This is a genomic window from Actinoplanes sp. NPDC026670, from assembly GCF_040638175.1.
Classification (GTDB): domain Bacteria; phylum Actinomycetota; class Actinomycetes; order Mycobacteriales; family Micromonosporaceae; genus Actinoplanes.
The window spans coordinates 115,344-173,014 of record NZ_JBEZXU010000003.1 but is presented as its reverse complement, the minus strand read 5'-3'; the positions used below and the strand labels follow the sequence as shown (position 1 = coordinate 173,014).

The following is a 57,671-nucleotide window of genomic DNA, read 5'->3' as shown; positions in this document are numbered from 1 at the left end:
CCTCGAGCAGGCCGATCACCGCGAACGCCAGGAACGACGGGATCATCGCCTGGCCACGCTTCTCCACGTAGCCGCGGTCCTGAATGGTCTGCATGATCGACGAGTACGTGGAGGGGCGGCCGATGCCGAGCTCCTCCAGCGCCTTCACCAGCGACGCCTCGGTGTACCGCGCCGGGGGCGTGGTGTTGTGGCCTGTCGCGTTCAGCTGGTCGGCGGTCAGCGGCTGGTCCTTCACCAGGTTCGGCAGGCGGCGCTCGGCGTCGTCGGACTCGGCGTTCTCGTCGTCCGAGGACTCCACATAGGCCCGCAGGAAGCCCGGGTCGGTGATCGTCTTGCCGGAGGCGGCGAAGTCGGCCTCCTCACCGCCCGCGGTGGTCGCCCGGATCCGGACGCTGATCGAGTTACCGACCGCGTCGGTCATCTGCGAGGCGATCGTGCGGCGCCAGATCAGCTCGTAGAGCCGGAACTCGTCGCTGCTCAGCTCGTTCGCCACCTCGCCCGGGGTACGGAAGTTGTCCCCGGCCGGGCGGATCGCCTCGTGTGCCTCCTGGGCGCCCTTGGCCTTGGTGGTGTACTTGCGCGGCTGCGGCGGCACGTTGCTCGGGCCGTACAGCTCGGCGATCTGCCGGCGGGCGGCGGCCACCGCGGTCTCGGAGAGGTTCACCGAGTCCGTACGCATGTAGGTGATGTAGCCCTTCTCGTACAGGCTCTGCGCGGTGCGCATCGTCTGCTGCGAGGAGTACCGCATCTTGCGGGCCGCCTCCTGCTGGAGCGTGGAGGTGATGAACGGCGCGTACGGCCGACGGCGGTACGGCTTCTCCTCGACCCGGGTGACCTGGAACGGGCGGCCCTCCAGACGGGCGGCCAGCCCACGGGCGCCGTCACCGTCCAGCTGCACCGCGGTGGAACCAGGCTTGAGCTGCCCGGTGGTGGGCTCGAAGTCCTTGCCGGTGGCGATCCGGTCACCGTTCAGCGCGATCAGCGTGGCGTTGAACGCGCGCGGGCCCTCCACCTGCCCCTGGACGGCCAGGTGAGCCAGGATGTCCCAGTACTCGGCGGAGCGGAACGCCATCCGCTGGCGCTCACGCTCGACGACGATGCGGGTGGCGACGGACTGCACGCGGCCCGCGGACAGGCCACGCATGACCTTCTTCCACAGGACCGGGCTGACCTCGTAGCCGTACAGCCGGTCCAGGATGCGGCGCGCCTCCTGGGCGTCCACCAGGGACCTGTCGATGTCACGGGGGTTGGCCACCGCGGCCTGGATGGCCGGCTTGGTGATCTCGTGGAAGACCATCCGCTTGAACGGGACCTTGGGCTTGATCGTCTCGATCAGGTGCCAGGCGATGGCCTCGCCCTCGCGGTCCTCATCGGTGGCGAGGAAGATCTCGTCGACCTCCTTGGCCAGCCGCTTCAGCTTCGCCACCTGCTGTTTGCGGCTCTCGGAGATCACATAGAGGGCGTGGAAGCCGTTGTCGACGTCGACGCCGAGCCGTGCCCACGGCTGGCCCTTGAACTCCTCAGGGACCTCGTCGGCGTTGCGCGGCAGATCGCGGATATGGCCGACGGAGGCCTCGACCAGATAGTCGGGGCCCAGGTAACCGGCGATCGTCTTGGCCTTCGACGGGGACTCGACGATGACCAGACGGGTCGTCCTGGTGTCACTCGGCACGGCACTCCTTATTTCAGCCCTCAGCACTCCCCTGCCCCGCCCGGCGGAGCACAGACGTTCAACGTAACGCGCCGGACAAGACTGCATTCCCGGGGAACCCCGCAGTCGGATGGTAACGGTCCGGCCACCGCATGCGTCTGACCGCGACACCGTACACCGGGAAGACACTGTTATGTCGGACACAATCCCGGAAGATCACGCGACCTGGCCGCCCGGCCAGAATTCCTCCGGGGCTGCTGAGGGGCGTTCACCCACCAGTTCGGCGAGCCGGCGCAGACGCCGGGCACCTGATATGAGGTATCGCCGTCCGTCTTCCGACACCCGACCGGCCAGACCGGCCCGGACCAGCGCGGCCTCCACCGCGTGACGGTCCTTGGCCGGGTCCAGGCCGAGCACCCATCCGCCGGGGCGCGGGCCGCCGGCGGCGGCCACCCACAGCCGCAACCGCGGACCGGAGAGGAAGAGCTGCGCGGATGCGTCCGGCCAGGCGCGGGCAAGAGCGTTCAACCTCCGGGAGTACGCGGTACGCACCTCGAAGACCGGGCCGGGCAGCTCCTCGTCCCCCTCAGTGGGGTCGTCCACGATCTGGTCGCCGTCTGTCTCCTCGTCGACCGGGTCGTCCCCGGCCGGCGCTGTGAGGTCCGGCTCATCCTCCGTCGACTGGTGTTCCGGCGTGACGATCGCCTCTTTGTGATCTGCGAGGTCGATGACTCGTACTTCCTCGATCGGCTCCCACGTGGCCGCAAGGCCTCGGGCGACCAGCTCGCCGACCAGGACATGCACCCGCCAGGCGGCATCCACCCGGACCGAGACGCGGGCCGTGCCCCCCATCCGGCCGAGCTGGCCGGGCCCGGCCAGCAGGCCGGCCAGATCGGCGGGTGAGGGCTCGGTCGTCTCGGCGCCGAACATCGACAGCTGGCGACCACCGGGCGGACCGGGCACGCCGCGCTGGACGGCCCTCTTCACCACCGGCACCGGTGGGGGAAGGACCTCGCGCGGGATCAGCGGCCAGCCGGTCTCGGTCATCGTGTCACTGGCATTCGGGCAGGGAGTCGAAGGCCTGTCTGAGCTCGACCGACTCCAGCTTCGTGGTGTCCAGGCTGCTGGCCTCGTAGTCGGTGGTGAGCTTGGCGACCACCTTGCCCACCTCGTCGTAGAACGCCTGCGGCGGGGCGGTGGCGAGACCCTCGATGCCGGTGCGCGCGTGGCCGTAGGCATCCCGGATACCGGCCAGCGAGGACAGGAAACCGTCGGCGATGGCCTGCCCGTTCGTCACATCGGGGACACCCGCCTCCTGCACGCCCTCCCGCGCCTTCTCGCTCGCCGTCGCGGCGCCGTCGAAGAGGCGGGCCAGATTCTCCTTCGCCTCGGGCGGCGTGGTCTTGGTCGTCATCGTCTGCTGGGTGCGGCTGGTCAGGGTGTCGATCTCGCTGCGCCACGGGCTCAGCGTGGTGCACACCAGCGCGGCCCAGGCGTGCGCGCCGGGCTGGCCGGAACAGGCGGCCAGCGGTGCGGCGAGCACCAGGACGAGAGCAAGGGAGATCGGTCGGACCGCGCGCATGGAAGCAGGGTACGACTCCGGTAGGACACTCCACACACCTCGATCGTCGTGAAAAGGAAAGGCACCCGGTCGACCCGGGTGCCTTTCCCTCGTTTGTCTACCTCAGACGTTGTCCTTGACCCGGGACGCCTCGGTGGTGCGGGCGTCCTGGACCGCACGGGCGGTGTCGGCGGCGCCGGCGGCCGAAGCCGTTGCGCTGTCGTCACCGATCGCGATCGGCTTGCGCTTGCTCCAGACCACGGCCGCGGTGACCACCGCGACCGCCACGAGCGCCACACCGACCCGCAGCGGGGTGTTGGCGTCGGCGCCGTAGCTCCAGGCCACCACGGCCGGGGCGATCAGCAGCGAGACCAGGTTCATCACCTTGAGCAGCGGGTTGATGGCCGGGCCGGCGGTGTCCTTGAACGGGTCGCCGACGGTGTCGCCGATGACCGTGGCGGAGTGCGCCTCGGAACCCTTGCCGCCGTGCGCCCCGTCCTCGACCAGCTTCTTCGCGTTGTCCCACGCGCCACCCGAGTTGGACAGGAAGACCGCCATCAGCGTGCCGGTGCCGATCGCGCCGGCCAGGTACGCCGCGAGCGCGCCCGGGCCCAGGCCGAAGCCCACCGCGATCGGGGCCATGACCGCCAGCAGACCGGGGGTGAGCAGCTCACGCTGCGCGTCCCGGGTGCAGATGTCGACGACCCGGCCGTACTCCGGACGCTGGGTGCCGTCCATGATCCCGGGGAACTCCCGGAACTGCCGGCGGACCTCCATCACGACCGCCCCGGCCGACCGGGAGACCGCGTTGATCGCCAGGCCGGAGAAGAGGAACACCACCGCCGCGCCGATCAGCAGGCCGACCAGGCTGCGCGGGTTGGAGATGTTCAGCTGGGCCAGGATCTCGTTGCCGACGTTCGTCACGCCGGCCTCGGTCAGCGCGCTGGCCAGGCTGTTGGTGTACGACCCGAACAGCGCCGTGGCGGCCAGCACGGCGGTCGCGATCGCGATGCCCTTGGTGATCGCCTTGGTGGTGTTGCCGACCGCGTCCAGCTCGGTGAGGATCTGCGCGCCACGCTCGTCGATGTCACCGGACATCTCGGCGATGCCCTGCGCGTTGTCCGAGATCGGGCCGAACGTGTCCATCGCCACGATGACACCGACCGTGGTGAGCAGGCCGGTGCCGGCCAGCGCGACCGCGAACAGCGACAGGGTGAGCGACGACCCGCCGAGCAGGAAGGCGCCGAAGACGCCGGCGCCGAGCAGCAGCGCCGAGTAGACCGCCGACTCCAGGCCGACACTGATGCCGGCCAGGATGACGGTGGCCGCGCCGGTCTGCGACGACTGGCCGATGTCCCGCACCGGACGACGGTTCGTCTCGGTGAAGTAGCCGGTCAGCGCCTGGATGGCGGCGGCCAGCACGATACCGATCACGACCGCGCCGACCGCGACGAGCTGCGGGTTCTGCCCACTGTTGAGGATGTCGGCGGCGATACCCGCGTCACCGAATCCGGCGAAGCTGTCCGGCAGGTAGAGGAAGCTGACCACGGCCACCGCGATCGCGGAGAGCGCGGCCGAGATGTAGAACGCCCGGTTGATCGCGGTGAGACCGTTGCGGTCGCTGGCCCGGAGCCTGGTGATGAAGACACCGATGATGGCGATCAGCACACCGATCGTGGAGACGATCAGCGGGAAGATCAGACCGTCCTGGCCGAACGCGGCCGAACCCAGGATCAGCGCCGCGACCAGGGTGACGGCGTAGGACTCGAACAGGTCGGCGGCCATGCCGGCACAGTCACCGACGTTGTCGCCCACGTTGTCGGCGATGGTCGCCGCGTTGCGCGGGTCGTCCTCCGGGATGCCCTGCTCGACCTTGCCGACCAGGTCCGCGCCGACGTCCGCGGCCTTGGTGAAGATGCCGCCGCCGACCCGCATGAACATGGCCAGCAGCGCCGCGCCGAAACCGAATCCCTCCAGGACGGTCGGCGCGTCCCCACGGAAGATCAGCACGACCAGCGCGCCGCCGAACAGGCCGAGGCCGACGGTGAGGAAGCCGACCACACCACCGGTGCGGAAGGCGATGCCCATCGCCGTCTCCCGGCCGCCCTTCTCCCCGGCCGCGGCTGCGACCCGCAGGTTGGCCCGGGTGGCCAGCGCCATGCCGGCGCCGCCGATGAACGAGCTGAACACCGCGCCGACGATGAAGAACAGCGAGCGGCCGATCTTGACCCAGGTCTCGTTGTCGGTTTCGTGCACCGGTAGGAGGAACAGCAGGACGACCGCGATGACGACGAAGATGCCGAGCGTCTTGAACTGCCGGAACAGGTACGCCGAGGCGCCTTCCTGTACGGCGCCCGCGATCTCCTGCATCTTCGGTGTGCCGCGGGCGGTACGCAGCACGGATTGGACGAACGCGGCGGCGAAACCGAGCGCCACTAGGGCGAACACCAGCGCGACGACGACGAATGTGACGTTTGACCCGCTCAGGGACACCCCGCCACCCTCGGCGGCGAGTATCGAGCTCCCGGACATCAATGTCCTCCTGTACACCGATGGCGTCCGGGGGCGGACGAGACCTCCCGGGCGCATTCCCCGAGGGACTGGGGAACGACCGACCAGACCTGCGGACGCGAGGCCGGTAAGTAGCTGACAACTCGCGTACTGTATAGGGCTTACGTGGTGGTCGTCACATGTCGCACCAGCCGTGTCGCGGCGATGAACGCCACTGTGTTAGTCCGGAGTCGATCTCGGGTACACGGGTAGCCGCCAGTGTCGGGATTCTCGCCTGACTTAGCTGGTCATTTCAGGAAATATCGCCCATGGTGGGCGCGGCGCTATGCCGTACACCCTGCGTCGTTGATCTTTTTTGGCTCGGCCGCGTCAGCGGCGGGCGACCGGCCAGACCATCCGGACCTCGGTGCCCGGGCCGTCATCCACCGGCCGCACCTGGAGGTCGTCGACGAAGCCGGCGAGCAGCGCGAAGCCGACGCCGGTGGTGAGCGCGTCATCGGTCAGCGACTCGTCGGCCAGCTCGTCCGGAGGCAGTTTCGCCAGGCCCACGCTCGCCTCGATCGGCGCGTGGTCGATCACGCGGACGGTGTACGAGTCCGAGTCGGACATCTCGACGGTGACGAGATCGGTCAGCCCATACTGCCGGTGCAGGGTGACCGCCCGGGTGCAGGCCTCACCGATGGCGAGCCGGACCTCGTCGAGCAGCTCCTCCGCAACCCCGGCGCGGCGCGCGACGGCGACGCCGACGAGCCTGGCGGTGCGCACGTGCACCGGGGCCGGTGAGAAGGAGAGCCGAACGGTAGCCATCACGAAGCGGGACCGCTGCCGTCGCGCTCCGTCGCCGCATCGACCGTCGGGAAGATCGGGAAGACCTGATCCAGCGCGGTGATCCGGAAGATCTTGAGAAGTGGCTCCTTGGCGCAGACCAGGCCGAAGGTGCCGTGTGCGGTACGCAGCCGCTTGAGGGCGCCGACCAGCACGCCGAGCCCGGTGGAGTCGAGGAAGTCGACCCGCTCCAGATCGACGACGACATCACGCGCACCCGCGTCCACCAGCTCGATGAGGCGCTCACGCAGCCGGGGGGCGGTGTAAACGTCGACCTCACCGCCGACCTCGAGCACGGTGTGCCCGGCGACGGTCCGTGTCGTGAGTGACAGCTCCATCGGTCCTCCTCCCTGATCTCTCCCCCCGCGAAATCTAACCACCGACGGGAAGGGGGCGACGCGTGGCACCCACCGTCCTACCCGTTTGAGGTTCGGGGCATACCGGTGTCACAGTGCAATGCGTGACCTCAACCGCTTTCGGTCCTGCTGAGCTGCTGCACCGGCTGCGGGCTCGCGGCAGCGGGACGGCAGTGTCCCCGGTCACACACATCGAGCGAGTGCCCGCCCGCGAGGGCCGTACGGCGCCGTGGCCGGCCTGGACCGGACCCGCCGTGCGGGACGCCTTCGTCGCGCAGGGGATCAGCGTCCCGTGGGAGCATCAGGCGGCCGCGGCCACCCTCGCCTGGGAGGGCACGCACGTCGTGCTGGCCACCGGCACCGCGTCGGGCAAGTCCCTCGCGTACCAGCTGCCGGCGCTGAACGCGCTCGCCACGGACCCTAGAGCGACAGTGCTCTATCTGTCACCCACCAAGGCACTCGCCGCCGACCAGCTCCGCGGCGTGACCCGGCTCGGTCTGGACGGGGTGCGGCCGGCCACGTACGACGGTGACACCCCACGCGAGGAGCGGGAGTGGATCCGGCAGCACGCCCGGTTCGTGCTGACCAATCCGGACATGCTGCACCACAGCATCCTGCCCGGCCACGGGCGCTGGGGAGTGTTCCTGCGCAGGCTGCGGTATGTGGTGATCGACGAGTGCCACACCTATCGCGGCGTGTTCGGCTCGCATGTGGCGCACGTGTTGCGACGGCTGCGGCGGGCCACCGCGCGGTACGGAGCGTCGCCGACGTTCATCCTCGCGTCGGCGACATCCGGCGATCCGGGCGGCTCGGCGGCCCGGCTGACCGGCCTTCCGGTGACAGAGATCACTTCTGATGCGTCCCCCCGAGGGGCCGTCACCTTCGCCCTCTGGGAGCCCCCGCTTCTCGAGCCCTTCGCCGAGGACGCCGCTCCGATCCGCCGGTCAGCCCTGCGCGAAACCGCCGATCTGCTCACCGACTCCGTGATCGCAGGGACCCGGACGATCGCGTTCGTACGATCCCGGCGCGGCGCCGAGGTGATCGCGTCGACGGCCCGGCAGTCACTGAACGAGGCGGTGCCCGGCCTCGGCGACCGGGTGGCCGCCTACCGGGGCGGATACCTGCGGGAGGACCGGCGGGCCATCGAACGGGCCCTGCTCTCCGGCGAGCTGCTCGGCCTGGCCTCCACCAACGCGCTCGAACTCGGCGTCGACCTGACCGGGCTGGACGCCGTGCTGATCTGCGGCTACCCGGGCACCCGGGCGTCGCTTTGGCAGCAGGCGGGCCGGGCCGGGCGGGCCGGTGACGAGGCGCTCGCGGTGCTCATCGCCCGGGACGATCCGCTCGACACCTACCTGGTGCACCATCCGGAGGCGGTGTTCGGGCGGCCGGTCGAGGCGACCGTGCTGGACCCGGGCAACCCGTACGTGCTCGGGCCGCAGCTCTGCTGTGCCGCCTCCGAGGCGCCGCTCACCGACGCCGACCTGGAACTCTTCGGTGGTCACGGCATCGTCGAGCAGCTCACCGCCGAGGGTCTGCTGCGGCGCCGGCCGTCGGGTTGGTACTGGACCCACCGCGGCCGGCCCGAGGTCGACCTGCGCGGGACCGGTGGGGCGCCGGTGTCGGTGGTCGAGGCGGCCACCGGACGGCTGCTCGGCACCGTCGACCACGGGTCGTCGCACGCCATGCTCCACCCGGGGGCGGTCTACCTGCATCAGGGCGTCACGTTCCTGGTCGACGACCTCGATCTGGAGGACGCCATCGCCCTCGTGCACCAGGAGGAGCCGGACTGGACCACACACGCCCGGGACGTGACGAACCTGTCGGTGGTGAACGTCCGGTCGTACGTGGACGCCGGCCCGGTCGGGCTGTTCCTCGGCGACGTCGACGTCACCAACCAGGTCGTCTCCTACCAGCGGCGGCGGATCGGCAGTGGCGAGGTGATCGACACCCGGCCGCTCGATCTGCCGGTGCGCGAGCTGCGTACGGTCGCGGTCTGGTTCACCGTGTCGCCGCAGGCGCTGACCGCGGCCGGGATCGAGCCCGGCGAGGTCCCCGGGGCGCTGCACGCGGCCGAGCACGCCGGGATCGGCCTGCTGCCGCTGATCGCCACCTGCGACCGGTGGGACATCGGCGGGCTGTCCACGGCCGGCCATGCCGACACCGAGGCGCCGACGGTCTTCGTCTACGACGGTCACCCCGGTGGCGCCGGGTTCGCCGAGCGCGCCTACGGGACGGCGTCCGAGTGGCTGCGGGCCACCCGGGAGGCGATCTCCTCGTGCGGGTGCGAGGCCGGATGTCCCTCGTGCGTGCAGTCACCCAAATGCGGGAACGGAAACAACCCTCTGAACAAGAACGACGCGGTGAAGGTGCTGGATGTCGTGATCGCCGCGATCCCTCGTCGATGATCATCTCGCCAGGATCCTGCGGCCTGTTGTAGCCTGCCTCCCTGATGACGCGCGACGATACAAACCCTCCGAGCAACGGCCAGAAGAAATCGGGGCCCCGCCTCGCAGCTTTGGATGGCCTGCGCCTGCTCGCCGCTCTAGCAGTCGCCGTCTACCACCTCGGTGCCTCGTGGCGCATCGACGGCTCACACCCACCGCAGTACTTCCTGCCCACCATCGCGCCCGCGGCCGTCTACGGCCTGCTCGGAGTGCAGCTGTTCTTCATGATCAGTGGCTTCGTGATCTGTATGAGCAGCTGGCGGCGCAGCGTCGGGGACTTCTTCGTGTCCCGGGTGAGTCGGCTGTACCCGGCGTACTGGGCGTGCGTGCTGATCACGGCCGCAGTCGTCACGATGTATCCGGTGGCCGGTGGTGTCCCGGTGAAGAACATCCCCGGCCTGCGCGAGATCGCCGTCAACCTGACGATGCTCCACGAACCACTGGGTGTGAAGGCGGTCGACACCGTCTACTGGACACTCTTCGTCGAACTACGTTTCTACCTGCTGTTCGCCGCGCTCGTGGCGTTCGGACTGACATTCCGCCGTACGGTGATCTTCTGTGCCGTCTGGATGACCCTCGCGGTGATCGCCCCGATCATGGACAGCCGGCTCGTCACCGTCCTCGTTGTCCCGCAGCACGCGCCCTACTTCATCGCCGGGATCGCGATGTTCCTGATCCACAAATTCGGCCGGTCGCCCCTACTGCTGGCGATCGTCGGGTTCTCCTGGCTGGTCAGCATCAAACAGGTTGGGGACAAGGTGCTCGACCTCGAACCAGGTTTCGACGTGCCGATGCGGCCCGGCATCGTGATCATCACGGTGATGTACCTGCTCGTCCTGGTGATCGCCCTCGGCTGGACCGACCGGATCCGCTGGGGCTGGCTCACCACCGCGGGCGCCCTGACCTACCCGTTCTACCTGCTTCACCAGCGCATCGGCTACAGCTTCATCCGACACGCCCACGAGCGCACCGGCCTGGACGCCTCAGTGCTACTTCTGGGCGCGATCGTGCTGGTGCTCGTGTTGGCGTGGCTGGTGCACCGGCTGGTGGAGCGCCCACTGTCCCGCTGGCTGCGCAACGTCCTGCGCCGATCCATCGCTGAGGTCGGCCGGATCTCCGCTGCGGAGGCGTCCGCCGGAACGGGCGAGGTTCGGTATGGGCTACGGCGCGAGGCCGTGGACCGCCCCGGCCCGCGCTCATCATTCTCATCGCAAAATGGCCAGCAAGAAATCGCCCGCTGAGGCGGACGCCGGAACGGCCGAAACGCGTTATCCGCCTTCGCCGGGACGATGCCCGCCGGCTCTCGACCCGACCTCCATATAAGCAGCGGCAAACCCCGGCATATGAATGCTGCTCGCCTCAATTTTATACCGGGCCGGCAAGATACGCAGCGCCCGCAACACCCCGCCCGCCGCGAGCCACACCACGCGAAATACTCCACGCGCAGGCCTATTGGCTGAGAAAGTTGGCTGAGAAAGCCGTACTGGATTAACAAGCGACTCGGCCAACCCTGACGGCGTGTCCGCGTACTTCTTCGCCCCCACCGGAACGCAGAAAATCTGGAAAGGCCTGGTCTGGAGTATTCAACTCTCCAGAATCATTCGCACCGCCTCATGCACTCTAGACTCGTCCGGCAACTCGCCGAACCGTCTAGCCAGACCCTCCCGAAGCAGCTGTTCAACATCGTCACCAGAAAGTTTTTTAATGTCTCCGCCAACTGGTGCCAGAAGTACGATTATTTCGAAAACAACGTCACTGTACTCACCAGGGTTACCTGGATAGACAATATCGAGAGGGTCCGCCCTCTCAAGGCTATCTGAAAGAACCGCGTAAGCGCCTGGAAACCTCCTCTCAAGGATTGCACCAACCACTCGGCTTTCCGCCACGTCTTGGAAGATCCAAAACGGCTGGCTTAGGGGCGCCTCATCACCGTGAAGGTCTGTCATATGACGAATCACTATCTCTGCGTAAGAATAGTTTTGAAGACTGCATTCCCGTTTGTTGCAATTTGGTAGACCGCAAATCCATTATCTCCGATTGGAACGAGCAATCGGTCAGCGCGAGCAGAATCCGGTATCGTGCCCTCCGGGAAGCCATCACGTTTAATCGAATCACCCAGATTTCTGACCGCAGCCTGGGCCGACTGTACGCTGTCAAAGCCAGCGCGAGCAGCGCGTTCAGCATCGATGTGGCCCATGTTGCTATTCACCACCTTCCGCGGAATATCGCCAACCCCGGGAAGACAAGGCTTACCCGTATTGTGCACAAGCACCGGCGTGTCGCCCGCGAGCACATAGTACGTATGGAGACTGCCTACCGTGAGGTTGTATGCGGGGGCAAACCAGTGCGTCGCCTTTTCGAAGTCTTCGAAGCGTGCTGTGCCGTCAGGGGTGCGCACTAGGTCGCCAGGGTCGATCTCCTCGGCTCCCTGCCACTCCTCATCAGTTTCATTCCAGAACGGGTGGTCTTCGGTCGTGATCAGACGCTGACCGTCGATGATCATGAGGTAAAGGTCGTCGTCGTGGACCCAAACGGCTTCGATAGTGTGGGCCCCGGTTTCGCCAGTCTCGGGATCGGTGGCCATGACCTGCTCTCCGGCCCGCAACTCTCTCATTTCTTTAGCGGAGCCGTCCGCCATCAAAACACGAGTGTCACCACTGAAGCTGTTCAGACACTTCTGAACAATCCTTTCCGCCCTCCACGACTTCCACGTCTTGGTACCCCACTTTGCCACCTTTCCGAAGGGAAGGAACTGTCCGAAGAAGAACCCGCATCCGACCGGGTTTCCGTCCTTGAAGCAGGCCTCACCGTCGCTGTAGCTGATGGCGAGGTCAACCACCGACGTCACTTCTTCCTTGGTGGCGGGGCGGAACCCACGGCAGCCATTGGGGCCGTGCTGGCTGCAGTATGTCTGGTATTCCTCCAACACCAGCTGATCCATGTCGATGTCCTTATCAGCCTCCGCGCGACTGATCTCCCCATCGTGATCTTTGTCGGCATTGGAGTCGTTCTGCGAAAGGCCGCCCAACCCGATCTTGAACTTCTCTTTGCCGGCGGGATTGCATTCCTGGCTGTTCTTGTACTGGCCGTCGCACGGCTTCGTCGTGTTGTAGTTCGGATCGTGCCAAGGCCGAGGCTCCAGCCCGTCAGGGTCGCTGAGGGTGGCGGGGCTGTTGTTGGCGTAGGAGTAGCCGTTCCACTGTTGAGGAGTGGCTAGGTTCTGCAGCGGGTCGACGGAGATGAAGCGGCCGATGCGAGGATCGTATTGGCGTGCGCCGACCTGAATGAGGCCGGTCGTGCTGTTGAGGGTCTTGTTTAGGAACGTGCGGTTGTCGGGGATGGTCATGCTGATGCCGCGGGCTTCGCCGTAGGGGGTGTACTGACGCCAATTCGGGCTCTGGGCGGTGCCGTCGAGATAGAAGTCCGGGGTGCCGTGCAGATCCGTGAAGGCGAAGGTGTAGTTGCTGCCGGCTCCGGTGCGGATGACGCTGCCGCCGCCCGGAAGGACGTAGTAGCGGGTGCCGGTCACGGTATTGCTGGCGGTGTTCAGGTTGAACTGCTGCGTGCCGAGGTAGAGGGTGTTGCTGCCGGGGTTTTTCTCGAGGAGCAGGTCACCCGTGGGGCCGTAGATGTTGGTGGTGGTTCCGGCGCTGGTGGTGACGGTCGCGAGTTTGCCGGCATCGTTCCAGGACAGCTTCTGCGTACCCGTGGCGATGGTTCGGGTCTCGGTATTGCCGGCGCCGTCGTATGTGTAACCGGTCGTTCCGGTGCGGCCGCCGGTCGTCTCAGTGCTGGTCAGCGTGTGAGGCTGGTTGGTGCCATTGCCGTCGTACTTGTAGGTGGTGGTAGTGGCGTCGGTGCCGGCGGCCAGCGAGTGCTCGATCTGGCTCGTGCGGTTGCCGATGTCGTCAACGATCCAACTGGTCCAGTAGGCGGTGCCGGAACCGATGGTGTTGCCGACCGCGGCGTGGTTGGTATCGCTCGGTGTCGTGGCGCAGTCGTCGGTAGCGGTCCAGGCCTCGGTGAGTCGGCGGAGGTCGTCGTAGCCGAAGCACTGGGTTTCACTCACGCCGGTGAGCAGGCGGTTCGTGGTCTGCCGGACGAGGTTGCCGACGAGGTCGTACTGGTATTTCTGCTGGTGCACGTTGGATTGTGTGGTGGAGGTACGAGTGACCAACTGTTCGGTGAGCAGGCCGTGGTGTTCGTCGTAGGTGTTTGTGACGTAGGCAAGGTTGGGTGCCGAACCGACTGTCTGCTGGTTGACCCGGCCATAGGCGTCGTAGGTGACGCCTTGGGCATAGCCGTTGGCGCCGCCGAGGGTGTTCGGTTTGTCGAAGCCGTCGTAGCTGGCGAGCACGGTCTCGGCCGGCAGGCCGCCCTTGGCGGGGTAGATGTCCTTGAGTGGCAGCCCTTTGTTGGTGCTGTACGTGTGCGCGACGGTGTAGTCACCGGCCAAGGTGCCCTCGACGGCGGGGATGGTGACGGTTTCCGAGGTGGAACCGCCGAAGACGTTGAAGCCGCGAGCCTGCACCTTGTATTCCTGACCGCCGACGTACGAGATCGCGGTGGTCAGCTTGCCCTTGACGAATGCCGTGTTCGTCATGGCGCCGTTGCTGTTGTCGTAGACCAGCTTGGTGAGCTGGTTGCCGCTGGTCTGCGCGGCGAAGGCGCTGGCATAGGTGCCGGTGGGCCGGTTGAGACCGTCATAGGTAGACGAGGTCGTCTTACCGCGTGAGTCGGTGGACTCTCGCAGATTGCCGTTGGCGTCGTAGATCATGCCCGTGGTGGTTCCGGCGTCCGGGTCGGTTTTGCCGGTGACCCGTCCGAGCAGGTTGAACGTCGAGGTCCAGGTGTTTCCCTTGGTGTCGACAACCTTGTCCTGGTTGCCGCGTTCGTTGTACTTGTAGTTCGAGGTGACCACGACGTCACCAGCCGGGATTTGCAGGCCGAACGTGCCGGTGAACGTGTTGGTGGGCGTCACCACCGTCGGGCGGGTCTTGTACTCGGTGAGAGCGGTGGTACGGCCGATCGGGTCGACAACCGTGCTGGTCACGGTGCCACCGGCGGGCGGGATCACAGTGGTGCGGTCGCCTTCATAAACGGTGGTCGTCGTGGCGACAGTGAGGTTGTTCTGAGCCGACTCGACGATCACCGGCCGCCCGAGGCCGTCGTATGTGGTGAAGGTCTGGTTCGGAACCTTCGTCTTCAGGTCTGCGGCGGTGACCGGTGACCCGACGGTCGGCAGAGTCGATGGGTCCCACCAGCCGTTGTACGACGCTGTGACCCAGCCTCGCGTGTCGTAGAACGTGTCTGTGACCATCCGGCCGCCCTGAGGTGTAACCGTCTGGGTCTGCCTCGGACGCAGCATCGCGTCGTACAGCGCCACGGTCCGGAGATAGTTGTTCGAGTCGTTGGCGACTTCCGTGGTCGTCGCGGTGACGCCCGTCTTCGACACGGTGTACGAGAACTTGAGGTTCGCCGGCGAGGTCGTCGCCCGGTTGTTCAACCAAACCTCGGTGACCCGCCCCAGTGCGTCGGACTGCTGGCGATTCACTACACCGTTGACGTCGGTCGCGGTCAGCGGGATGCCCCGCAACGGGCTCGAGGTGAACGACGTCACGTGTCCGAGTGGCGCGGTGACAGTTGCGCCGGTCGGCAACCCGACCGCGTTCGACGCGTACGTGGTCTTGGTCAGATTGTCGTTTCCGTCATAGGAGTCCACGACCCGGCCGTATTGGTCGTAGGTGGCCTTCCCGACGGTCTGGTAGGTATAGGTGCCGTTGAGGTAGTCGTTGGCGGCCTGGGTCATGGTGACCAGGCCACGGGTCGGCGCGGAGGCCTGCGGGAAGGTCGACGAGAATTTGGGGTCGTCGTAGAAGTACCGCTGCCGGGAGACGACCTGGGCCGGGCGGGACACCGTGGCGGGTGCGGTCAAGTTGTTGTAGTTGGCCGGTTCCGAGGCGGGCGAGCCGGCACTGAAACCGCCACAGGCAACCGCCACCGTCTCGGTCTCGGCGACCAGCCCGACGATGGCGCCGGTGGGGGTATAGGTGTTGGTGGTACACCGATCGAAGGCGGGGTCCCTGGGGACGGTGTGGCTGTAACTCGCCTTCAACAGACCGATGGTGGCCGAGCCGACAGTGGCGTCGTAGCTGTTGTCGGTCTGCTGATAGCGCCACACGCCGGTACCACCACTGGTGACCCGCTGCTTACTGACCGTCGTTGCTGGTGCAACCCAGTTCGCCGTCAGTGTGGCCAATCCAGTGCGGGCCCGGCTGGCGGTCGCCGCGGAGATCCAGTACGCGGTGATCGTCGAGCTGTCGGCCTCACCGCCCTCACCCAGGAAGTTGGTCGTTTCGAGAGTCATTCCGGCGAGGTCGTTGTGGTCTTCGTGGACGCCGCCGAGGGAGTCGGTCACGGTGGCCACCGTGGTGCTGTTGTTCTTGGACATGCCCCGGTAGAAGGTCGTCTCCGCCTTCGTTCGCGGGTTGTTGACTCCGTCGCCGTTGAGCGTCCGGACCCGCTTGTAGCCGCGGAACTGCCCGTAGGTGCGGTGCTTGGCCTTGACGGTCTCGTTGTCGTCGTAGTGCCAGGCCGCGCCGTCAAGGTAGGCATAACTGGTCGCCGTCGCGAGCCCACCGCCGGTCGGGTCGGTGGCCGTTACCCGGGTGACGGCGTACTTGTTGAACCAATCCATTTTCGGAGCGGTGAAGCCCTCCGGCGTCCAGTTCACCGGGTAACACGACGAGGTGTTCGACGCCGGAGCCGGAGTGGCGCCTGCGGTACAGGGTTGCGGCAGCTCGTAGCCGACGGTGATTACCGATCCGGTCTCGGTAGTGATCGACTGGATACGGTGCCGGTTGAACGAGGAGATTCCGCCGAGCGTGTCGACCCGGTTGGGTAGCTTCACGCTCCCGAACGTCAACGACGGCAGCGTGATCGGTGACGTCGATCCGCCCGCGGTGGTGTCGTGGCCGGTCCGGGTGATCGACTCGAGCCACAGCGTGGGCGAGTTCCCGTCGCCGGTGGCCGGTGTCTTCTGCGTGAACGCGTACGAGTCAACCGGCACGTAACTGCTGGACGCGGTCGAGTACTGCTTCGTGGTGATCCCGGCCAACCGGACGGTCGAGAAGAAGGACGGGCCCCACTGTTCGCAGTCGGTGCCGGACTTGCAGATCAGGTCGTACGGGACATCGGGCCAGTTCGCCTTGTTCGCGTCGTTCAACGGCTGGCAGGTCCCGGAGATGCAGCGATCACCGACGATGAACTCGACCTTGTTCGGCACGGTGCCGTAGGCGTCACCGTCGCGGAAGCCGTAGTCGATGTGGTCAAGGCGACTGTCGCGGACATACGAGTCGTCGGTCTCGCCCTTGTACCGGCCGTAGTAGTTGGTGTCCTGCTGGTAGTAGTAGGACATCGCGTTACCGTGCGCGTCGACGACGTAGTCGAGGTTCCACCGGTTCGCCATGTCACACCAGGAGTCCTTGAACTCCGACTTGTAACAAGGGTTGTCTGCGTGCGCCGAAAACACCGGCACGGTGTCGACCGAGTTGGTGGTGGCCTTCCCAGCCGCGTATCCGGGAAGTTTGTTAAGGCCGAAGTGGTAGGTGACGCCATCCCGGGTGACGACCGTCCAGTGGCCGGGGTCCGCACCCGGTAGCGCCTTGCTGGAGTGCGAGATCACCTCTCCGTTGTCGGATCCAGCCCGCCACACCTTGGCAGTGGCGTCGTACACCAGCGACGACGATGCTCCGTTCAAGGACAGGGTCAGAATCGGCCCCTCGTAACAGAGGTCGCCGGTCTTTTCCGGCGCCGCCTTACCCTGCGGATCGTCTGCGCATGAGCCGAAGGTTTGCTCGATGAACGACCGGGGTGTCCCCCACCCGTCGCCCACCCAGGACGACTGTGCCTGCGTCGAGACGGTCTGTCCGTCAACGGCGCCCGAGTCGTATGACAACGAGACCGCGGGTTTGAGATCGCCAGCGGCCGTCGGCGTCGTGATCGGGTAGCTGTACGTGAACGAACCGGAGCTGCCGCCGCCTGACCAGGAGCCGGACGGCTTGAGGTCGGTGGCGGCGAACGTGCCGCCCTCGCCGCCGATACTCGTCGTCGCGGCAAGGACCACTGCCGACGAGTCAGCCAGCGCGGCAGCGGTGACCGCACTGCTCTGCCCGGTGTACAGCGCCGTCGAGTTCTGCGCCTTCCCTGGCGTGGTGCTGGAGGTCGTGAACCCACCGGCGCCAAGGTCGATCGCGGCCGAGACCTCATGCGCCTTGGCGTCGTTGACCGACTTCAGCGGAGTACGGGTTCGGCAGGCGTCGACTTCGGGGGTGGTCAGCGCGCATGCGGGCAGCTGCACCAGCTGCAGCCGGGAGCCGTAGTTTCCGCCATAGGCCTCAGCGAACGCCGCGTAGTCCACGCCGATCTCGACCTTGCCGACGGTACCGCCCGTCGGGCTCACCTTCAGCACGGCACCGGAGACGCCGGCCTTCTGCGCGACCTGTTGATCGAGCACCTGGACATTCGCCTGCTTCGGGCCGGTGTAGCCATGCGTGCCGGCAACCGCGCGGGCCCACACGGGTGTACCGGCGGCCTCCGCCTTGCCGATCGGCTTTCCGGTGTCGTCGATCAGGGCAACCGCGGCGCTGGCAGCTTTTGGAAGGCTCGTCGCGTGTGCGCGATAGGTCGTTTTCGCGTCGTTCTTCGGCTCGGTGAACCGGAAGGTCGATGGCTTCACCCCGGACACCGCGTGCCCAGGTGACGGGGCAGGCGGTTTCGCGGCCACCGCCGGCGCCGCCAAGGCTGGCAGAGCCGGCACCGCCAGCGTCGCAGTCACGAAACAGGTAATGGCGGTGACCAGAGCAAGCACACCTTGCGGCCTGGCAACGCCGGAACGGCCCCCGTCGACGTCCACAGTCGATCGTCTTCCTCAGCACAGCAGAGATACAACGTCGTTGATCAACGAAGTCGTGTGAGGACTTTCCCACACGACGACAGCGATCGACGGTATGACGATGATCACCCTTCAGTAACGACACCACTACAGCCAATGCTGTCAATCCATCAGTCGCCGACACACACCCGCAACCTCGCACAGCGGCCGGTACGATCCCGCCCTGATCACGAACTGACCTGCACAGATGGAGCGCTGCATTGAACACGGGGATAGACGTCTACCATCGACCGCGAGGACCGATCGCGCTGGCTACTGCCGTCGGTCTGCTAACCGGAGCAGTACTGTCCATTCCGACATCGGCGGTCGCCGCCGTCACTGCGACCACTCCGGCATCGACGGATCTAACGGTCGAGCAGGCGGTCGCCGAGGCACACCGCACAGGCAAGGCCGTCGAAGCGACCGCCGCAACGACCGACACCACAGCGATCCGGGCGAATCCAAACGGCACCCTCACGCTGACGCAGTCGGCGAGCCCGACGCGGATGAAGATCAACGGCAGCTGGCAGGATCTGGATGCCACACTGGTTCCCAACGCGGACGGCACCTGGTCACCGAAGGTTGCCCGGACACCTCTCAAGATCTCCGGCGGCCACGACGACACCCCGATGGCAGTGATCGGAGACGCCAAGACAAACGCGACGGTCGACGCGCCGATGGACCTGCCCCCACCGGTCGTCTCGGGTCCGACGGCCACCTACCTCAACGTGCTGGACGGCGTCGACCTTCAGGTCACGGCCCGCCCCAGCGGCGGATTCTCCGAGGTGTTCATCGTCAACAACGCCGCGGCCGCAGCGAAGCAGGAGTTGGCAACGCTGGCCTTTCCGGTGGCGACCAATGGGCTCACGATCGGCGTCGATGCGAGCGGAAACCTGGCTGGCAAGGACAAGGGCGGGCGAACAGTCCTCACCGCTTCCGCGCCGACCATGTGGGACTCCACCGATACCGCTAACCCCACCCGCAAGGACACCAACGGCCTAACGCGTGACTCGAAAACGGGACAGTTCGCCGTGTCCACGCCCCAAGGCCCCGGAGTCTCCGCCCGCACGGCACGTGTGGGCGCCAAGGTCCGCCCGGGACATCTCGACCTGATTCCAGACAAGAAACTACTAACCGGAAAGGAGACGAAGTTCCCGGTCTACATCGACCCCCAGTTCGTATGGGAATCGGATGGCTCGGCGACTACCGGCTGGTCGACTATCACCAAGAACTTCCCTGCAACGAACTACTGGAAGAGCACACCAGACCCTCGCGGACGGATGCAGGTCGGCAACTCCGGATCGATTCTCTCGCAGACTCTACTCAACTTCGCCATTCCCACGACCACCCTCGCCGGCGCACACATCGAGACCGCAGTACTGAAGATCACCCAGACGTGGTCCTATTCCTGCACACCGAGTCGCGTGAACCTCTATGCTCCCGCCAAAGCCACTTTGACCTCGGCCAACGCCAGATGGAACGACTGGGACAACGTCGACTACGGGCCGGTCGTCGACTACAAGACCGTCGCTTATGGATATGACACTTCCTGCAAGGCCGAAGGTGTTCCTTTCGACGTCAAGGATGTCGTCTCAGCAAACGTCTCCAAGCCGAAGAAGACCCAGACGTTCGTGTTGGCGGCCCACAATCAATCCAGCACCGATGGATGGAAAGAGTTCCTGGAGACCAGCCCGAGGCTGGAAATCACGTACAACCACAAACCAGCCAATCCGAGCAACCTGCACACGTCGCCCAGCACCACATGCAACGCCGCAACTGTGGTCGGCGATGGATCTGTCACCCTATACGCCACGTTCTCCGACCCGGACAAGAGCGCGGTCGGAGCCAGCTACAAGGTGTGGAAGGACGGCTCGACAACCACCCTGGTCGGCCCCACCAACCCACAGAACCTTTACAGCAAATCAGGCCAGGAAATCCCGTACCAGATCTCCATGCAAACGTTGAGAAGCGTCGTCGCCGTCGGCCAAAGCGCGAAGTTCTACTGGGCCGTGCAGGCTACTGACTACAACATGTCAAGTGACTGGGTGACGTGCAGCTTCATCTACGACCGTAGTCGTCCTGGAACACCGGAGATGACTCCCATCGCACCGGGCACGACGACCATCGGCAAGCCGGTCACTGTCACCATCAATCCGCCCAGCGATAGCACTCCTTCCACTTATCAGTACCAACTGAACGCCGGTATGTTCCGCACCGTTACTGCCGTGGCCGGAGTCGCCCAGATCACCGTTCTGCCGACGCGGTTCACCAACACACTCACCATCAACGGTCTTTCCCCTGGCGGCAACATCGGCAGCCCGGCCTCTCTGACGTTCAACTCCGCCCCGCCCAACGACGCCGCCGCAGCGGACCTCAACGGTGACGATGTCGCCGACTTCGTCACGGCCGGCGCCGGCACCGCCGACTTCCCAGCCGGTCTGTGGTACTCCCCCGGACAGCACAACGGGCAGCTCGCCACCACTCTGGGCAACATCGGCTCTCAGGGTGTGGGCAGTCCCGAAGGCACGTCGGGTGACTTCACCGGCGCGCAGATACTCACCGGCCGCTTCAACGGATCCGCGTGGCAGGACACCCTGGCCTACTACCCGCCGAGCCACGTCAGCAAGCCCGGTGAGGCGGCGATCCTGTTCGGCAACGGAGACGGCACCACCTACCGCGCCCGTGTCTCCGGCAATTACAGCAAGATCAACGGTGGCAGCCTGACAGGCTACGACTGGGACACGAACGCCGAGATCAGGGACCCTCTGCAACTGGCCAACGCCGGAGCTCAGGCAACCACCGCGTACGACGACCTCATCGGTATCGCCGAACGCAGCGACGACACGTCCGCCCTCGTTTACTACCCCAACAACGGCACCACCGGCGGATACAACGAGACCAAACCGCTGACCGCACTCACACCCACCGGCGGCAGTGACTGGAACACCTGGGCCATCACCGGCGCTCAGACCTCGACCGGAACCGCCCTGTTCCTCTGGCAGGCCTCCACCGGCAAGCTTTTCCTCTGGAACAAGCTGCTCTACAACTCCGAAACTGTCGCCATCGTCTACCAGCAGCACTTGCTTTCCAATAGCTGGAACACCGGTAAGACGCTGACTCTGCGCGCTGCTGACTTCAACATCGACGGCACCGCCGACCTGTGGGCCGTCAGCCCCGATCAGAAGGTCGTCGCATCCCTGGTCACCGGTCTCGACACCACGGCAGGCACCGGCATCATCGGCACCCCGTCGCAGCAGCAGCTCTCCGCCAGCGCCCACTCCTGGATGCTCGACGACTGCGACGCCGCACAGCCCGAGCAGATTTGCAACACCGTCACCGCCGGCCAGGTCCGAGACTCCTCGGGCGGCCTGCACAACACCAATGGCAGCACCGCGAAATGGGATACCGGCGACCTGTTGTCGCCCGCTCTGTCGTTCGACGACGCCACCACCGCATCCAGCATCACCACACCGCAGGCCGTCAACACCGCCAAAGACTTCACCGTCTCTTTCTTGGCGAAACCCACCAGCTACGCCGGCACAGTGATATCCCAGGACGCAGTCAACGTGCCCGGTTTCCGGATCTACACCTCCGCCACCGGCGCGTGGGTGTTCGACATGCCGACCAGCGACAGCACGAGCACCAGTACGACGTGGGACACCGCGACGACAACAACCAACGGCGTGAACCTCAACGTCTGGCAGCAGATCACTGTCACCTACCACCGGTCCACCGGACAGATGTCGCTCTACGTCAACAACGAACTGGCCGCCACCGCAACCCACACCAGCACATGGGAAGCGACCGGAAGCTTCCGCATCTCCGGCGCCCAGACCAACAACGTCGGCACCCTGGCGAGCCCGTTCAAGGGGAAGCTTGGCAAAGTTCAGACATGGAACACGGTCACGACCACTGCATCCGCCTTCGCCAGCGGATTCGAGTCGACAAGTCCGGGCCTCACCTGGAGAAGCAAGGTAAGTAACGGCACTGGACACGGCGGCACAGGCAACGTGAGTGGCGTGTGCTGTGGGCTGACCGGCCCAGAACTCTTCACCAGCACCCTCATGGAGGCCGGCGCCCACAGTGGCGCCAACGCACTGCTGTACTCCGGCAAGGATGACAGCGCCACGGCTTCCTACGCCTATACCCAGGCGTTCGACCTTCGGCACCTGACACTGCGGCAGAATTCCGTCCTGTCGTACTGGATCTACCCGCAGAGCCACAACGACAGCACCATGGTCAGCGGGGCCAACAGCACGTGCGTCGCCGTCGACCTCGTCTTCACCGACGGCACCAATCTGCGGGATTCCGCCGCCGTCGACCGGCGTGGCAATCGTGCCCACCCGGCGCAGCAGTGCGGAAAGCTGGCAATGGACACGTGGAACGAGGTCATCGTCCCGATCGGGGCCATCGCTGCAGGCAAGCAGATCAACACCATGGAGGTCGGATACGACCAGCCGGCCAACACCGGCGGCTACCGCGGTTACATCGACGACATCCGGCTCTCCGACGTCACGTCGTCTCCGCATTTCACCAGTGGGCTGGAGACCGGTGACCCCGCGCTGACGTGGACCAACAGCGTCTCCAGCGGGGCGGCGCGCGGCAGCCTCACCAATGTGAGTGGCATCTGCTGCTCACTGACCGGCCCGGAGATGGTCGGTCCCGTCTCTCCTCCGGCGGGTGCTCACAGCGGCGCCAACACACTGATGTACTCCGGCCGGGACAACAGCATCAGTAGCTCCTTCGCCTACACCAAGGCGTTCCAGGTGAACAACCGAGGGATCACGCCGACCACCAAACTCAAGTACTGGATCTATCCGCAGAGCCCTGCCACCAGCGACCTGGTCACCGGCGGCAACAGCAGTTGCGTCGCCATCGATCTGATCTTCTCCGACGACGTCGGCTCGCTGAGCAACCTGCGTGATAGCGGCACTCTCGACCAGACCGGCGACCGCGTCCACCCCGCCTACCAGTGCGGCAAGCTGACGATGGACACATGGAACGAGGTCGTCGTCCCAATCGGCGCTATCGCCAACGGCAAGCAACTTACCCAGATCGACATCGGCTACGACCAGCCGGCCAACACCGGCGGCTACCGCGGCTTCATCGACGACATCCGCATCACCGAGTAGGGCGCATCTTCGCCCCGAGCCTAGCTCGGGGCGAAGCGCACCCAGCGGGGCTTCCGTCCGAGGCGGATGCCCCGTCCGTGCCTCTATTCGACATCGCCCACGCCCTTCGACGCGATCTCGCCGCTGACGGCGCTGATCGGGCCGGCCCTGGCGGCGGCGTCGGCGCTCGCCGGGTAGATCCGGAGCGGCACCTCGGTCCGAACGACGATCTCCAGCCCCTCGACGGCGCACCCCAGCATCCGGGCATGGTTGGCCTCGACATATCGCCGAGCCACCGCGCACGCCACCGCCTCTCCTTCAATGGTGTGCGCGCCACCGGCCAGCGCCCCGAAGTCGGCCGCCACCCCGGCCTGATGCCGGGCCACCCGGGCGGTCCCACCGGCCACCATGATCAGGGCCACTCCGACCAGCACCAGGCCTACCGTCACGACGAGGATCGACGCCGCCCCGCGGTCGTCCCGCAGCCGCCGCACCAGACCGTCACCCGGTCCGACCGGCCACCGCCTCACCAGACCATCACCCGATCCGGCCCGCCACCGTCTCACGGGACCGCCACCTCGTCCGGCTCGCGGGCGGCGGTCGCGTCACCGCTGACGATCGCGCCCGGCAGGTCGACGCCGAACATCCGGATCGGCGCGGACACCTCGGCGACGGCGCTCTCCGCGGTGCCGCCGACCCGTACGCTCGCGCCGTCCGGGGCCAACCCGGCTGCCGCATCCGTCGCCTCGCCGCGGGCCTCGGCAAGGGCCGCTTCCCGGGCCGCGTCGAGGCACTGCATCTTCGTCGCGATCGCCGAGACCGAGGTGATGCCGAAGCCGAGGAGCAGCATGAGCGCCGGCAGCCCGGCCGCGAGTTCGGCGGTGAACGAGCCCCGGTCACAGCCGGGCTGCCGGCGCCGTCTCACTTCAGCGCCCGGCCGATGACCCCGGTGAGCGCCGCCGACACCGGACCGCTCGTCAACACCTTGAGCAGCACCCCGGCGAACGCAACCGCGGCGAGCGTGCCGATGGCGTACTCGGCGGTGCTCATCCCGGCGTCCACGGCTTCCGCCTGGAGCCGCCGGTAGCGGGCGATGAGTCTGTACACAGGACCTCCTTGTTTCCTTGCCGGTACGGCGACCACACGCCGCACCGGGTTTCCCAGCACGCCGCCCCGAACCGGGACGGCGAGGTCTCACAGGACGTCGCTTCAGAGACGGCGCGGGTCTCACAGGACGTCGCCGAGGATCGCGATCACCGTGGGCATCAGGCCGGTGATCAGGAACGCCGGCAGGAAGCACAGCCCGAGCGGAAGCACGATCAGGACGCCGGCACGCTGGGCGGCGGCCTCGATCGCCACCGCGCGGTCGGCGCGCAGGTCGCCGGCGAGCCGTTCCAGCGCACCGGCCAGCGCGCCACCGCTCGCGCTGGACCGGACGGCCGCCGCGACCAGGCGCTCGGCCTGCGGCACTCCGGCCAGGTGCGCCCACGCCTCGGCGGGTTCGGCACCCAGCCGCAGGGAGCGGGCGGTCCGCTGAAGGCGCTCGCCGAGCGGTCCGCCGAGCGCGTCGGCGACAGCGCTGATCGACTGGTCGACGGCTGTCCCGCCGCGGAGGGCGGCGGCCAGCAGATCCGCGCCGAGGGCCAGGTCGGCGTGGGCCTCCTGGCGTTCGCGGCGGACGTCGGCGGGTTCGCGGCCGCGCAGGAACCGGTCGGTGCCGACACCTGCCGCCACCCCGGCAGCGAGACCCCACCCGGTGCCGATCAGGCCGGTGACGGCGAGCCCGGCCAGAAGCGACAGGAGCAGCCGGGTCCGTTCCGTGGACTCCCGTCTCGGCGCGGGCCGGAACGGCCGGATCCGGCCTCGCGGCAGCATCAGGAGCACGGCGGCCACCATCGTGCACGCGGCCACCACCAGGCTGCTCACGACGGCACCTCGACAGGAGGCGCGGACGCCGGGCCGGGCGTGGCGGCCAGCGCCGGTACGGGGGCGGCCGAACACCTCGTGACGACCCCGTCCGCACCGACCAGGGCGGCCACACAGCACTCGCGCAGCGGCACCTGGACCGGTCCGCCCGGCCGCAGCAGCGCCGCCACCCCGCAGGTCGTAGTCATCGGGTGGCCCCCTCGGTGAGTCGCTGCGCCCACTTCAGGCCCGCGCATTGCAGGACCAGCGCCGCGAGCACGCAGGCAGCGCCGAGCGGTGTGTGCAGCAGCACCCCGGTCGGGTCGGCGCCGATCGCGTGACCGAGCGCGATCCCGGCCAGCGGCAGGGCGGCCAGCATGATCGCCGTGGTCTGGGTGCCGGCCGCGTGGGCGTTCGCGGTCCGGGCCGAACGCTCGGCCGCCCGGGCGTCCGACTCGATCCGTTCGAGCAGGTCGGCGGCGGGTGCCCCGGTGCGCTCGGCGAGCCGCCACACGGCCTCGGTCAGCTGCCTGATCCGGCCGGATCCGACGGACGACGTCGCGACGGCCGCGGGCGGAATGCCCGCCCGCAGGTCCGCGACCAGGGACGTCAGGTCGTCGAGGTGGGCGGCCCGCTGCCCGGCCGCGCGTTTCCGCCCCGACCGGCGACGCCACTCGTGCCCGGCCAGCCCGGCGTAGATCGCCGCGACAGGTCCGGCGACCGGGCCGCCGGCCAGCCCGGCCAGCAACCCGGCCAGCGCGGACCCGGCAAGCACCGACCGGTTGAGAAGCCCCACGACGGTACGCCGCAGCCGAGCCACGTCGATCCGCCTCCGCCGGCCGGGCAGCCGATCCCGGGCCGGCTCCCCCGGGCGGGCGACGAGCACCGCCCCGGCGATCAGAAGTACCGCGAGCAGCCAGTTCACGACGACCGCTCCGATGCGCGCAGAGCCGCCGGGACGGTCTCCCCACGGTCGGCCAGCAGGCGGGCCAGCACCGGGGCGCCCGGGCCGGGCCCGCGCTCCCGATGCCACGCCGGAACCACGGTGGCCAGCCGGTCCTCGCCGGAGGGCACGAGCACGCTGATCGACTCCAGGTGGCGGCCGCCGCTCGTACGCCGAACCTGAAGGACGACCTGAAGCGCGGCAACCACCTGAGCGTGCAACGCCGCCCGCGGAAGTCCGCCGAGCAGCCCGAGCGCTTCGAGCCGGGCCGGCACGTCGGCGGGCGCGTTCGCGTGCAGTGTCCCGGCACCGCCCTCGTGCCCGGTGTTGAGTGCGCCGAGCAGGTCGACGATCTCAGCCCCACGACACTCACCGACCACCAGCCGGTCGGGCCGCATCCGCAGCGCCTGCCGGACCAGATCGCTGAGACCGATCGCGCCGGCGCCCTCCACGTTGGCGGTACGCGCCTGAAGCGCCACCACATGCGGATGCACCGGCCGGAGTTCCGCCGCGTCCTCGACCAGCACGATCCGCTCGGTCGGCGGCACGAGCCCGAGCAGGGTGGCCAGCAGTGTCGTCTTGCCGCTGCCCGTCCCGCCGATGACCAGGTAGGCGAGCCGTCCCGCGACCACAGCGGCCAGCACCTCGGCCGCGTCCGCCGGGACCGTCCCGTGCCGGACCAAGTCGTCGAGCCGGAACGGCCGCTGCCGGAAGGTACGCAACGACAGGTGCGGCCCGTTGGTGGCGACCGGCGGCAGCACCGCGTGCAGGCGGGTGCCGTCGGGCAGCCGGGCGTCGGCGTAGGGCTGCCCGTCGTCGAGCCGCCGCCCGCACGCCGCGACCAGCCGCTGGGCGAGCCGGCGCACCTCGGCCGAGTCGGCGAACCGGATCGCCGTGAGCTCGAGCCCGGCGCCCCGGTCGGCCCAGACCGCCAGATCGTTGACCAGCACGTCGGTGACCTGCGGGTCGGCGAGCAGCGGGGCGAGTGGACCGGCGCCGATCAGCTCGTCCCGGACCCGGCCGGCCATCCGCAGCACGGCCATGTCGCCGAGCACCCCGTTGTCCCGGCGGACCGCGGTCACCACGGCGGCCGGGGTCGCCTCGCTCCCGTCGTACGCGAACCGCCTGCGCACCTGATCCGCGACAGTCATGCCACGGCCGCTTTCCGGCCCGTACCCATGAGGTCGTCGACGAGCCGCCGGCAGAGGTCGGCGAGAGCGCCCTTGCCGTCGGCGGTGGGTGCCGTGCCTCGTTCGATGCCCTGGCAGACCGCGGTCTCCGGCCTCAGGGTGCCGGCCAGCGGCAGACCCAGTGCCCCGGCGATCTCGCGCGCCTTGAGGCGGCCGGGGGCCGGGCCGCGCACGACGACGGCGATGTTCTCGCAGTGGGCCGCGACGGTCGCCGCGGTGCGGGCCGCCGAGGCGGTGGCGCGAAGCTCGGCCGGGACGACGAGCAGGGTCCGTTCGGCGGCCTGGAGCGCGAGGACCGCCGCGTCGTCGAGTTGCCGGGGCAGATCGGCGACGATCACGTCCCGTCCGCGGCGGGCCGCGTCGAGGGTGGCCGCCATGGCCTCGATCGGGACGCCGGGCAGTTCGTCCCGGTCGAAGGAGAGCAGCACCAGGTCACCTCGGTGCGGTAGCGCGCCGAGCAGGGTGGGCGGGTCGACCCGGCCGTCCGCGCCGGCGAGGGCGGGCCAGCGCAGGCCACCGACCTGCTCCCAGCCGAGGACCAGGTCGAGGCCCCCACCGAGCGGGTCGGCGTCGATGAGCAGGGTGCGGTATCCGGATCGCACCGCCGTGGTGGCGAGCCCCGCGGCGAGGATGCTGGCGCCCGCGCCGCCGCGGCCGCCGATCACCGCGAGGGTGCGCCCGTCGGCCGACGGGGTGAGGCGCTCCCCGGCGGTGAACTGGTCGACGATCCACGGTTCGGCGGCGGGCAGGACCGCGACGTTCTCGGCGCCGATCAGGTCGGCGACGTTGAAGGCGGGATCGGAGACGTCGCCGAAGCCGGTCAGGATCAGGCGTCTCCGTCGCGGCAGACGGGCTCGCAGGCAGGGCACGGCCTGGTCGGTGCCGATCAGAACGAATGGCGCGGCGGACCAGCGGGCACGAGCGCCGGCCGGGTCGGCGGACACCTCGGCCTCGACTCCGCCCGCCGCGGCCAGGCGCAGCAATTCGTCGAGCAGGTCCGGGTCGGCGGTCACGATCAGGGGGCGGCGCGGGGCGGGCATCGCTGACCTCCAGCGGGGACGGCGGGTTGGGGCGCCCACCGTCGCCGGGCCCGGTCCGCCCCGGCAAACACCGATGCGGTCCGGCTGTGGACAACGTGGAGCCGTGGACAACCGCCGCCCGCCGGAATGATCTGCTACACGCGGGTATGCCGTAGATCGGATTGGGTAAGTTGTTGTGCTCGCCGACAAGCGATGACCGACAAGCGATGACCGACAAGCGATGACCGACAAGCGATGCTCGTTGACAAGCGATGGAGTGGGCATGGAGAACTCGATCCGCACGACGCTCGCCGATGACGGCACGGTCACCGTCACCGTGTCGGGCGAGATCGACTTCTCGAACTCCGACGAGGTCGCGCGCGGCATCCGGGAGGCCGTCGCGGACTGGTCGCCGCCGTCGGTCGTGGTGAACCTGCGGGACGCCACGTTCATCGACTCGACCGGGCTGGGCGCGCTGATCGAGGGTTACCGGGCGGCGGTCGCGACGGGCATCGACTTCCGGGTCGTCAATCCGAGTGACACGTTCCGCCGGGTGCTGGCCGTGACCGGCCTCTCCGACTTCTTCGGTCTGATCGAGGCGGCTGACGCCCAGTCGCAGGCGACCGGTTCCTGAAAGGGAACGACCCCCGTCGGGGGAGACGGGGGCCGTCCTGGGATTCGGCTCCGGGGGGGGTCGAGCCGAATCACCCGGTGATCGCGGGGGGCGCGATCACCGAGGCCGGTAATCACCGAGTTCCTGAATCAACAAGTTTCAGGTAACTGGTTGAAGCGGGAACAACACACACCTCATAGCAAACACAAGTTTGCCTCAGGATCACGCTCCGCGTCGAGTACCGAATGTCGCCGACTGGCCCGGGTCCTACCCGTCTGACCGATTTCACAGCCTGTCACCGCAGGGAGCGTCACGCGTGCGGGACAACGGGTTCGGGCGTGATACGGCTACACTTTCGGCCCGTGGGGCTCAGCGCCGCCTTTTTCGACCTCGACAAGACCGTCATCGCCAAGTCCAGTGCGCTGGCCTTCGGACGGCCGTTCTATCGGGATGGCCTGATCAGTCGGCGCGACGTGGTGAAGACCGCCTATGCCCAGCTGATGTTCCGCCTGGGTGGCGGCACTGACGAGCAGTCGATGGCCCGCACCCGCGACTACATGGCCGCCCTGTGCAAGGGCTGGCGGGTCGAGCAGGTGCAGCAGATCGTCGCCGAGACTCTCGGGACTCTGATCAATCCGTATGTCTACGCGGAAGCGGCCGCGCTGATCGCCGAGCATCAGGCGGCGGGCCGCGATGTGGTGCTCGTCTCAGCTTCCGGCGACGAGATGGTCCGCCCGATCGGCGCGCTGCTCGGCATCACGGATGTGATCGCTACCCGGATGGCGATCGCCGACGGGCGCTACAGCGGGGCGGTGGAGTTCTACGCGGCCGGCCCGGCCAAGGTCACCGGCGTGCAGCGGCTGGCCGACGAGCGTGGTTACGACCTGTCCGAGTGCTACGCCTACTCGGATTCCAGCAGTGATCTTCCGTTGCTGGAGGCGGTCGGTCATCCGAGCGCCGTCAATCCGGACCGTACGCTGCGCCGGGTGGCCACGCTCCGCACCTGGCCGATCCTGGAGTTCCGCCATCCGGTGCCGCTCGGCAGGCGCCTTCGCGACCGCCCGGCGGTGCCGGTCGCCGCTGCGCTGGGCGTCGGCGTGGGCGTTGCCATCGGCGTGGCCCTCTACGGTCGCCACCGCCGGTCCCGAGCGGTCGTTTAAAGACCTTCATTCGGTACGGCTACGAAGAGCACCGTGGCTGTCCACGCGACGCAGTCACGGTTCCGGACCGAAACGCGTCCGCCGGGCTGAATCCGGCCCAACCAGCGTGCCGACCTGCGGTCCGAATCGAGCCGCAGCTCACCACACTGGTCGGCGGCTATTGGTCTGAGTATTTCCCTTTCGGCCGCCTTTCCCGCTGAAATCTGGCGATCAAGCAACCGGGGGCGTAGAAATGAATCGCGGGCCCGGAAACATCGGGCACCGTGCACGGCCACCGGGAACCCACGCGCGATCAGCCACGGCAGGCACGTTGCGACGGGACCTCCGCCCTGCGGGGCGCTGGACCGTCGACAACGACCCAGGTGCACGCTTGATAACCCGGTCCGGACGCGCACAGCCGGCGCCCCCGCGAGGGACGCCGGCTCTTCGGTTTCTCAGGCCTTCTCGGCCGCCCGGTGCCGGTTGCGGATCTCCTGGTAGACGGCTCGGAACAGTTTCGGCCGGGCGTGGAAGTCGACTCCCTGGGCCCACAACTCGGTGCTCACCGTGGCGCCGTCGTGCCGCTCGATCAGCACCGTGGTGTCCCGCTGGACCTCCCACCGCCCGACCCGGTGGGTGGCCTGGTGCAGGTGCACCCCGGCGATGTCACGCCAGCGCAGGATGCGTGACCGCAGCAGCCCACGGATCAGCACACCCTCACTGCTGACGTAGACGCCGTGCTGGATGATCCGCCAGGCGCCGATCACCCAGACCGCGCCGAGCACGACGGCGATCGCGCGCACCCCATGCCCGATCAGGTCGAACTGGCGGATGGACGCCCAGGTGAGCAGTGCGAGCGCGACCGCTTCCCAGATGATCACGAGCCAGCGGCCGACACCCGGCGGATAGGGACGGACCCAGTGCGAACCCACGCAGAAAAGTATGCCGCCGTTCAGACGGCGGCCAGGACTCCGTCTCCGATGACGCTGATCTCCTCGGCGCCGGCCGTGACCGCCGCGGCGTAGTGCCGCAGCCACGACCGCACGCCGTCCGGGGTGCCGGTGGCGTAGGCGCCGGCCGACCCGACGTACTCCGGCTCGCGTGAGTGGTGGCCGGCCTCGACCACGACCAGGCCGCGCGGGTCGAAGCCGCGGGCGGTCAGGGTGAGGCGGGCGGCGGCGCGGGCGACCACACCGGCCGGGCCGGCGAACGGGCGCAGCGTGATCAGCTCGGCGTGGACGATCGCGGCGAGCAGCATCGGCGGGGTGGTCTCGTTGCCGGCGACGAGCCCGGCGAGCGCGTCGATCCGCTCGGCCCCGGAGGTCAAGCGTCCGAGGTCGTGCTCGTGCACGACGCCGCGGGCGGCGAGCACGTGCAGTTTGGCGAGCACCTGGCGGGGCGCGCGGGGCCAGAGGTCGACCAGGCCGGGAAGTGCCTCGGCGACGCGGAGGGCGCCCTGCACGACCGGATCGGTGACGGTTCCGCCGCGTACCTCATCGAGGTCGTAGGTGTTGCCTTCGAGAGCCGCGCTGGCGACCGCGGCCCGGAGGCTGGCCTCCGCGGCGACCTGACCGCCGTGCCGGCGCAGGGCGCGGTGCTTGTGGGCGGCGTCGACGGCTTCTCGTGCGCTCGCGAAGGCGGGCGCGACCTCGGCGAGGTCGAGCAACGGGGCAAGTGGATCCACGTGAACACGGTAACCGGTAAAAGTGCGGAAACACGGGGTGCACAAACGAGCTCGGAACTGGCAAGATTCGCGCAGTAGTGAGCATCGATTCGCCAGTCGGCGCGCGCACCACACCATCGAGCGCGGGCTGGCGTGCAAACCTTCGCCGGGCCCACCGGCGCAACTAGTGTGCAGGAATAGAGACCCCGGTCACGGCAGAGGAGCCGCCCTCATGAGCGAGACACTGGAGAATTTGTCCTCGGAGACGCGGCAGTTCCCGCCGCCCGCCGACCTTGCGGCGAACGCCAACGTGAAGGCCGACGCCTACGAGGAGGCCGCGTCCGACCGGCTCGCCTTCTGGGCGAAGCAGGCCGGGCGTCTGGCCTGGAGCAAGCCGTGGGACCAGATCCTGGACTGGTCGAACCCCCCGTTTGCGAAATGGTTCGTCGGTGGCGAGCTGAACCTCGCCTACAACTGTGTGGACCGGCACGTCGAGGCCGGCCTGGGTGACCGCGTCGCCATCCACTGGGAGGGCGAGCCCGGCGACACCCGCACCGTCACCTACGCCGAGCTGCTGAAACTCGTCAGCCAGGCGGCCAACACCCTGACCGACCTCGGTGTGACCGCGGGCGACCGGGTGATGATCTACCTGCCGATGATCCCGGAGGCCGCGGTCGCGATGCTGGCCTGCGCCCGGATCGGCGCCACCCACAGCGTGGTGTTCGGCGGCTTCTCGGTGGACGCGCTGTCCACCCGGATCGACGACGCCGACGCCAAGGTGGTGATCACCGCGGACGGTGGTTACCGCCGGGGCAAGCCGTCGGCGCTGAAGCCGACCGTGGACGAGGCGGTGGCCCGTACCAACCGCATCGAGCACGTGCTGGTGGTCCGCCGGACCGGCCAGGAGGTCGCCTGGACCGACAAGGACAAGTGGTGGCACGAGACGGTCGAGCAGGCCAGCCCGGAGCACAAGGCGCAGCCGTTCGACTCCGAGCACCCGCTCTTCATCCTCTACACCTCGGGCACCACGGGTAAGCCGAAGGGCATCCTGCACACCACGGGCGGCTACCTGACCCAGGCGTCGTACACCCATCACGCGGTCTTCGACCTGAAGCCGGAGACCGACGTCTACTGGTGCACCGCCGACATCGGCTGGGTGACCGGGCACTCGTACATCGTCTACGGGCCGCTCTCCAACGGCGCGACCCAGGTGATGTACGAGGGCACGCCGGACACCCCGGACCGCGGCCGGTTCTGGCAGATCGTCGACAAGTACAAGGTGTCGATCCTCTACACCGCGCCGACGCTGATCCGGACCATGATGAAGTGGGGCGACGACATCCCCGCCAAGTACGACCTGTCGTCGCTGCGGGTCCTCGGCAGCGTGGGTGAGCCGATCAACCCGGAGGCCTGGATCTGGTACCGGGAGCACGTCGGCCGCGAGCGCACGCCGATCGTGGACACCTGGTGGCAGACCGAGACCGGCGCGATCATGATCTCCCCGCTGCCCGGCGTGACGGCCGCGAAGCCGGGTTCGGCGATGACCGCGCTGCCGGGCATCACCGCGGATGTGATCGACGACCAGGCGCAGTCGGTGCCGAACGGTGGCGGCGGCTTCCTGGTGCTGCGTGACCCGTGGCCGTCGATGCTGCGCACGATCTGGGGCGACGACCAGCGGTTCCTGGACACGTACTGGTCGCGGTTCGGCGCCGGCGCGGGCGCCGGTGACGAGTGGATCTACTTCGCCGGTGACGGCGCGAAGAAGGACGCCGACGGCGCGCTCTGGCTGCTCGGCCGGGTCGATGACGTGATGCTGGTGTCCGGCCACAACATCTCCACCACCGAGGTGGAGTCGGCGCTGGTGTCGCACCCGTCGGTGGCCGAGGCGGCGGTGGTCGGCGCGACCGACCCGACGACGGGTCAGGCGATCGTCGCGTTCACCATCCCCCGGGGCAATGTGGACACTTCGGGCGATGCCGGCGAGGCGCTGATCAAGGATCTGCGCGATCACGTGGCCAAGACGCTCGGTCCGATCGCCAAGCCGCGTCAGATCATGCTCGTCCCCGAACTGCCGAAGACCCGGTCCGGAAAGATCATGCGGCGGCTGCTGCGTGACGTGGCGGAGAACCGGTCGCTCGGTGACGTCCAGACACTTCAGGACTCAACCGTGATGGATCTGATCTCGTCTGGTCTGAAGACAGCCAAACCTGAAGACTGACGACGATTAATAAAGGCTGGTGACGAAACTGTGTCACCAGCCTTTTGTCGTATTTGCCGGTCCCCGTGCTATGACCGGACCATATTGGGTAACCATTGGTCATCAATATGCTTGGCGATCCCCGAACATCGTTTGGTTTGCATACGTTCACCTGAGTCCCGAACGACGGGACCGTTTCACGCCGGACGCCCGTACCCCAGTGATCCGGCTGGCGAAAGCGGAGGTAAACGTAGTGCGCAAGGTGGTCGCAGGACTGCTCGGCGCCGCGGTCGTGACGAGTGTCGGGGCGATGGCGCCGACGTTTGCCATGGCGGCGCCACCCTCGGACCAAGCGCCGGCGGCGCCCGCCAGCGAGTCCGCCCTGGTCGACGACCATGACCTGCCCAACCCCCTCGAGGAGAAGCGCCGCGCCCTGCGCGAGCAGGCTGTCTCCGAGGTGGTCAGCGGCAAGGCCAAGGTCGAGACCGTGAACGGCAGTAGAGTCGTCAATCTCGGCAAGACCTACGGCAACGGGGGCTTCGGGCACCCGGGCAAGAACCAGTACGTCGAGCTCGCGCGGGAGAAGACCGACAAGATCTTCGTCATCCTGACCGAGTTCGGGAACCAGCGTCACCCGAGCTACCCGGACCAGGACACGACGACGCAGTTCGCCGGCCCCTCGACCTTCGAGGGCCCGCTGCACAACGCGATCCCGGCACCGGACCGGAAGGTGGACAACTCCACCATCTGGCAGGCGGACTACTCGCCCGAGTACTTCCAGAAGGTGTACTTCGGCACCGGCAAGGGTGTCGAGTCGGTCAAGACGTACTTCGAGGAGCAGTCCTCGGGTCGTTACAGCGTCGACGGTCAGGTCTCCGACTGGGTCAAGGTGCCCTACAACGAGGCCCGGTACGGCCGGTCGAACGACAACCCGACCGACGCCAACGGTGACGACCCCGCCGTCTGCGCGAGCAGCAACTGCACCAACGTGTGGGCGCTGGTCCGTGACGGTGTGAACCAGTGGTACGCGGACCAGAAGGCGGCCGGCAAGACCGAGGCCCAGATCAACGCCGCGCTCGCCGAGTACGACGTCTACGACCGTTACGACTACGACGGTGACGGCAACTTCAACGAGCGTGACGGCTACCTGGACCACTTCCAGATCGTCCACTCCGGCGGCGACCAGGCCGACGGTGACCCGTACCAGGGTGAGGACGCCGTTTGGAGCCACCGCTGGTACGCGTTCTCCAGCAGCGCCGGTGTGACCGGCCCCGACTTCAACAAGCTCGGTGGCACCCAGGTCGGCACCAGTGGCCTGTGGGTCGGTGACTACACCATCCAGCCCGAGAACGGCGGCCTCAGCGTCTTCGTTCACGAGTACACCCACGACCTCGGTCTGCCGGACGACTACGACACCAGTGGTCTGGGCGACAACAACAGCGAGTACTGGACGCTGATGGCGCAGAGCCGTCTCGGCGCCAAGGGCGACGGCGGCATCGGCGAGCGTCCCGGTGACCTCGGCGCGTGGAACAAGCTCCAGCTCGGGTGGCTGAACTACGAGACGGTCAAGGCCGGCCAGAAGAAGGTCGTCAACCTCGGCCCCGAGGAGTACAACACCAAGAAGAAGCAGGCCATCGTGGTCAACCTGCCGGACAAGCCGGTCACCACTGACCTGGGCGCTCCGTTCGCCGGCAGCAAGCAGTTCTTCTCCGGCAACGCCGACGACCTGAACGTCTCGCTGTCCAAGTCGATCGACCTGACCGGCAAGACCTCGGCGAGTGTCTCGCTCAAGGGCCGGTACGCGATCGAGCTCGACTACGACTACCTGTACGCCGAGGTGTCGACCGACGGTGGCGCGAACTGGACCAAGCTCAACGGCACCGCGGGCGGCGCTCCGTTCGTCGCGGACGGCGCCGGCGCTCCGGCGATCAGCGGCTCGTCCAACGGCGCCTGGGTCGACGTCAATGTGCCGCTGGACGCGTACGCGGGTCAGAAGTTCGACTTCCGCCTGCACTACGTGACCGACGGTGGTGTCGCCGAGGGTGGTTTCTTCGGTGACGAGCTGACCGTCACCGCCGATGGCGCGGTCGTCTCCACCGAGGGCGCCGAGGGCACCTCGACCTGGACCGCGAACGGGTTCTCGATCGTGGGTGCCACCAGCACCTCGAACTTCCCGAACTACTACATCGCCGGGTACCGCAGCTACGTCTCGTACGACAAGTACCTGGCGACCGGCCCGTACAACTTCGGCTGGCTGAACACCAAGCCGGACTGGGTCGAGCACTACAACTACCAGACCGGTCTGCTGATCTCGTACTGGGACACCTCGCAGGTCGACAACAACACCAACGAGCACCCGGGTACGGGCCGCAACCTGTACATCGACGCTCACCCGAAGCCGGTTCTCAACCCGACCGGTGTTCCGTGGCGGTCCCGGGTCCAGGTGTACGACGCTCCGTTCAGCCTCTACCCGACTGACGGAATGACGCTGCACCTGAACGGCGCGAAGTCGGTCATCAAGCCGCAGTTCGGTGACCCGATCTTCAGCGACAAGGACAAGTACTTCTACGAGGAGCTGCCGAACCACGGCGTCAAGCTCCCCGCAGTCGGCGTCAAGATGGCTGTCCTGAGCCAGATCGGCACCTCCATGACGGTGGCGGTCTACTGATCCACGCACGACAGGCGGCGCCCGGGGCAACCCGGGCGCCGTCCGCGTTTCACGGAACCGGGTCCTCCCGCGATTCGTCCTATCTTCTACGCCTTACGCGGGAAGGATGAGCTTCATGCGCACTCAAGCAACGTTCCGGATCGGCCTGGCCGTCGCGGCCGGAGCGATCATCGCCGGTTGCGCGAACAGTTCGGGCTCACCGGCCACGCCCTCTTCGTCCAGCACCACCAGCAGCGCTCCGGTGCCGTCCGCGGCCCCCTCGTCGCCCCCGGCGCCCGTTCCGACCACCGAGTCGACGACGCCCGCGGGCACGCCGCCCACCGGGAAGCCGTTGCCCACCATCACGTTGACCGACAAGCCGCCCAAGGAGCCCACCGACCAGCAGCCGAGCACCGGCTGGGTGGCCGGGATGGTCACTCGCGGCGGCACGGGTCCGTGTTACGGCCTGATCGCCGACGACGGTCAGCGGTACGCGCTCTACTCCACCGCCGGCACCGAGCTGGTCCAGGGTTCCCGGGTGAAGGTCAAACTGGAGACCACCAAGCTGCGCATCTACTGCGGGCCGGGCACGTTGATGGCGATGACCGACGCCGAGCCGGTCAAATGATCACGGTGTGGCTCCATTTCGCCACCGTTCGACGTCGTCCGTGACAGCGAAGCCTAGGCTTACGACATGGGTGGTCGGGTGGACGAGTCGTGCGTGCTGACGGAGGGGCCGTGGTCGCACCGTTTCGTCGGCGCCAACGGCTCCCGGTTCCACGTCGCTGAGGTCGGCACCGGCCCGCTCGTCCTCTTCCTGCACGGTTTCCCCGAGTTCTGGTGGGCCTGGCACGACATCATGGTCCGGGTCGCCGACGCCGGCTTCCGGGCCGCCGCCATCGACCTGCGCGGTTACGGCGCGAGCGACAAACCCCCACGGGGGTACGACGGCTACACGATGGCCGCCGATGTGACGGGTCTGATCCGCGCCCTGGGCGAGCGGTCGGCCACGGTGGTCGGGGCCGGCGCGGGCGGCATGATCGGCTGGGCCGCCGCGTCGTTCCATCCCAAGCTGGTGAACCGGCTCGTGGTGCTCGGCGCCGCCCATCCGTTGCGGTTGCGGGCCGCGCTCTTCGCCGACCCGCGGGGGCAGCTCTCCGCGTCGTCGACTGTCCTGCGTTTCCAGGTGCCGCGCTTCGAGCACGTGCTGACCCGTGACGACGCGGCTCTGGTCGGCGAGCTGATGACCAGGTGGAGCAGCCCGCAGTGGGTGGACACCCCGGGGTTCACCGAGTATGTGGCGCGGTGCCGGGAGGCCATCCAGATCCCACAGGCGTCGTTCTGCGCCATGGAGGCGTACCGCTGGGTGGCCCGGAGCGCGTTGCGGCTCCAGGGGTACCGGTTCGTGAAGCTCATGCAGCGCCCGTCGAGTGTGCCGACACTTCAGTTGCACGGCGCGCTGGACACGGCGGTGCTACCTCGTACCGCGCAGGGTTCGGGACGCTACGTGACCGCCCCGTACGAGTGGCGGCTGTTGCCCGAGGCCGGGCACTTCCTTCACCAGGAAGCCCCGGATCTGGTGACCGGCGAGATCCTCAGGTGGCTCAAAACCCCGTCCTGATCTTCCGCTTATGATCACCTTAAGTGGTCATTAATAGATCAACTAGGGCACCGATCTGTCCTATTCTCACCGTCGGTTGCGGTTGGTACCGCTCCCAGACTGTGACTCAACGTAGTCGTTTGCGCCCGGCTGGCGGCGGGCGCACGTGACTTGAGATCGGCAAAACTTGAGATCGGAAAGGTCCCATGCCTAAGAGACACACCCGGGAACTCGCCGTCTTCGGCGTGGCCGGCGTGCTCGCCACCGCCGCCGTGGGCTGGTTCGTCCTGCCTTCGAGCGCCGCCACCAGTGCCGTGCCCACCGCCGGAGGCGCCTACAGCCTCTCCGTCGTGAAGAGCGGCCTGTGCCTCGACGTCACCGCCGGCAGCCTCGACAGCAGCGCCCTGCTCCAGCAGTCGGGGTGCACCGCGGGCGCCGCCGGGCAGCAGTTCAAGCTCGCCGCGGCCGGATCCACCGGGCAGTTCAACCTGGTCAACGTCAACAGCGGCAAATGCGTCGACGTGCCGGCCCGGAGCACCGTCAGCGGTGTCCAGCTGATCCAGTACACCTGCGGCAGCGCGGCGGCCAACCAGCTCTTCACGTTCACCGCGAGCGGCTCCGGGTACCAGATCAAGAACGTCAACTCCGGACTGTGCCTCAGCGACAAGGACGCAGGCACCACGGCCGGCGGCGCGATCATCCAGGAGACGTGCACCGCCAACACCAACAAGCAGTGGGTGCTGACCTCGGCCACCACCGCCGCGGCGGATTCGGCCGGCCGCCAGATGGAAGACCTGGACCGCGGCGTGATCAGTGTCCGCTCCGGCAGCGACAACCTGGTCAGCTGGCGGATGCTCGGCACCGACCCGTCGACCGTGTCGTTCAACGTGTACCGCGGGGGCACCAAGGTCAACTCTTCGCCGATCACCGGTTCGACGAACTACCTCGATGTGGGGGCGGCCGCTTCCGCCTCGTACACCATCAAGGTTTTGAGCAACGGTGTCGAGCAAGCGGCCTCGCCTGCCTCGCTCACCTTCGGTGCCGGTTTTCTCGACGTTCCGCTGTCGGTGCCGGCCGGCGGCACGACGCCCGACGGTGTCGCCTACACCTACTCGGCCAACGACGCCTCAGTCGGTGATGTCGACGGCGACGGCGACTACGAGATCGTCGTCAAGTGGGACCCGTCGAACTCCAAGGACAACTCGCAGTCCGGCTACACCGGCAACGTCTACGTCGACGCCTACACCCTCCAGGGCACGCGTCTCTGGCGCATCGACCTCGGCCGCAACATCCGCGCAGGCGCCCATTACACCCAATTCCAGGTGTACGACTACGACGGCGACGGCAAAGCTGAGGTCGCCATGAAAACCGCCGACGGGACAGTCTCCGGGACCGGCGTGACCATCGGGTCGTCCAGTGCCGACTACCGCAACTCGTCCGGCTATGTGCTGACCGGTCCGGAATACCTGACGGTGTTCAGCGGTCAGACCGGTGCCGCGCTCTCCACAGTCGACTTCGTCCCGGCCCGCGGCACCGTGTCGTCGTGGGGTGACAGCTACGGCAACCGGGTCGACCGGTTCCTGGCCGGCACCGCCTACCTGGACGGCGCCCGCCCGTCGCTGATCATGGCGCGCGGCTACTACACCCGCTCGGTGATCACCGCGTGGGACTTCCGGGACGGCGCTCTCACCAAACGCTGGACCTTCGACACGAACACGTCGGGCAACAGCGCCTACGCCGGCCAGGGCAACCACCAGCTATCAGTCGCCGACGTCGACGCAGACGGCAAGGACGAGATCATCTACGGCTCGATGGCGCTGAACGACGACGGCACCAGACTGTGGAACACCGGCAACGGCCACGGAGACGCCCTGCACGTCGGCGACTTCGACCTGAACAACCCCGGCCTCGAAGTGTTCAAGGTCGACGAGGACAAGTCGAAGCCCAGTTCCTGGCTCGCCGACGCGGCCACCGGCACGATCCTGTGGAAAACCGCGGCCAACGGCGACAACGGCCGCGGTGTGGCAGGCGACGTGTACGCCGGCAGCCCCGGTGGCGAATCCTGGTCCGCGTCCGAGACCGGCCTGTTCAACGCGGCCGGCACGGTCGTCGGCCGGGAACCCACAGGCATCAACTTCCTCGTCTGGTGGGACGGCGACCCGGTCCGCGAACTCCTGGACAGCAACAAGATCAGCAAGTACGGCACCAGCTCGGACACCCGCCTGCTGACCGCCGCCGACGTGAGCTCCAACAACAGCACCAAGGCCACCCCGGCCCTGTCCGGTGACATCCTCGGCGACTGGCGTGAAGAGGTGATCTGGCGCAAGACGGACAGTTCGGCGCTGCGGATCTACAGCACGCCGATCCCGACCAGCACCAGGCTGACCACTCTGATGCACGACTCGCAGTACCGGTCGGCGATCGCCTGGCAGAACACCGCCTACAACCAGCCACCCCACCCGAGCTACTTCCTCGGCGACGGCATGACCGTTCCTGCCCAGCCAAGCATCTACGTCCGCTGAACCCTCACCTGCACCCCCAGCCGAGTCCCCCGCCCATCCCCACGTTGAACTCGTTCCCCAGCTGAGTTCCCCACCCATCCCCACCAGATCACGGTCGGCCCGGTCCCCAACCCGGGCCGGCCATGATCTCCGGATGCCGGGGCCGAACCCCTTTCGTCATCGGTCCCGGCATCCGGCGAAAAGCGCCGCGCCACTCCTGGAGATCCCTGCATCACCCGCGAGTGAACACCGGTTCCGGCCGTCCCACCGATGCCCGACGACCAGTCCCTTCTCTCCTCAAGGTCGTCGAGCATCCGGGAACGGTCAACGGGCTCCCCACCTCCCAGGCGGGGAGCCCGTCCTTTTCCACAGAGTTATCCACAGGCCGCCGATCCAAATGCGGCGCCGAGTATCGCTTGGCTTCGCAGATCTTGCACGATATTGCACGCTTTCAGTGACCTTGCACGATTCTCCAGGTCAGAGCGTGACCACTCTTGCAAGATCTACTTCGCCGCGACGACCTTGCACGTTTCTTCTCGTCAGGGCGTGGAGAAAGCTGCAAGAACGCCGCGAGGGTGCCTTCTGCCCTTTTGTCGGATTCAGCCCGGCGGGCGCGATTCGGCCTTGAGTGGCAGGGGCGTCGCGGGGTAGTGCGGCACGCGTGGATGCGGTTGGAGGCGCGTGGCCGTACCAGATAGGGATTTAGATTCGGTGTTCGTAGCGGTCTCGGACCTCATGGGCCGGAGCCCAGCCCTGGTAGACGCCGTAGTCGAACTCTTCGAGGCCGAGCTGACGGGCGACCGGGGCGCGGCCGCCCGTGTACTCCAGGCGCAGCCAGGCGTCGGCCTCGGCGAGGACGATGAACGGTTCGCCGCGCCATGTGCACAGGGTGCGGACGTAAGCCATTTCGTCGTATTCGTCTGGTTCAAGGACTCGGACGTAACGGCCCGGCTTGGTCTCCTCGAAGCCTTCGCCCGGGGAGGCGCTGTAGATGCGGACATTGTCGCCGTCAGGGGCCGCGTCATACTCCCGGCCCTGCCAGGTGACCACGTAACCGTCGCGCATCGTTACTCACCCACCCGGCGCCACTGAGGGCCGTCCGCGTCGAAGATCGCCATCATCCGCTCGTTGCCGTCCACGTCGATGCTCCACAGCTGCGCGCCGTGCGGCAGGCGGACGCTGTCCACCTTGAACTCGGCGATCACGTCCCGGCCCTCGCCCGGCGCGAATCCGTTGCCACGGAACGGCGGACGCTCTATCACCCAGCCGTCCATCGCGCGCAGCGCCTGCTCGTTCTGGCCGCCGTAGGGGATCCGGTAGAGGCTCGGCCGGTACGCCGGCCAGCGCAGCACGAACGCCTCCTTGGCGTCCGACTGGAAGGGCGACGAGTCGTAGTAGAGCCCGAGGGCGCCGAACAGCTCAGCCGGGGTACGCAGGTGCTCGACCTCGGACGCCCGGTGCACGAAACCGGCCACCCGGTCGTAGCCCCGGTCGAGGTAGTAGTCGACCTGCTCGGCCGCGATCGTCTTCTGCATGACGGTGGCCTGCTGAGCCTCGTCGCTCGCGGGCTCGGGCGCCGGCACCGGAGCGGGCTGCGACTCGGCAGCAGGCGTTTCGGCCGGCTCGGCGCCGAGACCCGCCTCGGTGGCCCAGTTGGCCAGCGCGATGATCTGCGCGCCGGGGTACTTGGCGCCGACCGGGGTGCCCGGGTTCACCGCGAACGACCACGCCGGGTCCGGCCAGTTGCGGATCAGCTCGTAGAAGCGGACCCCGACCGTCCGGGTCGGCTCGCCGAAGTGGTCGGAGAGCCGGTCCTTGCTGGTGAACACGATGAGGTAGCGCTCGCCGTCGACCTCCTCCGGCAGGAACGCGAAACCGGACTCGCCGGGTGCGCTGCCGGGCCGGGAGTGGCTGGCCACCGGCACCAGGACCTGGGCCAGCAGCAGCGTGGACAGGAACACGTCGGTGTTGCCGGTGTCCGCGGCGTCCTGAAGCTCCTGCTCGACCTCGTTGGCCGGCACGAAATCCGTGCCGGACGGGCCGCGTGAACCGGTGGCCGACCCGGAGACACCGAGGTTGGACGCTCCGGTCGGGGTGTAGCCGCTGGTCGCGACGGGCAGCGCCTGAGTCGCGAAGGCCGGGCCGGAGAACGACTGCGTGGCGTACGCCGACGCCGGGCTGCCCTGCGGCGGAAGACCGTAGGCCGGACCGGGGGTGGGCTGGGTGTACGCCTGCGGCGCGGGCGGTGCCGGGTAGCCCGACGACGGGTAGGCGGAAGCGCCACCCGCGCCCGGGATCACCGGCGGGAGCAGGTTCGTCATCGTCGTCGCCGCGGGCGACTCGGCCTCCGGCCGAGGTGCGATCGACGGCGCCGGGCCGGACGGCCCGAAACGGTCGGCGGCGGGCGGCGGGGACTGACGATCCCATGCCGGAGGCTCAGATGGGGTACGCGCACCGAGCGCCTGTGCCGCCGCGGCCATCGAGGTGGGCCGCTCGGACGGCGGAGTGACCTGGCGGCGCGGCAAACCACCGGGTCCACCGGAGCCGGGAGCCGACGCGGGTGGCGCAGGCGGACTGACCGGCTGCTGTGCCGACGGTCCGCCGAAGGCCTGAGCCGGAGCCGGGCTGACCGGCTGCTGGGTCGCGGAGCCACCGAAAGCCGGAGCACCGGAGGCAGGGGCCGGACCACCGAAAGCCGGAGCCGGACCACCGGAGGCCGGAGCCAGACCACCGAAAGCCGGAGCCGCTCCCCCGGCGGGCGACGTGGATCCGCCGAAGCCCGGGGTGGGCGTGCCGTAGGACGGGGGCGCCGACGCGGGAGCGCCGGGCGGCGGAGAGGCCGGACGGAGCGAGGGACCCGAGGCCGCGGTGTTGGCGGCGTTCGACGAGGCCGGCACGAACCCGGCCATGCTGGTCATCGGGCCGCCACCGGTCGACTGGCCGGGCTGCCGCCGAGGCAGGGCGGCGCCGGGACCGGAAGCAGCCGGCGCAGCAGCGGGCGGCCCGCTGAACGGCGGAGCACCCGCAGGGGGGCCACCGAACTGCGGCGCGCTCGCGGGCGAGCCACCGAACTGCGGCGCGCTCGTGGACGGGCCACCGAACTGCGGCGCGCCGGCCGGGCCACCGAAAGGCTGGGCACCCCCGGGACCGCCGAAGGACGGAGCGGCGCCGGCGGGCGAGTTGGCGGGCGGGGCGCTGGCCGGTGCGGGCGGCGCGCTGGCCGGCTGTGTGCTCTGCTTGCCGGCCCAGGCCGGGTCGACAGGCGCCTCGGCCGGGTTGTAGGGCGTCACGTGCTCGGGCACCGGCGGCGTGTTGGCCATCGGAGTGCGCACCGGCAGTGGGGCGCCCAGGTCCTGGAGGGGACCACGGGGGTCCTCATCCGGCCGGAACGGCATGCCCGGTTTCTCCCAGCCCGGCGTGGCCATCCCGGCGCCGCCGCGTGACGGCGGCGAAACCGGAGCGGCAGGTGCGGGCGGAACCTGCGGCGGCGCATAGGCGGCCGGAGTCGCCGGAGGCTGATAGGCGGCGGGCGGGGCCGCCGCGGTGGACGGGCTGCGAACCGGCAGGCCGCTCGGCGAGGTCCCGCTGGGGGTACGCACCGGAAGCCCACCCGGACCCATCGGCGGCGTGTTGCCCACCGGGGGGATCGGGGCCACCGCGGGAGCGACCGGAGGCGCCGGCGGGGCACTGACCGGAGCCGGTGGCGCCGACGGCACGGCCGGAGCCGACGCGGCGGCGGCAACGACGGGCTCGGGCTCATGAGTCGGACCGCCGACCGCGCTCTCGCCACCCGCCCGGTTGGCCGCCAGCGCGGCCGCACCCAGCTCCTGGATCTTCGAGGTGGGGTGCGCCTCACGACCCGGACCACGGGTGGGCAGCCGGAGGTCGCCACGGGCGAGCTGGGCCACGAACCAGGCCGGCAGGTAACCCTCGATCACCAGACCGGGGTTGACGGCGAGCCACCACTCGAGGTTGGGCCAGGTGTTGGCCAACTCCGAATACGGCACTCGCCGTGCCGAGCCGGTGTAGTCGGCCAGGCAGGATTGCAGCGCGGCGTTCGACGTGAACGCCAGCACGTGGGTGCGACCGCCCGTGCTCCACGTGCCCCAGCCCATCGGCGCAGTGCCGGCTAGAACCTCAGCGGAGACCGGTAACAGAAGGTCGACACCGGCGAGAATGCGGAAGTAGGACTCCTGGTCGTCGGTGCGCAACGCATCGCGCATCGCAGCCTCGGCGTCCGTAGCCGGTTCCCACTCGGACACGTCCACCTCTCCCCACGCGTGTCAACGAGCCAACTCAACGCGTATAACCTACAAGGTCAGGCCACAATCACAATGGGCGGCAGCATGCTGACCGTCAGGTTGGGCCTACGACGCCTCCGGAAATGGGCCGTCCGGGCCCCGCAGCATGCACCGATGGCTCGATGTGATCACCCAACAACCGATGGTAACCGCGGGAACCGGCGACGCCATTTACGCGAACGGGCGACCCGTCCGGGCTCATCGGCTCACTGGAACCGGTTGGTCGCGGCCCGCTCGGTCTCCTGGTAGTCGTCCTTCGACCGCTCCAGCGCCGAACCGATCTCCCCCAGGATCCGCTGCAGGTCCTGGGAGGCTGCCTGCCACGTGCGCTGGCGCACGTCGTAGGCGTCCTGAGCCGCGCCGGACCAGGTGCCCTGGAGCTTCTTGCCCTCGCCCTCCAGATACTCGAGGTCGGCGTTCAGCTTGTTCACCGCCTTCGCGATGTCCAGGCGCGCCTGGTCGAGCGAGGCGAAGTTGACGAGCAGGTGTCCGTCGTTCATGACTTCCTCCGGTAGGTCAGAGCGGCAGGGTGAACTGGCCGCCGGTCCGGCCGATGCTGGACGCGGCGTCGGCGTCGGAACGCTCGTAGCTCTTACCGGACGTACGGATGCCCTCGGCGGTCTGGGCCAGGGCCTCGTTGAGCCGCTTGAGGTCGCTCGCATACTGCGTCTTGACGTGGTCGAACGCCATCGCGCCCTGGCCCTTCCACCCGGCGCTGAGCCCCTCGAGCTCCCGCATCAGCGTGTTCAGCATGCTCTGGAGCGAACCGTTGATCCGGTCGAACTCGCTGGCGGTACTCGCCATCTGTGCGGACTGGCTCTCAGTCTGCGACATCGTGACGTCACCCCTTTCCCAAATCTGATCCGGTGTGGACCACAGGTCGCATCGACGCGGGCCACCAGGCTAGCCGCTGACGAGCAGGTCTGCCGCCCGTCGCGAGACAACAGCGACGACGTTAGCGGCCAGGCACGAGCCCCGTCTGCCCCGGGAAGCCAACCTGTGGATAACTCCCCCGTAGGGCAGTGGAGCTGTGAATAACTGCCCTACGATGACCCGCGCACGAGAGTGAATGGATGCCTGGCCACGGGGAGGGACGGTCGATGAGCACCGAGAGCGCGGTTCCGATGACCGAGTCCCTGCTCCGCCCCCGCCGTGGTGGCCGCCTGCTCGGCGCGCGCCCGGAGCAGATCGTCGCCACCCAGGTCGCCGCGGCCGTGCTGCTGGCCGGCCTGGTGGCCGGCGGGCTGGCCATGGTGCCGGCGGTGGTCGTCGCGGCCGGCCTGCTGGCGTTGACCTGGCTGCGGCTGCGCGGCCGGTGGGCCTTCCAGTGGCTCGGTGTGCTGGCCCGCTATTCGGGTCGCCGCCGCTCCGCCTCGATCGCCAACAGCACGGCCCTGCTCTCCTACGCGGCGCCCCGGGTCCGGCTGACCAGCCTGGATCTGCCGGGCACGTCGGCGGCGGTCCTCGCCGACGACTCCGGGCTCACCGTCCTGATCGAGCTGGGTGACCCGGCCGACGAGGCGTCCGCCATCCCGTCCTTCGCCGCCCTGCTGCACGCCACCGGCCGTGACCAGGCCGTCGGCGACCAGCCCCGGGTGCGCGCCCAGCTGGTGCTGAGCGCGGTCCCGGCCCCGACCGCCCGGGGTGGCACCGGGCCGTCGCAGAGCTCCTACCGGACCCTCGCCGAGGGCAGCTCGCTCAGCTATCTGCGGGCCGTGCTGGCGCTGCGGGTGTCCCGGGCCGGCGGCTGGTCCGACGACGAGCTGCACCGCAGCCTGGCCGGCATGACCCGCCGCCTGACCCGCCGGCTGGGGTCGTCGCTGGCCCGCCCGCTGGGTGAGGTGGCCGCGCTGCGCGCCATCGCGGACCTGGCCAACGCCGAGACCGGCGGCTCGGACAGCGCCCGCGAGTCCTGGTCGTCGCTGCGCCTGGGTGGCCTGGTCCAGGCGACGTTCCGGTGCCGGCCGGCCGCCGGGTCCGACCTGACCGGCAATCTGATCACCCGGATCCTCCATCTGCCGGCCGCCGCGACCACCGTGTCGATGACCGCGACCGGCCTCTTCGTCCGGGTCGCCGCACCCGATGTCACCGGGCTGGACACCGCGGTCCGGGCGCTGCGCACCCTGCTCGCCACCGATCGGGTGCGGCTGCGGCGCCTGGAGGGCGCACAGCTGCCGGGTCTGGCCGCCACCCTGCCGCTGGGCGGTGAGGCGGTGGACGGCAAGCGGATCGGCGCTCCGGAGCTCCCGATCAGCCCGGCCGGCCTGATGATCGGCCGTAACCAGGGCGGCGGCGCGGTGCTGATCCGCCTGTTCCGGCCGGAGCCGACCCGGGCGCTGCTGGTGGGTGGCCTGCCGGGCGCTCAGCTGCTGGCGTTCCGGGCGATGGCGACCGGGGCCCGGGTCGTGGTGCGGACGACCCGGCCGCACGCCTGGGAGCCGTTCGCGCGGGGCGCGGCGGTGCCCGGCGAGGCGATCACGATCCTGCCGGCGGGCCGCCCATTCGACGCACCGGCCGGTTCGGTACGGCATCCGACCCTCACCGTTCTCGACACCGGCGCGGCCCCCGGCGGCCCGGAGCCGGCCCGGGACGCGGGATGGCAGACCACCCTGGTGGTCCGGGACGAGTTCGGCGCTCCGGACCTCCCACACGCCACCGAGGCCGATCTGGTGGTGCTCCAGCGGCTGACCCCGGCCGAGGCGACCCTGCTCGGCGGCACGCTGGGGCTGGGCGAGACCGCGTCGTACTTCCCCCGGATGCGTACCGACATGGTGGCGGTGATCAACCGGCGGGCGGTCCGGTGGGCGGTGTTCGCACAGACGCCGATCGAGCAGAGCCTGATCGGCGAGCCGACCCGGAGTCAGGCTCTGACCCCGGCCTGAGACGCGACGAACGGCGACGTGGTGCGGGCATAGATCTGACAAAGATCGCGGAGTGTCGTTTCCACAGGTGGACGGGCCATGGCACGATTCCCGGCCATGGGCATCCTCATCCGGCTGGTGATCACCGCCGTATCGCTGTGGATCGCGACTCTGGTGATCGACGGCATCGAGCTGACCGCCGACACCACTGCCAACAAAGCGGGCACACTGCTCGCCGTCGCAGTGATCTTCGGCCTGGTCAATGCGGTTCTCCGGCCGATCATCAAAGCCATCGGCTGCGGCTTCTACGTCCTCACCCTGGGCCTGGTGGCGGTCCTGGTCAACGGTCTGCTCCTGCTGCTCACCAGCTGGATCGCGGACAAGCTCGACCTGGCCTTCCACGTGGACGGCGTCTTTACCGCGATCCTCGGCGCGCTGCTGGTCGGCATCGTGAGCTGGCTGCTGAACATGCTGGTCCCGGACGGCGACTGATTTCACAATTGCAGGCCAGTAGGCCCGGATTGGCCTCGTGACCTGCTTCATAGTTGCAAGGATCGAAACATGCCCCCGCCCTTACGGTGGGGGCATGAGCGACGAGCGGCGTGGATACGTGTACGGCCTCACGGCCTACGCGATGTGGGGTTTCTTCCCCATCTACTTCAAGTTCCTGCGCCCCTCGCCGCCACTGGAGATCCTGGCCCACCGGGTGGTGTGGTCGGTCGTCTTCGTGGCCCTGCTGCTCACCGTGATGCGCAACTGGCGGTTCCTGGGACGGCTGGTGCGCACTCCACGGCTGCTCGGCGGGGTCACGCTGGCGGCCGTGCTGATCGGCGTCAACTGGGGCACCTACATCTACGGGGTCAACTCGTCCCGGGTGGTGGAGACGGCGCTCGGCTACTTCATCACGCCGCTGCTGGTCGTCCTGCTCGGTGTCACGGTGATGGGTGAGCGGCTGCGCCCGCTCCAGTGGGCCGCGGTGGGCATCGGCGGCCTGGCGGTGGCGATCCTGACCATCGACTACGGCCGGCTGCCGTACATCGCGCTGACCCTGGCCGCCTCGTTCGGCTGCTACGGCCTGATCAAGAAGCGGATGTCACTGCCGCCGGCCGAGGGCCTGTTCGTCGAGTCGGCGGTGCTGATGCTGCCGGCAATGGCGTTCCTGACCTGGCTCAACCTGTCCGGTGAGGCGGCGTTCGGGCACGTCTCGGCCACGCACACCGTGCTGATGCTGATCGCCGGTGTGCTGACCGCGATCCCGCTGCTGCTGTTCGCCGCCGCCACGAACCGGGTGCCGCTGGTCGGCCTCGGCATCCTGCAGTACGTGGCGCCGATCCTCCAGCTCGCGGTCGGCGTGCTGATCTATCACGAGCCGATGCCGCCGGCCCGGCTCGCCGGGTTCGGCCTGGTCTGGCTGGCGCTGATCGTGTTCACCGCGGACGGCATCCGCAGCGCCCGGGCCGCGGCCCGCACCCGGGCGGCGGCTGCGGTGGCCGCTTAGCTCTGCGGCTCGTAGACGAGCATCACCTTGTCGTCGGAGCGGACCAGTTCGAGCCGGGACAGGCTGCCCTGGGTGAAGTGGGTGGCCGCCGGCATCTGGAACTTCTTGCCCGGCTGGGCCAGCCACGATCCGAGTTGTTCGGTCTGCTCGTCGGGTCCGTAGGCGATGAGCCGGAAGGTGTACGGCTTGGCCACCTCGCTGTACGAGCACTCCATCTCGACCCGGCTGCCGGCCCCGGTGCTGGTGATCCGGATGGTGGCCGCGATCTGCGACGCGGGGTCGACCTTCGTCATCGCGATCGGCGGCCCGGCTGGTGGGCTCGTCGGGTCACCGGCGTTCAGCCCCCAGTACGCCAGCCCGCCCCCGATGACGAGGAAGAGCACGAGCGCCGCGATCGAACTGACGATCCGGATCGGCCGGGCCCGTACTTTTCGCAGTGACGGGGCATGCGCCGGCCGGGACAGATTGGACAGGCTGGGGTCGAGCAGTTTGGCGAACTCGTCCGCGTCGAGCCGGTCGAGCATGTCCGGCACGAGCGCCAGATCGGCGACCGCCTCCCGGCAGAACGAGCATGTTGCCAGGTGACGCTCATATGCGGCCCGTTCTATCGGCGACAGCGCGCCAAGGACGTAGGCGGCGTCGTCGTGCCCGTCCTCGCATCGCATTCCTACCGCCTCCAACCGGGTCACTTCTCCCGGTCTCTGGTACGCGGCATCGGGCTCTAAGGTTCAACGATTCCTTAAACCCCCACCTCAAGCCGTGGCGGCCCAAATTCGGAGAGCGACCACCCGTTCAGGCGGTTGCGGACTCGCCTCCGGACAGGGCTTCCGCCACGTTCCGCGCGGCTGCGGTGAGTTTCGCCCGGACCACACGGGCCGAGGTCAGCATCTCGGCGGCGGGCATCGAGCAGGCCAGGACGAGCCGGCGCTCCATGTCCCGGTCGGCGACGACGACCACCGCGGCGGATGCGAGGCCCTGCCGGAACTGACCCATCTCGATCTGCATGCCGCGGCGCTCACCGGCGGCCAGGTCGGCCTCCAGCGCCTCGGGCGTGGTGAGGGTGGCCGGGGTGAATGCCCGCATCCCGTAGTCACGCAGATAGCGCGAACGCTGGTCGGGCGTGAGCGTGGCGAGCAGCGCCTTGCCGAGCGCGGTGGCGTGCCCGCCCTCGTCGAAGCCGGGCGCCACATCGTCGAGGAACGGGGAGCGGGCCCCCTCGGCGGAGGCGGTGACCGCTATCCGGCCGCCGACGAACCGGCCCAGGTAATGGCTGTATCCACTGTCGACAGCGGCCCGCCGCAGCGCCTCACCGACGGCGGGCGGCCCACGGAAGGCCGAGACCAGCTCACGGTATCGATCGGCGATCTCGAGCCCGACGATGTACGTGCCGTCCTCGCGCCGGATCACGTAGCCCTCGTAGGCCAGCGTGCGGACGAGGTGGTACGTCGTCGCGACGGTCAGCTCGCATCGACGGGCTATCTGTTTCACGGTGAGTCCGCGCGGAGCCCGGCCCACGGACTCGAGCACGCGCAGGGCACGCGAAACGCTCCGGATGAGATCTGACGGCTCCGCTAGGGGGTCACGCACAGCTACCTCCGAGGCCAGGGACTTACACCATATGAACAATCGGCCTCGGACGGAATGCCAAACAGGAGTGGATCACGGTCGATTTACACAGCGCGTGCGACCGACGGAACTGTCCGCAGTGGAGAAATTCCGAAATGCCCCTTTTAACCCACGCAAACGTGGGCGAGTGGGTTGAGACGGCTCAGCTAGTACGGTCGGCGATGAAGTCGCAGAGCGCTTCCATCGTCCGTTTCGCCTCACCGGCCGGCAACGGCGCCAGCCTGGCCCGCGCCTCCTCGGCGTAGGACCGCACGGTCTCCCGCGCCCGTTTCATCGCCGCCGACTCACGCAGCAGCGTCAGCGCCTCGGCGTGCAGCTCGTCGTCGGTGATCGGACCGGCCGACAGCAGCTCCCGCAACCGGACCGCGGAGGCGTCGGTGTCGTCACCGGCCAGCGCATAGAGCACCGGCAGCGTCGGGACACCCTCACGCAGGTCGGTGCCGGGCGTCTTGCCGGACTGGACCGACTCGCTCGCGATGTCGAGCAGGTCGTCGGAGAGCTGGAAGGCGATGCCGATGGTCTCGCCATAACCGGCGAGCGCCTCCACGAACTCCGGGCGCGCGCCGGAGAACAGCCCGCCGAAACGGGCCGCCGTGGCGATCAGGGACGCCGTCTTCTCGGTGATGACGTGGAGATGGTGCTCGATCGGGTCGGTGCCGCGCGGGCCGACCGTCTCGGCGATCTGCCCGTGCACCAGCCGCGCGAACGTCTGCGCCTGGAGATGGACCGCCTCGGTGCCGAGGGTGGCGGCCAGATCGGCGGCCTGGGCGAAGAGGTAGTCACCGACCAGGATGGCCACCGAGTTGCCCCACCGCGCATTCGCGCTCGGCGCTCCCCGGCGCACCAGCGCCTCATCCATGACGTCGTCGTGGTAGAGCGTGGCCAGATGGGTCAGCTCCACGACGTTCGCCGCGTCGACGATTTGTGGCGACTCCGGGTCGCCGAACTGCGCCCCGAGCGCGACGAGCAGCGGCCGGAACCGCTTGCCGCCGGCGTCGGCAAGATGACGCGCGGCCTCGGCCACCAGTGGATCGGCGCTGGCCACATGGCCCCTCAGCGCAACCTCCACAGCGGCCAGCGTCGCAGACACCGACTCGTCCATCGCGGGATCGACGTCGAGGCCCAGCGATGACAGCGCGAGATCGCGCGGGGTCAGATCACCGGTGCTCACCACGCATTCACCTTGCCATACGGCCCTACCGCTTTCTGTCCCAGGGTGGCATGGGACAAGATCAAGAATCCGACACCTGGGGTACGGCCCCTCAGCTCCCGTTTCGGACCCGGGACCGGATCGCCCGGTAGTCCGCCCACGGGATCACCGGACGGGCCAGCCCACGGCGTTCGAGGTACCGCTTGGTGGCCGCCTTGGTCTCCCGCAGGATGCGGAACTGGTCGAGCGCGCTCCCCTTGTGCCGGGCGCCGGGCTCGACGAGACGGTCCGGTTTGAGCAGCCAGCCGTTTCCGTCGGCGATCAGTTCGCCCCGGACGCTCGCGTTGTAGAGGTTCCACAGCTTGTCGTCGTGGCGGTGCACGAGCAACCCGGCCGGGCCCTCGGCGACCGGCACGTCGTCCGGCACGTCGACCCGGTACCCACCGGACGCCACGTTCACCGTGGTCCGCAGCAGCACCGGGGCGCCGGCCTTGTCGACGGCGGTCAGCACCGCCGAGTCGAAGCCGGCGAGCACCTCGGTGCCGAGCATCGACGTCACCTTGGGGCGGGAGGGCACGGGCAGCGGTCGCTGCACCACCTCGGTCGGCGTGACCGTGATCAGCAGCCGCATGTAGTAGAAATCGGTCATCGCCGTCATCGGCCAGTCCAGGTAGGACTGCGAGTGGGGCTGCCGGGCCAGCAACAGCTCCCAGAACCTCTCCAGGTCGCCGTCGGGCCGCACGTGGATCTCGTCGGGGCAGATCGCCTCACCCCGTACCAGAATCTGCTCGGGCTGCTTCAGACCGCTCGCGGTGGGGTCGGAGAAGAGCAGTGCGACCCGCCCGTCCCGTCGGACGTTGAACGCCTTCTGCGGGTATCCGAGCGAGGTGGTGAGCAGGATCGTGCCGTCTGCGCGGACCAGCCCGGAGGTCGGCCAGGCGACCGGCGCCCCGCTCTTGGTCAGCGTCGCGAACTCACATGTCCGGTAGGCCTGGAGGGTCTCGTTGAGCGCTGTCGGATCAGACACGCGGCGAGGTTAGACGATCATGGTCGACAACCGATAAACGGTCCGGGAACGACGGAGGCCCCGGCATCGCCGGGGCCTCCACGCGCTGATCAGAATCAGCGAACGAACTCGGATGCCTGTTGCGTGAGGTCGAGCAGCGCGTCCGGCGCCACGCCCAGCGCCACCGTGACGAGCACACCGAGACCCAGCACCGCCGAGGTGAGGAAACCCGGGATGGAGACCGCCGGAGTGGTCTCACCCGGCTCGGAGAGCCACATCAGCACGATCACCCGCACGTACGGGAAGGCCAGCAGCATGCTGCTGATCACACCGAAGATGACCAGCCACGTCTGCCCACCCGCGGCCGCCGCTCCGAAGACCGCGAACTTGCTGGAGAAGCCGCTGGTCAGCGGAATGCCGGCGAAGGCGAGCAGGATGAACGTGAAGACCCCGGCGAGCAGCGGGCTCTTCCGGCCGATGCCGGCCCACCGGGACAGGTGGGTGGCCTCGCCGTCGGCGTCACGGACCAGGCTGATGATCGCGAACGCGGCGAGCACCGAGAACCCGTACGCCACCAGGTAGAACATCGTGCCGCTGAGGCCCCGGTCGTTGAGCGCCAGGACACCCACCATGAGGTATCCGGCGTTCGCGATCGACGAGTAGGCCAGCAGGCGCTTCAGGTCGGTCTGGGTGACCGCCAGGATCGCGCCGATGAACATGGTCAGCACCGCGATGCCGCCGAGGATCGGCTGGAAGTCCCAGCGCACCCCCTCGAACGCCACGTACAGCACCCGCAGCAGGGCCCCGAAGGCGGCGACCTTGGTGCAGGCCGCCATGAACGCGGTGATCGGCGTGGGCGCGCCCTGGTAGACGTCCGGCGTCCAGACGTGGAACGGCGCGAGCGCGGCCTTGAAGAGCAGGCCGATCGAGACCATCGCCAGACCCACGTAGAGCAGCACCTGGCTGCGCTGCGGGTTGGCGACCGCCTCGTGCACGTCACCGAGCTGGATCCCGCCCGCGAAGCCGTAGATGAAGGCCACCCCGAACAGGAAGAACGCCGAGGCGTACGAGCCGAGCAGGAAGTACTTGAGCGCCGCCTCCTGGCTGAGCAGCCGCCGGCGACGGGCCAGCGCGCACAGCAGGTAGAGCGGCAGCGAGAAGACCTCCAGCGCCACGAACATGGTGAGCAGGTCGTTCGCCGCCACGAAGAGGAGCATGCCGCCGAGCGCGAAGACCGTGAGCGGGTACACCTCGGTGGCGCCCGGCTCACTGCTCGCCTGCTTGGCGTCCTTCTGCGAGCCGACGGTGACCGCGGCCTGCGAGACGAACACGCCGCCACGCTCGATCGAGCGCTCGCCGATCAGCAGCAGCGACACCCCGCCGAGCACCAGGATCGCGCCCTGGAGGAACAGGGTCGGCCCGTCCACGGCGACCGCTCCGCCGATGGTGATCGTCCGGGTGCCGCGCTCCATGATCACCGCGGACAGCGAGACCACCACGGCGACCAGCGCCAGCGCCAGCTGGACCGCGTTGCGGGCCCGGCGCGGCACGGCCACCTCGACGAGCACGCCGAGGCAGGCTGCGCCGAAGAGGATCAGCATCGGGAGCAGCGCCCCGTAGTCGATCGGGGGCAGTTTCAACGGTTCCATCTCAGCCGCCCACCTTTCCGCCGGCTTCCACCGTGGGAACCGGGTCCTGCACACCGACGTCCAGCATGGTCGCCTCCACCGCCGGGTTGATCACATCGGTGACCGGCTTCGGGTAGAAGCCGAGCACCAGCAGGAGCGCGATCAGCGGCGCGACGACCACCTTCTCGCGCAGGGTGATGTCCTTCGACATCGCCGGCACCTCGGTGAGGGCCGGGTTCAGGGTGCCCTGGGTGGTCCGCTGGATCATCCACAGCACGTACGCCGCGGCCAGCACGATGCCCAGGGTGGCCACCACGGCGTACCCCTTGTTGGTGCTGAAGGTGCCGATCAGGACCAGGAACTCACTGACGAAGGGTGCGGTGCCGGGCAGCGCCAGCGAGGCGAGGCCGGCGAAGAACAGCACCCCGGCCAGCACCGGCATCAGCTTGCCGGCCCCGCCGAAGTCGCTGACCAGCGACGACCCGCGCCGGGCGACGAACATGCCGACCACGATGAACAGCAGGCCGGTGGCCAGGCCGTGGTTGACCATGTAGAGCACCGCGCCGGTGCCGGCCTGGGTGGTGAAGGCGAAGATGCCGATACCGATGAAACCGAAGTGCGCGATCGAGGTGTACGACACCAGGCGCTTCAGGTCGTTCTGGCCGACCGCGAGCAGGGCCGCGTAGATGATGCCGATCACCGCGAGAGCCATGGCGGCCGGGGCGAACCAGCGTGACGCCTCAGGGAAGAGCGAGAGGCAGTAGCGCAGGATGCCGAACGTGCCGACCTTGTCCATCACGCCGACCAGCAGCGCAGCGGCGCCGGCCGGAGCTGCGCCACCGGAGTCCGGCAGCCAGGTGTGGAACGGGAAGAACGGCGCCTTGATCGCGAACGCCACGAAGAAGCCGAGGAACAGCCACCGCGCGGTGTTCTGGTCGATCGACGCGGTCGCCTTGGCCAGCTCGGTGAAGTCGAAGGTGTTCCCGCCGAGCACCCACAGGCCGATCACCGAGGCCAGCATGAAGAGGCCGCCGACCAGGCTGTAGAGGAAGAACTTGACCGCCGCGTACTGCTTCTGGCCGCTGCCGAACGACCCGATGATGAAGTACATCGGGATCAGCATGATCTCGAAGAACACGTAGAACAGGAAGATGTCCGCCGCGGCGAACACCCCGATCATCGTGAACTCGAAGGACAGCAGCAGCGCGAAGTAGGCCGGGGCCGACCGGGTGCTCTGGTCGACGTCGTTCCAGGACGCCAGGATCACGACCGGGAACAGGACGGCGATCAGCATCAGCATGACGAGCGCGATGCCGTCGGCGGCGAACGTGAAGTTCACGCCCCAGGACGGGATCCAGGCGTACGACTCCCGGAACTGGAATCGCGGGCCGTCCTTGACGGTCCACGCGACCCACATGAAGACGCTCAGCACCAGGACGAGCAGGGACCAGCCCAGCGCGACCGCCTTGGCCAGCTCGGCCTTGGCCCTCGGGATGAAGGCCACCACCAACGCGCCCACCAGGGGCAGGAGGGTGAGGACGGAAAGGAACGGGAAATCTTTCACGCCAACCACCCCAGCTGGATCGCGAGGAAGGCGCCGACCACGAGCATGGCGCCGGTGAGCATCGACAGGGCGTACGACCGGACGAATCCGGTCTGGAGCCGCCGCAGCCTGCCGGAACCACCGCCGATGCCGGCGGCGATGCCGTTGACCAGGCCGTCGATCCCCCGGTTGTCGAGGAAGACCAGCGCCCGGGTCAGGTAGATGCCGGGCCGCTCGAAGACCGCCTCGTTGAACGCGTCGGTGTACAGGTTGCGCCGCGCCGCGGTGACCAGCACGCCGGCCGGCTCCGGCTCGAGCGCGGTGCCCTTGCGGAACAGCGCCCAGGCCAGCCCCGCCCCGATCACCGGGATCACGACGCCCAGGATCTGCAGCGCCAGATGCGGGAGCACTGTCGCGTGCTCCTCGCTGTGCTCACCGAGAACCGGCGTCAGCCAGTCCGGCACGGTGCTGGCCATCAGAACGCCCGCGCCGACCGAGCCGATCGCCAGCAGGATCAGCGGAATCGTCATGATCGCCGGCGACTCGTGCGGGTGCTGGTTGTCCTCGGTCCAGCGGGCCGGACCGTGGAACGTGAGCACGAAGAGCCGGGTCATGTAGAAGCCGGTCAGACCCGCGCCAAGCAGGGCCGCACCGCCGAAGACCCAGGGCTGCCATCCTTCGCCCTCGAAGGCGGCCGCGATGATCGGCTCCTTGGAGAAGAAGCCGGAGAGCGGCGGGATGCCGATGATCGCGAGCCAGCCGGTGCCGAAGGTCAGCCAGGTGATCTTCATGTGCTTGGACAGGCCACCGAACCGCCGGATGTCGACCTGGTCGTGCATCCCGTGCATGACCGAGCCGGCCCCGAGGAACATGTTGGCCTTGAAGAAGCCGTGCGCCAGCAGGTGCACGATGGCCAGGGCGTACGCCCCGCCGCCGAGCCCGACGCCGAGGAACATGTAGCCGATCTGGGAGACCGTCGACCAGGCCAGGATCCGCTTGATGTCGTCCTTGGCCGCGCCGATGAGACAGCCCATCAGCAGGGTGATCGCACCGATGCTGACCACGATCAGCTGCAGCGTCTCGTTGGCCGAGAAGATCGGGTTGGACCGGGCGATCAGGTAGACACCGGCGGTGACCATGGTCGCCGCGTGGATGAGGGCGGAGACCGGGGTCGGGCCCTCCATCGCGTCCGGGAGCCAGGCCTGCAGCGGGAACTGGCCGGACTTACCGCAGGCACCGAGCAGCAG

Annotated in this window: 43 protein-coding genes (2 of these 43 cut by a window edge); 13 read left to right on the top strand and 30 right to left on the bottom strand. The window is 68.4% G+C overall.

Translation table 11 applies throughout. From position 1 onward, the window contains the following. The 6 genes from topA to AB0E94_RS04200 all read right to left on the bottom strand — a co-directional run. Nucleotides 1-1,672, bottom strand: the 5' portion of a protein-coding gene (topA, locus tag AB0E94_RS04225; RefSeq protein ID WP_360322277.1) for a type I DNA topoisomerase. It extends 1,136 nt beyond the left edge of the window; the window shows 1,672 of its 2,808 coding nt (coding positions 1-1,672); the start codon lies at nucleotides 1,670-1,672; its stop codon lies beyond the left edge, outside the window. 195 nt (nucleotides 1,673-1,867) lie between these two features. Next, nucleotides 1,868-2,581 carry a hypothetical protein gene (locus AB0E94_RS04220; protein ID WP_360322747.1) on the bottom strand — a complete coding sequence of 238 codons (714 nt, stop codon included), beginning with the start codon at nucleotides 2,579-2,581 and terminating at the stop codon, nucleotides 1,868-1,870. A 121-nt stretch (nucleotides 2,582-2,702) separates the two neighbouring features. Continuing rightward, nucleotides 2,703-3,233: a hypothetical protein gene (locus AB0E94_RS04215; protein ID WP_360322274.1), complete on the bottom strand. Its 531-nt coding sequence runs from the start codon at nucleotides 3,231-3,233 to the stop codon at nucleotides 2,703-2,705. Nucleotides 3,234-3,335: 102 nt separating this feature from the next. After that, nucleotides 3,336-5,744, bottom strand: coding sequence for a sodium-translocating pyrophosphatase (locus AB0E94_RS04210; protein WP_360322271.1), 2,409 nt, complete (start codon nucleotides 5,742-5,744; stop codon nucleotides 3,336-3,338). Nucleotides 5,745-6,092: 348 nt separating this feature from the next. Next, nucleotides 6,093-6,533 carry an ATP-binding protein gene (locus AB0E94_RS04205; RefSeq protein WP_360322268.1) on the bottom strand — a complete coding sequence of 147 codons (441 nt, stop codon included), beginning with the start codon at nucleotides 6,531-6,533 and terminating at the stop codon, nucleotides 6,093-6,095. Further along, nucleotides 6,530-6,886: an STAS domain-containing protein gene (locus AB0E94_RS04200; RefSeq protein WP_317789025.1), complete on the bottom strand. Its 357-nt coding sequence runs from the start codon at nucleotides 6,884-6,886 to the stop codon at nucleotides 6,530-6,532. The genes AB0E94_RS04205 and AB0E94_RS04200 overlap by 4 nt, the downstream gene beginning before the upstream one ends. A 113-nt stretch (nucleotides 6,887-6,999) precedes the next feature. Between AB0E94_RS04200 and AB0E94_RS04195 the strand changes: the two genes are divergently transcribed. Both AB0E94_RS04195 and AB0E94_RS04190 read left to right on the top strand, forming a co-directional pair. Next, nucleotides 7,000-9,312 carry a DEAD/DEAH box helicase gene (locus AB0E94_RS04195; RefSeq protein WP_360322264.1) on the top strand — a complete coding sequence of 771 codons (2,313 nt, stop codon included), beginning with the start codon at nucleotides 7,000-7,002 and terminating at the stop codon, nucleotides 9,310-9,312. A 110-nt stretch (nucleotides 9,313-9,422) separates the two neighbouring features. Further along, the gene (locus tag AB0E94_RS04190) at nucleotides 9,423-10,592 is read left to right on the top strand and encodes an acyltransferase (RefSeq protein WP_360322261.1); all 1,170 of its coding nucleotides are present in this window, start codon (nucleotides 9,423-9,425) and stop codon (nucleotides 10,590-10,592) included. A 342-nt stretch (nucleotides 10,593-10,934) separates the two neighbouring features. On the opposite strand, the gene AB0E94_RS04185 is transcribed toward AB0E94_RS04190, so the two are convergent. Then, the gene (locus tag AB0E94_RS04185; RefSeq protein WP_360322258.1) at nucleotides 10,935-11,297 is read right to left on the bottom strand and encodes a hypothetical protein; all 363 of its coding nucleotides are present in this window, start codon (nucleotides 11,295-11,297) and stop codon (nucleotides 10,935-10,937) included. Nucleotides 11,298-11,308: 11 nt separating this feature from the next. Beyond that, the gene (locus AB0E94_RS04180) at nucleotides 11,309-18,265 is read right to left on the bottom strand and encodes an RHS repeat-associated core domain-containing protein (protein WP_360322255.1); all 6,957 of its coding nucleotides are present in this window, start codon (nucleotides 18,263-18,265) and stop codon (nucleotides 11,309-11,311) included. A gap of 239 nt (nucleotides 18,266-18,504) precedes the next feature. Here AB0E94_RS04180 and AB0E94_RS04175 point away from each other — a divergent pair, with 239 nt between their 5' ends. After that, nucleotides 18,505-23,415, top strand: a complete 4,911-nt coding sequence (locus AB0E94_RS04175) for a hypothetical protein (RefSeq protein ID WP_360322252.1) — start codon at nucleotides 18,505-18,507, stop codon at nucleotides 23,413-23,415. Between the two features lie 83 nt (nucleotides 23,416-23,498). Here the strand turns inward: AB0E94_RS04175 and AB0E94_RS04170 are convergent, their stop codons facing one another. The 8 genes from AB0E94_RS04170 to ssd form a co-directional block, all read right to left on the bottom strand. Continuing rightward, nucleotides 23,499-23,924, bottom strand: coding sequence for an Rv3654c family TadE-like protein (locus AB0E94_RS04170; RefSeq protein ID WP_360322249.1), 426 nt, complete (start codon nucleotides 23,922-23,924; stop codon nucleotides 23,499-23,501). A 32-nt stretch (nucleotides 23,925-23,956) separates the two neighbouring features. After that, nucleotides 23,957-24,319 carry a TadE family type IV pilus minor pilin gene (locus tag AB0E94_RS04165; protein WP_360322246.1) on the bottom strand — a complete coding sequence of 121 codons (363 nt, stop codon included), beginning with the start codon at nucleotides 24,317-24,319 and terminating at the stop codon, nucleotides 23,957-23,959. After that, on the bottom strand, nucleotides 24,316-24,444 hold the full coding sequence (locus tag AB0E94_RS04160) for a DUF4244 domain-containing protein (protein WP_360322745.1): 129 nt from the start codon (nucleotides 24,442-24,444) through the stop codon (nucleotides 24,316-24,318). Before AB0E94_RS04160 ends, AB0E94_RS04165 begins: the two co-directional genes overlap by 4 nt. A 177-nt stretch (nucleotides 24,445-24,621) precedes the next feature. After that, nucleotides 24,622-25,320, bottom strand: a complete 699-nt coding sequence (locus AB0E94_RS04155; RefSeq protein ID WP_360322243.1) for a type II secretion system F family protein — start codon at nucleotides 25,318-25,320, stop codon at nucleotides 24,622-24,624. Then, nucleotides 25,317-25,508: a hypothetical protein gene (locus AB0E94_RS04150; protein ID WP_360322240.1), complete on the bottom strand. Its 192-nt coding sequence runs from the start codon at nucleotides 25,506-25,508 to the stop codon at nucleotides 25,317-25,319. Before AB0E94_RS04150 ends, AB0E94_RS04155 begins: the two co-directional genes overlap by 4 nt. Further along, a complete protein-coding gene (locus AB0E94_RS04145) occupies nucleotides 25,505-26,224 on the bottom strand; it encodes a hypothetical protein (RefSeq protein WP_360322237.1) in 720 nt (239 codons plus the stop codon). The genes AB0E94_RS04150 and AB0E94_RS04145 overlap by 4 nt, the downstream gene beginning before the upstream one ends. After that, nucleotides 26,221-27,393 (bottom strand): TadA family conjugal transfer-associated ATPase, encoded by a 1,173-nt coding sequence (locus AB0E94_RS04140; RefSeq protein ID WP_360322234.1) that lies wholly within the window; start codon nucleotides 27,391-27,393, stop codon nucleotides 26,221-26,223. Before AB0E94_RS04140 ends, AB0E94_RS04145 begins: the two co-directional genes overlap by 4 nt. Beyond that, nucleotides 27,390-28,445, bottom strand: coding sequence for a septum site-determining protein Ssd (gene ssd, locus AB0E94_RS04135; RefSeq protein WP_360322743.1), 1,056 nt, complete (start codon nucleotides 28,443-28,445; stop codon nucleotides 27,390-27,392). Before ssd ends, AB0E94_RS04140 begins: the two co-directional genes overlap by 4 nt. Nucleotides 28,446-28,734: 289 nt before the next feature. On the opposite strand from ssd, the gene AB0E94_RS04130 reads away from it, so the two are divergent. Next, nucleotides 28,735-29,085 (top strand): STAS domain-containing protein, encoded by a 351-nt coding sequence (locus AB0E94_RS04130; protein ID WP_360322231.1) that lies wholly within the window; start codon nucleotides 28,735-28,737, stop codon nucleotides 29,083-29,085. A gap of 341 nt (nucleotides 29,086-29,426) precedes the next feature. Then, entirely contained in the window at nucleotides 29,427-30,224 is a 798-nt protein-coding gene (locus tag AB0E94_RS04125) for an HAD-IB family hydrolase (RefSeq protein ID WP_360322228.1), read from the top strand. 434 nt (nucleotides 30,225-30,658) lie between these two features. Here the strand turns inward: AB0E94_RS04125 and AB0E94_RS04120 are convergent, their stop codons facing one another. Together AB0E94_RS04120 and AB0E94_RS04115 are read right to left on the bottom strand one after the other, a co-directional pair. Next, a complete protein-coding gene (locus tag AB0E94_RS04120) occupies nucleotides 30,659-31,135 on the bottom strand; it encodes a PH domain-containing protein (RefSeq protein ID WP_360322225.1) in 477 nt (158 codons plus the stop codon). A gap of 20 nt (nucleotides 31,136-31,155) precedes the next feature. Continuing rightward, entirely contained in the window at nucleotides 31,156-31,887 is a 732-nt protein-coding gene (locus AB0E94_RS04115) for an oxidoreductase (protein WP_360322222.1), read from the bottom strand. Between the two features lie 211 nt (nucleotides 31,888-32,098). Between AB0E94_RS04115 and acs the strand changes: the two genes are divergently transcribed. Continuing rightward, nucleotides 32,099-34,084 carry an acetate--CoA ligase gene (gene acs, locus AB0E94_RS04110; RefSeq protein WP_360322219.1) on the top strand — a complete coding sequence of 662 codons (1,986 nt, stop codon included), beginning with the start codon at nucleotides 32,099-32,101 and terminating at the stop codon, nucleotides 34,082-34,084. A gap of 289 nt (nucleotides 34,085-34,373) precedes the next feature. Continuing rightward, entirely contained in the window at nucleotides 34,374-36,731 is a 2,358-nt protein-coding gene (locus tag AB0E94_RS04105; RefSeq protein ID WP_360322741.1) for an immune inhibitor A domain-containing protein, read from the top strand. A 123-nt stretch (nucleotides 36,732-36,854) separates the two neighbouring features. Here AB0E94_RS04105 and AB0E94_RS04100 read toward each other — a convergent pair whose 3' ends face one another. Then, nucleotides 36,855-37,088 (bottom strand): hypothetical protein, encoded by a 234-nt coding sequence (locus AB0E94_RS04100; protein WP_360322216.1) that lies wholly within the window; start codon nucleotides 37,086-37,088, stop codon nucleotides 36,855-36,857. Here AB0E94_RS04100 and AB0E94_RS04095 point away from each other — a divergent pair. The 3 genes from AB0E94_RS04095 (at nucleotide 37,078) to AB0E94_RS04085 (ending at nucleotide 40,832) form a co-directional block, all read left to right on the top strand. Continuing rightward, a complete protein-coding gene (locus tag AB0E94_RS04095) occupies nucleotides 37,078-37,338 on the top strand; it encodes a hypothetical protein (protein ID WP_360322213.1) in 261 nt (86 codons plus the stop codon). The genes AB0E94_RS04100 and AB0E94_RS04095 overlap by 11 nt on opposite strands. Nucleotides 37,339-37,404: 66 nt before the next feature. Further along, nucleotides 37,405-38,331 (top strand): alpha/beta hydrolase, encoded by a 927-nt coding sequence (locus AB0E94_RS04090; protein WP_360322210.1) that lies wholly within the window; start codon nucleotides 37,405-37,407, stop codon nucleotides 38,329-38,331. Nucleotides 38,332-38,516: 185 nt separating this feature from the next. Continuing rightward, nucleotides 38,517-40,832 (top strand): RICIN domain-containing protein, encoded by a 2,316-nt coding sequence (locus tag AB0E94_RS04085; protein WP_360322207.1) that lies wholly within the window; start codon nucleotides 38,517-38,519, stop codon nucleotides 40,830-40,832. Between the two features lie 681 nt (nucleotides 40,833-41,513). On the opposite strand, the gene AB0E94_RS04080 is transcribed toward AB0E94_RS04085, so the two are convergent. The 4 genes from AB0E94_RS04080 to AB0E94_RS04065 all read right to left on the bottom strand — a co-directional run bounded on the left by AB0E94_RS04080 (nucleotide 41,514) and on the right by AB0E94_RS04065 (nucleotide 45,946). After that, nucleotides 41,514-41,876: a hypothetical protein gene (locus tag AB0E94_RS04080; RefSeq protein WP_360322204.1), complete on the bottom strand. Its 363-nt coding sequence runs from the start codon at nucleotides 41,874-41,876 to the stop codon at nucleotides 41,514-41,516. A gap of 2 nt (nucleotides 41,877-41,878) precedes the next feature. Continuing rightward, nucleotides 41,879-45,073 (bottom strand): SseB family protein, encoded by a 3,195-nt coding sequence (locus AB0E94_RS04075; RefSeq protein ID WP_360322201.1) that lies wholly within the window; start codon nucleotides 45,071-45,073, stop codon nucleotides 41,879-41,881. Nucleotides 45,074-45,318: 245 nt separating this feature from the next. Continuing rightward, nucleotides 45,319-45,612 carry a WXG100 family type VII secretion target gene (locus AB0E94_RS04070; RefSeq protein WP_360322198.1) on the bottom strand — a complete coding sequence of 98 codons (294 nt, stop codon included), beginning with the start codon at nucleotides 45,610-45,612 and terminating at the stop codon, nucleotides 45,319-45,321. A 16-nt stretch (nucleotides 45,613-45,628) separates the two neighbouring features. After that, the gene (locus AB0E94_RS04065) at nucleotides 45,629-45,946 is read right to left on the bottom strand and encodes a WXG100 family type VII secretion target (RefSeq protein WP_360322195.1); all 318 of its coding nucleotides are present in this window, start codon (nucleotides 45,944-45,946) and stop codon (nucleotides 45,629-45,631) included. 266 nt (nucleotides 45,947-46,212) lie between these two features. Between AB0E94_RS04065 and AB0E94_RS04060 the strand changes: the two genes are divergently transcribed. The 3 genes from AB0E94_RS04060 to rarD all read left to right on the top strand — a co-directional run bounded on the left by AB0E94_RS04060 (nucleotide 46,213) and on the right by rarD (nucleotide 49,471). Next, nucleotides 46,213-47,994, top strand: coding sequence for a type VII secretion protein EccE (locus AB0E94_RS04060; protein ID WP_360322192.1), 1,782 nt, complete (start codon nucleotides 46,213-46,215; stop codon nucleotides 47,992-47,994). Nucleotides 47,995-48,090: 96 nt separating this feature from the next. Continuing rightward, the gene (locus AB0E94_RS04055; protein WP_360322739.1) at nucleotides 48,091-48,465 is read left to right on the top strand and encodes a phage holin family protein; all 375 of its coding nucleotides are present in this window, start codon (nucleotides 48,091-48,093) and stop codon (nucleotides 48,463-48,465) included. A gap of 94 nt (nucleotides 48,466-48,559) precedes the next feature. After that, a complete protein-coding gene (rarD, locus tag AB0E94_RS04050) occupies nucleotides 48,560-49,471 on the top strand; it encodes an EamA family transporter RarD (RefSeq protein ID WP_360322189.1) in 912 nt (303 codons plus the stop codon). Here the strand turns inward: rarD and AB0E94_RS04045 are convergent. The 7 genes from AB0E94_RS04045 to nuoL form a co-directional block, all read right to left on the bottom strand. Then, nucleotides 49,468-50,160, bottom strand: a complete 693-nt coding sequence (locus AB0E94_RS04045) for a zf-HC2 domain-containing protein (RefSeq protein ID WP_360322186.1) — start codon at nucleotides 50,158-50,160, stop codon at nucleotides 49,468-49,470. The two genes, rarD and AB0E94_RS04045, sit on opposite strands and share 4 nt — an antisense overlap. A 103-nt stretch (nucleotides 50,161-50,263) precedes the next feature. Continuing rightward, nucleotides 50,264-51,058, bottom strand: a complete 795-nt coding sequence (locus tag AB0E94_RS04040) for an IclR family transcriptional regulator C-terminal domain-containing protein (protein WP_360322183.1) — start codon at nucleotides 51,056-51,058, stop codon at nucleotides 50,264-50,266. Between the two features lie 181 nt (nucleotides 51,059-51,239). Continuing rightward, the gene (locus AB0E94_RS04035) at nucleotides 51,240-52,199 is read right to left on the bottom strand and encodes a polyprenyl synthetase family protein (protein WP_360322737.1); all 960 of its coding nucleotides are present in this window, start codon (nucleotides 52,197-52,199) and stop codon (nucleotides 51,240-51,242) included. A 160-nt stretch (nucleotides 52,200-52,359) separates the two neighbouring features. Beyond that, on the bottom strand, nucleotides 52,360-53,274 hold the full coding sequence (locus AB0E94_RS04030; protein WP_360322180.1) for a pyridoxamine 5'-phosphate oxidase family protein: 915 nt from the start codon (nucleotides 53,272-53,274) through the stop codon (nucleotides 52,360-52,362). A gap of 95 nt (nucleotides 53,275-53,369) precedes the next feature. Then, nucleotides 53,370-54,902, bottom strand: coding sequence for an NADH-quinone oxidoreductase subunit NuoN (nuoN, locus tag AB0E94_RS04025; RefSeq protein WP_360322177.1), 1,533 nt, complete (start codon nucleotides 54,900-54,902; stop codon nucleotides 53,370-53,372). Between the two features lies 1 nt (nucleotide 54,903). Beyond that, entirely contained in the window at nucleotides 54,904-56,445 is a 1,542-nt protein-coding gene (locus AB0E94_RS04020) for an NADH-quinone oxidoreductase subunit M (RefSeq protein ID WP_360322174.1), read from the bottom strand. Next, nucleotides 56,442-57,671, bottom strand: the 3' portion of a protein-coding gene (gene nuoL / locus AB0E94_RS04015; protein WP_360322171.1) for an NADH-quinone oxidoreductase subunit L. The gene runs 690 nt beyond the window's last position; the window shows 1,230 of its 1,920 coding nt (coding positions 691-1,920); its start codon lies off the right edge, out of view — the gene reads right to left on this strand; the stop codon is at nucleotides 56,442-56,444. The genes AB0E94_RS04020 and nuoL overlap by 4 nt, the downstream gene beginning before the upstream one ends.

Excerpts from the sequence above, each read along its gene's own strand:
- AB0E94_RS04220 (WP_360322747.1), bottom strand. The coding sequence starts at position 2,581 with ATGTTCGGCGCCGAGACGACCGAGCCCTCACCCGCCGATCTGGCCGGC.
- AB0E94_RS04215 (WP_360322274.1), bottom strand. The coding sequence starts at position 3,233 with ATGCGCGCGGTCCGACCGATCTCCCTTGCTCTCGTCCTGGTGCTCGCC.
- AB0E94_RS04210 (WP_360322271.1), bottom strand. The coding sequence starts at position 5,744 with ATGTCCGGGAGCTCGATACTCGCCGCCGAGGGTGGCGGGGTGTCCCTG.
- AB0E94_RS04200 (WP_317789025.1), bottom strand. The coding sequence starts at position 6,886 with ATGGAGCTGTCACTCACGACACGGACCGTCGCCGGGCACACCGTGCTC.
- AB0E94_RS04185 (WP_360322258.1), bottom strand. The coding sequence starts at position 11,297 with ATGACAGACCTTCACGGTGATGAGGCGCCCCTAAGCCAGCCGTTTTGG.
- AB0E94_RS04160 (WP_360322745.1), bottom strand. The coding sequence starts at position 24,444 with ATGAGCACCGCCGAGTACGCCATCGGCACGCTCGCCGCGGTTGCGTTC.
- AB0E94_RS04150 (WP_360322240.1), bottom strand. The coding sequence starts at position 25,508 with ATGACTACGACCTGCGGGGTGGCGGCGCTGCTGCGGCCGGGCGGACCG.
- AB0E94_RS04140 (WP_360322234.1), bottom strand. The coding sequence starts at position 27,393 with ATGACTGTCGCGGATCAGGTGCGCAGGCGGTTCGCGTACGACGGGAGC.
- AB0E94_RS04130 (WP_360322231.1), top strand. The coding sequence starts at position 28,735 with ATGGAGAACTCGATCCGCACGACGCTCGCCGATGACGGCACGGTCACC.
- acs (WP_360322219.1), top strand. The coding sequence starts at position 32,099 with ATGAGCGAGACACTGGAGAATTTGTCCTCGGAGACGCGGCAGTTCCCG.
- AB0E94_RS04105 (WP_360322741.1), top strand. The coding sequence starts at position 34,374 with ATGGCGCCGACGTTTGCCATGGCGGCGCCACCCTCGGACCAAGCGCCG.
- AB0E94_RS04090 (WP_360322210.1), top strand. The coding sequence starts at position 37,405 with ATGGGTGGTCGGGTGGACGAGTCGTGCGTGCTGACGGAGGGGCCGTGG.
- AB0E94_RS04085 (WP_360322207.1), top strand. The coding sequence starts at position 38,517 with ATGCCTAAGAGACACACCCGGGAACTCGCCGTCTTCGGCGTGGCCGGC.
- AB0E94_RS04080 (WP_360322204.1), bottom strand. The coding sequence starts at position 41,876 with ATGCGCGACGGTTACGTGGTCACCTGGCAGGGCCGGGAGTATGACGCG.
- AB0E94_RS04070 (WP_360322198.1), bottom strand. The coding sequence starts at position 45,612 with ATGAACGACGGACACCTGCTCGTCAACTTCGCCTCGCTCGACCAGGCG.
- AB0E94_RS04065 (WP_360322195.1), bottom strand. The coding sequence starts at position 45,946 with ATGTCGCAGACTGAGAGCCAGTCCGCACAGATGGCGAGTACCGCCAGC.
- AB0E94_RS04060 (WP_360322192.1), top strand. The coding sequence starts at position 46,213 with ATGAGCACCGAGAGCGCGGTTCCGATGACCGAGTCCCTGCTCCGCCCC.
- AB0E94_RS04055 (WP_360322739.1), top strand. The coding sequence starts at position 48,091 with ATGGGCATCCTCATCCGGCTGGTGATCACCGCCGTATCGCTGTGGATC.
- rarD (WP_360322189.1), top strand. The coding sequence starts at position 48,560 with ATGAGCGACGAGCGGCGTGGATACGTGTACGGCCTCACGGCCTACGCG.
- AB0E94_RS04035 (WP_360322737.1), bottom strand. The coding sequence starts at position 52,199 with ATGGACGAGTCGGTGTCTGCGACGCTGGCCGCTGTGGAGGTTGCGCTG.
- nuoN (WP_360322177.1), bottom strand. The coding sequence starts at position 54,902 with ATGGAACCGTTGAAACTGCCCCCGATCGACTACGGGGCGCTGCTCCCG.